Here is a 55,551-nt window from a genome sequence, read left to right as displayed (position 1 = left end):
GAGCTCGAAGGCGGACACACGGGCCTCATCGCCGAGCTCCACCGTGGCGAGGGGCCGACGATCGCGCTCCGCGTCGACATCGACGGCCTGCCCCGTGGAGAGTCCGAGGCAGCTGAGCACGTTCCCGCCGCCGAGGGGTTCCGCTCGGAGAACGACGGTGCGATGCACGCCTGCGGCCACGACGCCCACGCCGCGATCGGGATCGGCGTCCTCCGCGCGATCAGCGAGAGCGAGGCGTTCTCCGGGACGCTGAAGCTCATCTTCCAGCCCGCCGAGGAGCAGGTCGGCGGCGCAAAGGCGATCGCCGAGTCGGGGCACCTCGACGACGTCGATTCCCTGCTCGCGATCCACATCGGCCTGGACCACCCGACCGGCGAGATCGTCGCGGGCGTCGAGGGGTTCCTCGCGGTCGCGCAGTTCGAGGCCGAGTTCGAGGGCGCGCCAGCCCACGCCGGGGGTCAGCCAGAGCAGGGCCGGAACGCCAACCAGGCGCTGGCCGCCGCCGTCCAGAACTGCTACGCGATCCCCCGGCACAGCGACGGGCCGACGCGGATCAACGCCGGCGTGATCGAGGGCGGTACCGCCTCGAACATCGTTCCGGAGTACGCCCGGATGGTATTGGAGGTTCGCGGCGAGACCACGCCGCTGATGGAGTACATGGACGAGAACGCCCGCCGGGTCGTCGAGGGCGCCGCACTGATGCACGACTGCGACGTCACGCTCAGCGACGACGGCCGCGCGCCGTCCGCTGAAAGCGACGACGAGCTCCGGGACGTCGTCGGCGCGGTCGCGAAAGGCCATCCGGACGTCGAGCGCGTGCTCGATCGTGACGATCTCGGCGGCAGCGAGGACGCCACCTATCTGATGCGTGCGGTGCAGGACAATGGCGGCCTCGCGGCGTACGTCGGCGTCGGCACCGATCACCCCGGCGGCCACCACACCGCGACGTTCGACGTCGACGAGGACTCGATCGGGATCGGTGTCGACGTGCTCGCTGACTCGATCGAGCGGATCGCGGCGGAGAGTCCCTGAGACGGAGCCACAATTGATGTCCGAACGGCCCACCGACGAGGAGGAGGCGACGCCCCACATCACCGTCCCGATCGACGGCCGCGAGCAGGACGGTCCAATCGCCCGACTGTACGGCTGTCATCCCGAGCGCCCGATCGTCCGACAGATCGGCGACCGACCGCTGTTTCTCGGTAACAGGTTCGCCGCCGACCCCGACGGTTGCGATCGTCGCTTCGACGTCGTGTTGACCGTCGCCGAGGAGCGCGAGCCGGGCACCACGCACTTCCAGCCGCTGGTGGACGGCTACGAGGCCGAGTGGGACCGATTCCGGGACGCTGCTGACGCTGCCCGGCGGCTCTACAGGGAGTGCGACGCAGCCGATGCCGACTGCGACTCGCTCCTCGTCCACTGTAAAGCCGGTATCTCGCGATCGAACACCGTCATTGCGACGACGATAGCTTGCGAGGAGGATCGCTCGCTGCTCGACGCCTTCGACCTCGTGCGGGCGGCGAGGCCACACGCCGTGGCACATCCACGGCTGCACGAGCTGGCAGTGGTCTACGTTGCGGGCTGTGGCGACCGGCAAGAGCGGAGACCGTGATAACTATCGAGTGCTCCTCCGCCCGATTACTCCTCGATCCGGAACAGAGCTGCATGCCGCATCCAGTTTGCAGGCCCTGGATCGGCCACTCTGACGCCAGCGAGGTACGTGCCCGGTGGAAATTCGAATTGCCAGTCTGCGAAGTAGTCCGCAATCTCCATGGCGTCCCACTCGTGCGTCTCGCCAGGCGGGAGTTCGAGGGACCCGCTCGCAATGCCGCCGGTGTACTCGATCGCTCGCCAGCCGTCGGACCCCTGCGTTCGAAGCGCCCAGTCCCACGGATCGACGTGGAGAGTCCGGTCCGAGTCGTTCGTCAGCGTGAACGTGAGTTCTCCCGGATCATCGATTCGCTCAACGGACGGCTGGAGGAAAATCTCGGCAGCGGCAGTATCGACGGTGTGCGAGCAGACCGTCGGCTTCCAGTCCTCCCCGCCCTCGAAGGGCGGACAGTCGTACTCCGTGAGCGGCCTGTTACTGACCGAGGAGCCCCGAGTGCGGAGTTCGAGGGCGGCGGCTCCGGCGAACACCGAGCCACAGAGCGCAAGAAGGTACGTTCGCCGATGCACGTCGATATAATTCGGCCGCTACTGAGATAATAATTGTGGAGGCGACGAGGGCGATTTTCGTTTCCGAGTGGGCGGTTCCGACGCCGATCACCCGGGCAGTCGCTACTCGTAGTGTTTGAACAGCAGCGCGCGCACGTCGTCCTGCGTGGCGGCGGACTCCGAGGAGCCGTCGGGCAGTGCGACTTCGTAGCCGGTGTCGCCGGCTGCGTCCTCCCACTTGTCGTCGTGGGTGTCCATCAGCGCCATCATCGCGGAGAGCATGCCGTCGTCGCCGCCACCGCCGGCAGCGGCCATCGGGGGTGAGCTGGCGCCGCCGGTGTCGGACGCTTCGTCGTCTTCCTCCTCTGCAGCAGCGTCCTCTTCCTCGTCCGCTGCAGCGTCGTCCGACTCGACGTCCTCAGAGTCGGCGTCGTCGGCGTCTTCCACGTCAGCGTCGCTTTCGTCCTCGACGCTCTCCTCCTCGGCCGCATCCTCGCTCTCATCGGCGTCCTCAGCCGCATCCTCTCCCGCATCTTCCACCGGGTCGGCGACCGGTGTGTTCTCTGCGGATACCTCTGGCCCGGCGGAGGGCGCCGTGACGGTCGCGTTGATCTCGCCTTCGTGGTTGTCGATGAGGTACTGGACCGCGTCGACCATCCGGACGTGCGCGTACTTCCCGACGACGTCCTGTTGGATGTCGTCGCGGAGGGCATCGAGGTACTCGTGCTGGTCCTCGGTGATCTCGATCGTGGGCATGCCCGTGGCGACGGCCCGGGGGCTAATAAGCGTGCGTCTGACGCTGAGGAACTTCGTTTAGAGAACTGGGCTAACTACAAGCAGGGCGAACCGCTTGGAAGCCCCCTCCCGCTCGCCGGCGTACGCTCGTTGCGCGCTTCCCTCGCTCACTTCGTTCGCTCAGTCCAGTGCTTACTTCGCCTACACCGGCGAGCGGTCGGCCCCTTCCAGTCCCACCCGGTGACTGATTCTCTGAGCGCGAATTGCGTGGGGATTCCAGGCCACGTTTTGAACCGATCGTTCGCCGATCACAGCAGCCTCGACGATCCACCGTAGCGAAGCACTCGGCTGAAATCCACTGGGAGGGACTGGAAGGGCCCGACCGCTCGCGTTCGCTCGCGAAGTAAGCACGGCCGAGCGGTAGCGAGGCCGCGCACAGCGAGCGTGCGCGAGCGGGAGGGGGCTTCCTACTGCTTTGCTGTCGCGGTTCTGCCCGTACCACTTGCCAGAGCAGCAGCTACGGAATCGAAATAAAACGAGGAAATGTTCGAAACGGAGTTCAGCCGAAGAGGTCGCCGAGGCCCTCGCCGCTGGCCTCCTCGTCCTCGTCGTCGTCCGTCGTATCGGGGAGGTCCTCGTCGGCCTCCTCGACCTCGTCATCGTCGTCGCCATCGTCGGCCTCGTCCGCGGACTCGCCGCCCGCGGAGCCACCGGCGGCTGCGCCGCCAGCGGGGACTGCGGCCGCCTCTGCGACGGCGTCGTCGATGTCGACGTCCTCGAGGGCGGCCACGAGGGCCTTGACGCGGGACTCTTCGACGTCCACGCCCGCGGCCTCCAGCACGTCGGTCAGGTTACTCTCGTTGATCTCTTCGCCGGTCTCGTTGAGGATGAGTGCTGCGTATACGTACTCCATTGTGAATCACCCGAACATGTCGCCGAGGCCTTCTGCGCCGGCATTGTCGCCGTCGTCATCGTCGGCATCGGCGTCCGCTTGGTCGTCGGCCTGTTCGTCCTCGACATCGTCGGACTCGTCGTCGCCCTCGTCCTCAGCATCGGCGGCCTCGTCGGCTGCCGGCTGTGCGGGGGCCTCGACGTCCTGGAGGTCCTCCGGGAGCGCGTCCGGATCGTCGACCTGAGCGACGAGCGCGCGAACCTGCGCGTCCGCCTTGCTCACGAGGTCGTCTGCGAGATCCGGGCTCTCGATGGAGGCCTGCAGACCGAGGCTCTTGGCCTCGCCCTGCGCCTTCGCGATGAGCGTGCCCGCGGTCGTCGCCGTCGGGTAGTTGGCGTTGACCGAGAGATTGCGAGCGCGTGCGGCTGCGGTCGCCACGTCGTCGCGATACTCGTCGACGTCGATCTCCAGCTCCTCGGGCTCGAAGAGGACGCCGTCTGCGACGACGCCACGAAGGTCGAGGCCGACCTCCTTGGGTTCGAGTCCGAGCTCTGAGAGAACGTTTGCGAGGTCGTCGGAGACTTCCTCTCCCGCCTCACAGACGAGGCTGTCCTCCGTCACGTGGATGGAGCCCTCCTGGATCCGCGCGGCTGCGCCGACCGTCTGGAGCTCTCCGACGAACGGTCCCGGATCGATCCCGGTGTCCTGCTCCTCGATGACGATGTCGTTGGGAGCGACCTCGCCCGCACCGATGGGCGCGGGCGTCTTCGAGGCTTCCAGCTGCTGGTAGAGCCCGAAGGGGTTCTCGTTCGTCATGATGAGGCCGACCTGTCCGGTCACGTGACCAGTGAGCTGGTCGAGACCGCGATCGGACTCCTCGAGTGCACGGCGCAGGAGCGTGTTCCGGCTGACCCGGAGCTCTGCGGTGCCGTGGAGGCCACGACGCATGTCCTGGAGCTGCCGGCTCGGAATGCCAGCGATGTCCACGACGCCGACGCTCTCGAAGTTCTCGAGCAGGTCGGTGATGGCGTCGACCTCTTCGCGCTTCCACTGGGGAATCGTCTCGGTGCGATGTTCGGCGCTCATCTACACCACCTCCTCTGCGGGACCCATCGTCGTCTTCACGAAGACCGTGTCGACGTTCTGGGGACCCTTCTCCAGGTCCGCGTAGAGTCGCCGGAGGATCACGTCGATGTTGTCGGCGATCTCCTCGGCGGACATCTCTTCGGCGCCGACCAGCGCGTGGAACGTGCGCCGGTCGCCGCTGCGGAGCTGGACGGTGTTTTTCATCCGTTCGACGACTTCGACGACGTCGTCGTCCGGACCGAGCGGGGTCGGCATCTTGCCGCGTGGCCCCAGGATCGTCCCGAGGTAGCGCCCGACGTCCTGCATGAGCGCCTCCTCTGCGACGAAGAAGTCGGTGTTGCCAGCGAGGTCCTTCGCCGCGTCGTCGTCATCGCCGAGGTCAGCGAGGTCGTCGCCGGAGAGGACGTCGTCGGCGACGTCCTCGGCTCGGACTGCGGTCTCACCTTCTGCAATGACGGCGATGGTCGTCTCCTGGCCGGTACCGGCAGGAAGGACGATACTCTCGTCGACACGATTCGACGGGTCGTTCAAGTCGAGGTCGCGCAGATTGATCGCGAGGTCGACCGACTCGGTAAAGTTCCGGTCGGGCGACTCCTCGAGTGCGCGAGAAACTGCTAGTTCGATCTCCTGATCTGCCATTGTTCACCTCCGTAGTGCGCCTTAGGCTCCTACGGATCAGTGAAACAGGCCAAGCCTGTCTCGTCGGAAACGATGGTCATGGGCTATAAAAAGTCGTCGAAGCAGCCCACGAGGAGCCCGCTACCGCCCGTCGAATCGAGCGGCGTCGACCCCGAATCCGGTGCGCTGTGGTACCGGATACCGGTCGGATCGTCGGTGGTCAATTGCGGTTTCGAACGACCGCGACCGCGGGCGTCGTCGGTCGTGATCGGTTGCAGTGAACGACGTTCAGTGGTCGTGACCGGCCATCTCCTGGAACGTCTGCCCGAACCGCTCCTCGAAGGCCTCCTCGAGCAGCTCGTTGGCCTCCTTGACGGCCTCCTGGGGCGCCTCCTCGGCGTGGAAGACGCGGCTGTGCATCTGCTGGGCGAGGCCGAGCAGAACCAGGTCACCGGCCATCTCGGTCGGTGATTCGTCGTCGCCGAGCGCCTCGATGGCGGCGACTGGAACGTCGATCTCTTCGGATTCGTGCTCGGAGTCGGACTCGATGGTCAGCGTGTACGTGTCGGCCATGGACGATACTCCCCGCCGAGACCCTTGAAGCCTCTCTTTCACTGCCAGAGCGACGATCGATCCCTAACTGCTACCCACTGCCGATCCCTCGCTTCGCTGGCGTCCGTCAGTCGTCGCTCTCGATCGACCGGAAGGAGAGCGTCACCCGTGCGCCGTCTGCCGTCGGATCGAAGGACACCGTCCCGCCACTGGCTGCCGTCGCGTGCGTGACCAGCCAGAGGCCGAGCCCGCTGCCGTGCTGGAGCGGCGTGATTTCGCCGTCTTCCAACACGTTTCGCTCGGCTTCGGGAATGCCCGGACCGTCGTCGGCGACGGTGAGATCCGCCCCGTCGTCGGTGGCCCGAAGATCGACGGTGACCGTCGGGCTATCGCCCGCGTGCTGGAGCGCGTTGCCGACGAGCTCCTCGACTGCTCGCTCGATGGCACCGGACCCGAGGACGGGGCAGGACTCCGGCGCGTCGAGCTCGATCGTCGCGTCGGGATGGGTTTGGCGGACCCGCTCGACGACAGCCCGAACGATCGACGCCGCGTCGACGTTGCCGAGCTCCCGCTGCTCGGCGTCGATGACCCGGCTGATGCGCTTTGCCTTCTGACTCATCGAGAGCAGATCGCGCGCGGTCTCGTCGAGGGTCGCCAGAAGCTCGGCTTCCTGCACGTCGTCCTCGGCCCGCGCGTCCTCCAGCTGATCGATTCCGGCGAGCAACACGTTTACCTCGTTGCGAACGTTGTGCCGGAGAAGCCGCTGGAGCACCTCGAGATGGCGCTCGCGTTCCTTCTGCTCGGTGATGTCGGTGTAGATGCCGAAACCCCGCGTGACTCCGTCGGTCGCCTCGTAGGGGACTCCTCGGAAGAGGAACTCTCTGCGGCCGTACTGGGTATCTCGCTCGACCTCCGCGTGGTTCACTGTCCCGGTCGCGGTCTGTTGATCGAGTTCGCGAGCGCGCTCCATGTGGTCGTCGGGAACGATCACGTCGTTGAGTCGCTCACCGGCAATTTCCCATTCCTCGAACCCGAAGGTTTCCTCGAACGCGTCGTTGATCGATTCGACGACGGCTTCCTCCTCGAAATGTCCCTCAACGACCGGGTCGGGGATGTTCTCGAAGAGATACTCGAATCGGTCTTCCTGGGAGTCGAGCTGTTCGCGGACCGCGACGAGGTCGCTGATGTCGTTGACCGCGCCGACGACCCCTCGGAACTCCTCGCTTGGCAGCAGGCTGTAGGTAATCTCGACGGGGATTTCTTTGCCGTCCTCGCCTGCCAGGTCGATCTGCTGGGTCCGGGTCGCGTCGGGTGGTTCCTCCAGTAGTTCCCGTATGAGTTCGGCTCCCTCGGCTTCGGACTCGTCGTCGACGAGATCCCCGACGTTCATCCCGATGACTTCGTCGCGATCGTAGCCGAGCCGCTCGGCAAGCACCGGCGTACAGTGCAACATGTTCCCCGCCTCGTCGTGGACGTACACCATGTCGTCGACGGTCTCGAAGACGGTCTCGAGGCGTTCGAGTTCGTGGGTGCGCTCGACCCGGTCGAGCACCCGCGCGACGTTGGTCGCGAGCAGTCGCGCGAGCTGCACGTCGGACTCGTCGAACGCGCCGGGCCCCGGCGTCGCGATCATGAGCGTCCCGGCGTCCTCTATCGGGACGTGGAGTCTGCTCGTCGCCGGGAGTCCGCTGGCGGCCTCCGCCTCGGTACTGTCTCGGCGGACGACGGTGTCGGTCTCGAACGCTTCGAGCGAGCCGTCGCCAGCCGAGGGTGTCGGGAGCTCCCCACCGGTCAGCGTCGCCGCGGCGTCGGTCCAGGCGACCGGCTCCAGCCCCGATGGCGAATCGTCGCCCTCGAGGAAGCAGACGACGAACTGATGGCCGAGAATGTCCGCGGCGGCGTCCACGGCCTGCTGGGCGACTGCGGCGGGGCTCCGGGCGTCGAGCATCTCCCGCATCGTCCCGTGAATCGCCTCGATTCGCTCGACGCGATCGATGCGATCCAGCGCCGCACTTGCGTTCGCTGCCAGTAGCTCTCCGACGTTGCGATCGCCGCTGCCGAAGGCGTCCGGCTCCATCGCGCCGAAACTCACGACGCCGTGGTCGCCAAGCGGCAGGACGAGCGCCGACTGGACCGAGTCGATTCCCGCTTCCGATAACATCTCCTGATCGAGTTCGAGCGGACGATTCTCCTCGATCGCCGGGGTAACGACGCTGTCCTCCAGCGTCACCACCGGCAACAGCCCGAGGACCTCTTCGGCCCGGTCGGAGCTCGCGACCTGCCGGAGCGTCGTCCTGTCGTCGCCGAACAGCCGGACGCTCACGATATCGTAGCCGAGCGCCCGTTCCGCAGTCTCGATGGCGGTCGTGGCGACGGTCTGGACGTCGTCGGCGTCCATGAACGCCTGCGCACACTCGAGGAGGGCCTCGATCCGTTCGTCGCGGGTGTTCCCCTGCTGGTCCTGTCTGTCGGTGCCGCCTGCTCCCACGATCGAGCCGTTGGACTCGGCGCCGACGCCGTCGAGACCGTCGAGCCGATTCGCGATCCGCGGTCCGTCGCGCTCGCCGGTCGTCAGCACCCGATCGGTGGCACCTGCTTCGAGTGCAGCGCCGGCCCGACCGGCCGATTCCGCCGGAGCCGCGTACAGGATCGGTAGCTTCGGTGCAGCGGCGCCCATCGCCTCGATTGTCTCGACGTCGCCAACCCCTTCACAGACCAGCGAACAGTCGGCCGCGGTCGCCAGATCGACGGCGGACTGTTCCAGCGTCGTTCCGCCGTCGGGTTCGGGGGCCTGCTCGTATGCGCCGACCTCGATCGAAAAGCCACGGTCTTCGAGGGCCGCAATCGTCGTCCCCGAAACCGTTCCAACCAGCAGTAGCGTCGGCATTCAGTCTAACCGAAGGTGGGAGGGACCGGACAAGTGAGTTGTGGCCAGATGGAACGGCCGATGTCCCCGTTCCCCGGCTGCACGGCGGCCGTTCGGCACTCTCTTCTCACCGTTTCTCCCACTCACTCTCCTTTCTTCTCTTCTTCGTTCCTCCGCCCCTCCTCTCTTCTCATCTTCCTTCCTTCTCATCTTCCTCTCTCCACCCTCCTTTCTCCACCCTCCTTTCTCCACCCTCTCTCTTCCCGTCGTCTTCCCTCCACTCCTCCCCGGATCCGTATTCCTGCTCCCCGTTTCTGATTCTTCGACTCTCTGCCGGTCTCTGATTCTCGGACTCACCGAATCCTGTCTCTGTAGCTCTCTGCTAGAATAGGGGACCCAGGAATCGTCGACACCCGCTGGTCGTTGGGATCGGTCAGTTCGCGTTAGAAGGAGGGCATCACGTCGTCGGCGACGAACTCGGCGAAGCGCTCCTGATCGGGGCTGTGGCTCTGATAGACGATGTGCTCGAACCCGCAGTCGACGTACGTCTCCGTGACGTCGATGATGTCCTGGGGATCGTCGGTCACGATGTAGGCGTCGGTCAGCGCCTCCTCGCTGACCTCGTCTTCGCCGGCCTGCTGGATGACGCGCGGGTCGGCGACATCGTCGGTGTAGAACCGATCGACGAGAGTGCCTCGCCACGGGAGCGCGGGCTCGAGTGCGGCGTCGTACTCGTCGTCCAGCGAGACGTGGATGTGGATCGTCTTCTCGACGTCGTCGAAGGACTCGTTTCGCTCGGACTTCTGGACGCCGTTCTCGAGCTGGGCGAAGATGGTGTCGTGGATGAACTCCGGATCCTCGTAGACGGTGATGAGGCCGTCGCCGAGGTCCCCGGCCATCCGCGCCGCGGTCGGGCCGCTGGCGGCGATGTGGATCGGCGGCGCCTCGTCGGGACCGGTGTAGAGGTTGGCCTCGTCGGTCTGGTAGTAGGTGCCATCGAACGTGACGAACTCCTCTTCGAATAGCCGACGAATCAGCCGGATGGCCTCGGCGGTTCGCTTGGCTCGCTCGCCGTAGTCCGGCAGGGGGTTCCCCAGCGGCGACTCGTTGAGTGCCTCGCCGGTCCCGACGCCGAGGAACACGCGGTCGGGGTAGAGTTCCTCCAGCGTCGCGAGCCGGTGGGCGACGTTCGCCGGATGGTACCGCCGGAGCAGGGCGCTGACGCCCGTTCCGATCTCCATGTCCTCCGTCCGATCGAGCGCGATGGGCATCCACGACCAGCAGTTGCCGCAGTTTGCGGGCTCTCCACCCGCCTTCGTGTGGAACCAGGGGTGGAAGTGGTCGTTGACCGTGATCGAGTCGAACCCGTTCGCGTACGCGATATCCACCTGATCGAGGCACTCTTGCGGGGAGAACTCCTCGAGGGAGGCGAACCAGCCGAACTTCGTCATGCCGGAGAATTTCCGGTCGACGGGCATAACTCTTGAGTCACCGGTTCGACCGGCCGCCGTCCGTGACGGCGGAGTGTCGACCGGCCGTCGGCCGTCGCCAGCGCCCGATGGCCGGCCCAGTCCGGTTGCTGGCCGGGGGCTGACGCCCGTTCGTGATCGTCGGAAACGGTCTGGCCGTCACTGGCGCCGCCGTCTCTACTCCTCGGGTTTGACGATGTCGTCGAGGTTCTGGATCGTGATGTCGTACCCTGCGCTCTCGCCGGGCAGGATGTCACCGAGTGCGGCACCGAACGCCGCCGCGGTCCAGACCACCACGATCCGCGCGAGCACCTCGAAATCGGAGGGGTCCCCGACGCGGTGGCGGCCCCAGAGAAAGACGAGCCCGGTCGCGGTCAGGAACGAGGCGGTTAGCACGCCCACCAGCCGGCGGGGGACGATCCCGAAGATCGGATTCGAGATCTTGACCTCTCGGATGTCCGCCCAGTAGAGCAAGCCGATGCTCATTACGACGACGAAGACGACGTTGATCGCGAAGAAGATGGGGACGCCGAACATCCACCTGTCCGTGAGGTAGGCGGCCACGTCGAAGACGCCGTCCTCGACGAGCATCGGCATCGAGATGAGGATCGCGCCCACGACCGCTTCGGCGACGTCCCGGGTCGTGTACTTCTGGATGTGGCCGCTGAGGAAGCCGCTCCCAGGGATCCGTTCGGCGAGGCTGATCGTCGACTGAACCTGCTCGAGTTCCTGCTCGGAGTCGACGGTCTCTTCGAGCTCCTCAAGCTGTCCGAGGAGCGCCTCGACGTCGGGGTCACGGGCGGGGCCAGGCGGCGTTTCAGCACCGCTCGAATCACCCGCATTTGCCGATCCGCTCCCCTCGCTATCGCTCATTCGGCGGAAGATGCGGGGGCCGCGGCATAAACGCACCGCCCGGGCCCGCTCGCACGCCAGCGACGGGGACTCAGACGCCCCAGAACGCCCAGATTCCGACCGTCGTCACGACGGAGAGCAGGAGCTGCAACGGTGCGCCCACGCGAAGGAAGTCCGTGAATTTGTAGCCGCCGGGCCCGTAGACCATGAGATTCGTCTGGTAGCCGATCGGCGTCATGAACGCCGTCGCGCCGGCGAAGGTCACCGCGAGCAGGAAGGCGAAGGGGCTCGCACCGAGCTGGAGCGCCGTGTCGACCGCGACCGGGAGCATGAGGACCACTGTCGCGACCGGCGTGATGACGTTCGCGAGCGTGCTCGTCACGACGTAGAACAGGTAGAGGACGGCGAGGGCGGGGAGCACCTCACCGCTCGTCGCGAGTGCGTCCGCGATCGCAGTCGCCCCGCCGGTGCGCTCCATCGCGAGTCCGAGCGGGATGACGCCGGCTAGCAGGAAGATGACGTTCCAGGAGACCGCGTCGTAGGCGTCGGACGGTGAGAGACAGCCCGTCGCGAGCATCGCGAAGACGCCGCCGAGCGCCGTGATCACGACGGGCGCCGGCGTCGCCGCTGCAGCGAACACGACGACGAGCACGATCGAGAGCGCCAGCGGCGTTCGGGAGGTCAGCGGCGCCACGGAGTCGGGATCGGTGGCGTCCCGCGCTTCCAGCACGCGCTCGTCCACGAGCCAGAGCTCCGGACTGTCGGCGAAATACTCGATCGTCTCCGGCGTCGTTCGCAGGAGCAGGTGATCGCCGGGCTGGAGTTCTATCTCGGCGAGATCCGTACGATAGAGGACGCCCTCTCGGCGCACGGCCAGCACGCTCGTCCGGTGGAACCGTTCGAGCCCGGTATCGCCCCACGTCTCGCCGACGAACTCGGAGTTCTCTGGGACGATCGCGGTCGCCAGGGTGTACGCGGTCGGCGCCTCGTCGAACGTCGCCGCAGTCACGTCCTCGCGATGGAGGTGTCGGAGGTCGTTGGTCTCGCGGAAGCGATTGATCGCCTGGAGCGTACCGTGGACGATCAGCCGGTCGTCGGGTCGCACGGTCGCGTCGCCGTCCGGCAACGCGTACACCTCGCCGTCGCGGCGAAGCTGCAGGAGTGCGATCTCTGTGTCGACCGTCTCGGCAATGTCGTCGACGGACCGCCCCACGAGCGGTGACTCCGCACGGACGACGACCCGTCCGAGGTGGTCCTCCATGTCGAATCGCTCGAGCGGGTCGGCGTCGACGGGGACGCGAGCCGGCGTGAGCGCCCGGCCGATCGTCAGGAGGTAGGCGATCCCGACCACGAGCACGACGATCCCCAGCGGCGTGAACTCGAACATCCCGATCCCGTCGCGACCGGGGATCAACGCGCCGGCGACGTCGCTCGCGAGGATGTTCGTGGCGGTTCCGATCAGCGTCAACGTTCCGCCAAGAATCGCGGCGTAGGACAGCGGCAGCAGGAGCTTCGAGGGCGAGACGTCGGCGTCGCGCGCGAGGTCCTGCACAAGCGGGATGAACACCGCCACGACGGGCGTGTTGTTGACGACGCCCGCGATCGGGCCGGTCGTGCAGACCGTGGCGAGGAGCGCCCGGTCCGGATCGCCACGGGTGAACGACGCGAGCCTGACGCCAAGATGCTCGACGATCCCGGTCTGTTGCACGCCGGCACTGAGCATGTACATCGCGACGATGGTGATCGTCGCCGGGTTCGAGAAGCCGGAGATCGCCTCCGTCGGGGTCAGCCCCACCCACGGCTCGGCGAGTGCGATCGCGACGACGATCCCGATCGCGGTCACGTCGCTGGGGAACGTCTCGGAGACGAACAGCACGAGCGCGACCCCGATCAGTGCGAACACGAGGAGAGCACCGGTCGAGAGTCCCGCGACAGCCATGGAGTGGCCGATGGAGGGGTGCCGCTTGAGTGTTGGCCTCCGGAGTCCTTTTCGCTCCCCGGTCACTGGTGCGACCATGGACGAGCAGCCCGAGATCCTCCTCACGAACGACGACGGGATCGACGCTCCCGGGCTGGCGGCGCTCGACGCCGGCCTCTCGACGGTCGCCGACGTGACGGTGGTCGCGCCCGCGACCGACCAGAGCAAGGTCGGCAGGCAGACCTCTACCGACGTCGTCATAGAGAAACGAAATGGCGGTATCGCACTCACGGGTACCCCGGCTGACTGCGTGATCGCCGGCCTACAGGAGTTCTGTCCCGATCCCGACCTCGTCGTCGCTGGCTGCAACCGCGGCGCGAATCTCGGCGGCTACGTGCTCGGTCGCTCCGGCACCGTCAGCGCTGCCGTCGAGGCCGCCTTCCACGGCGTGCCGTCGATCGCCTCCTCGCTGTACGTCCCCGTCGACGACGTCGCCTTCGAGGACGCGGAGGTCGAGGAGCGGGACTTCCGCGAGGCCGTCCGTGCGACGTGCTTTCTGGTCGAACACGCGCTCGACGCCGGCGTCTTCGACCACGCCGACTATCTCAACGTCAACGCGCCCGTTCCCAACGGCCACCTCGCCGCGACCGAATCGGTCGACGTGCAACAGCCGGCTACAGCCCCGGCACCGATGCGGATCACCTCGCCTTCGCATCGCTACGAGATGGACGCGATCCGCGACGGCGACCAGCTCCGCCTCCACGATCGGATCTGGGAGCTGATGGCCGAGGGTGATCTCGAGGAGTCACCCGGAACCGATCGCCACGCCGTCCTCGACGGTGCGGTGAGCGTCTCGCCGCTGACGGCGCCCCACACCACGGAGCACCACGAGGCCCTAGACGGGCTCGCGGCGGCCTACCCGCCGGAGCAGTAGCTCGGCGTCCTGATCCTTCGAAAAACGTCGCCCCGTCAGTCCCGATTGTCGGCAACGCAGTCCCGGATCGGATCGAGCAGCTCGTCCGCGACCGCGTAGGGATTCGTCTCCCGGCGGTGAACGTCCGCAGCGAGCCCCTCGATGCCGCCGCGGTCCTCGATCTCCGCTTCGAGCAGCGTGCCGAGGTCCTCCCGGAGGAGCGTCCGTATCTCCTCGGCGTAACGCGATCGTGCGCGGTCTTCGAGTGCCCCGCTGTCGGCGAGATACGTGCGGTGGTCGTCGAACGCCTCGATCACGGCGTCGACGCCCTCGCCGTGGGTCGCGACGGTCTCGACGACGGGCGTGCGCCACTCCTCGGGATCGGCGTCCGCTGATTCGTCGTGGCTCTCCTCGGTGTCGGACTGCGAGTCTTCGACCTCATCGGCGCCGTGGTGACCCGTCCGGACGATCGGATCGACGTCCCGTTCGAGCTGGAGCATCTCGGTCAGCTCCTGGACGGTCCGGTTCGCGCCGTCGAGATCGGCCTTGTTGACGACGAAACAGTCCGCGATCTCGAGGATTCCGGCCTTGAGCATCTGCACGTCGTCGCCAGCGCCGGGCTGGACCAGCACCGCGACGGTGTCGGCGGTCCGCACCACGTCGATCTCGTTCTGGCCAGCACCAACGGTCTCGATGATGATCCGGTCCTTGCCGAAGGCGTCCAGTGCTCGAACGGCATCGGCGGTGGCGGCGGCCAACCCGCCGAGTGCGCCCCGTGCCGACATCGACCGTACGAACACGTCCATGTCGCCGACCGTCGAGCCCATTCGGATTCGGTCGCCGAGCACTGCGCCGCCAGTAAAGGGCGACGCCGGGTCGACGGCGATCACGCCGACGGTCTCGCCGCGATCGCGGTACTCGAGTGCGAGCTTGTCGACGAGGGTTGATTTCCCGGTGCCGGGGCTGCCGGTGATCCCGACGACGCTCGCGTCGCCGGTATGTTCGTGAAGCTCCCCGACGAGCTGGCGATAGCCCGGCGTGCGATCCTCGATGTAGGTGATCGCCCGCGCGAGCGCACGATGCTCGCCTGCGAGGAGATTCTCGACGAGCGCGTCCACGTCGAACTCCGGCTCCGCTGTGGCAACTGTGGACCCCGGCGGTTCGCGACCCGGCTCGACCTCACCAGCTGACTTCTCGGTCATCGTCCGTCCCCGGTCATCGTCGATCTCGGACGTTCTCGCGTACGAACTCGATCGTGGTCTCCAGCTCCGTCCCGGGGCCGAACACCTCGGCGACGCCGAGCTCCTCGAGCTCCGCCTTGTCGTCATCGGGAATCACGCCGCCGACGATGAGCAGCGTGTCGTCCATCGCGCCGTACTCCTCGAGCCCCTCGATGACCTTCGGAACGAGCGTGCCGTGCGCGCCCGAGAGAATCGAGATGCCGAGGACGTCGACGTCCTCCTGGACCGCCGCCTGAACGATCTCGTCCGGGGCGTTGTGCAGACCCGAGTAGATGACCTCGAAGCCGGCGTCGCGGAATGCTCGCGCGATGACGTGCGCGCCACGATCGTGGCCGTCGAGACCCACTTTCGCGACGAGACAGCGAATCGTCCGTTGCTCCCCCTCGACGCTCATACCCCGATTTCGTGGGGCTCGCGTTTCACTTTAACGGGGATTTCCATGATGGATCGTGGTCGGAGGGGTGCATCGGCGGCCAGCTTCGTCCATTCGATCGCGTGCGTCGCCGATTTGTCGCCCAACTGTCTCCGATCTCTCGCCGATCGTTCCCCGTGGCTGTGGGGGTCCCGTTTCCGCGAAGCGGAACGGCCAACTGTGCGGCACCCAATCTATCGCCAATGGCCGAATCGTCGACGCCGATGCTGGGCGACGGTCCGTCGTGGCTCAAGGACAACGTTGCGGCGGTGACTGCCGTGCTGACCGTCGTCGGGTACGTCGCAGTGATCGGGACCTTCGAGGGGCTGTTTCCGGTCTACCCGAACATCGGACGGAACGGCGTCGATCTGCTCGGGCACGCGATCGCCGTCGTCAATCTCGCGGCGACCGTCTGCCTGATCGCGGGCTGGCGCTACGTCAAGCAGGGCAAGATCGACGCCCACGCGAAATCGATGACCGCGGCGTTCGGGCTCATCCTCCTCTTCTTGCTGCTCTACCTCCCGAAAGTCGGGGGCGGTGGCGAGAAACGCCTCGTCGAGTCCGTCCCAGATCCGATCGCGCTGGGCTACTTCGTCATGCTTGCGATCCACATCATTCTCTCCGCAGTCGCGATGCCGGTCGTCGTGTACGCCTTTCTGTTGGGCATCTCTCATACGCCCGCGGAGCTTCGGGAGTCGCTGCACCCCCGGATCGGCCGGATCGCCGCGGCGTCGTGGATCCTCAGCCTCGTGCTGGGCGTGGTGACCTATCTCATCCTCAACCACGTCTACAGCTACGAGTTCACGCCGGTCTGAGGCGATTCCGTCGGGCATCCTCGTTTCTGCCCTTCTCGCCGTCGAATTCCTTCCGTTTCTTCTCCTGTCTCCTCTCCTGCTTCCTTTCCTGTTTCTTCTCCGTTCGCCCACTCAGACGCGGGCCTGATCTCACGGATAGTTTCGATAGCAACGGTGACCAGCTCGCCTGTCAGCAGTATCTGCTCTCGATCTGTTGCTGGCGGTAGAGGGCGCGTTTAATATCGTCTACCACTCTGTTGGCAGGGATTATTAATCTGGGTCTACAGAATAATAACTTTCTTGTGGGCCCGACACCGATCACCGTCTATGCAGCCCACGAGACGACAGCTCCTCGGTATCACCGGCACGATTGCGACGGGCGCCGTCGCTGGATGCGTCGACCTCGGTCTGGGTTCGTCCAGCAACGCAGGCACGCAAACGTCCTTCTACCTGCTGTACGACCTTGCTCGGCAGGTCGAGGGCGACAGTGCCGACGTCGACAGCGTGGTCCCATTCGGGCAGCACGGTCACGGCTGGGACGGTCCCACCGCTGGACAGCAGAGCGATATCTACGGTGCCGACCTGTTCGTTTACATGGCGGAGGGGTTCCAGCCCTGGGCCGACGACGTGGTCGACACGATCGAGTCCGACGGCGAGGACGTTCAGCCCGTCGCCGCCCGCGAGGGTATCGAACTGATTCCCTTCGGAGACCACGAGACTGCCCACGATCACGAAGAGAGTAGCGACCACGACGGACACAGCCACGGATCCGATGCGGGAGACGATCACGAGGGAGGAGAGGGCCACGACCAGGAGGGGGAGACGGACCACGACCACGGTGAGATGGACCCACACTTCTGGCTCGATCCGCGCAGGACGAAGCACGCTGTCGAGACCATCCGCGACGGGTACGTCGCAGTCGACCCCGACAACGAAGACGAGTATCACGACCGGACGGAGTCCTACCTCGCGGAGCTCGACGAGCTACACCACGAGTTCGAGAACGCCCTCGCGGACACGCAGCGCGAGGCCGTCCTCGTCGCCGGACACAACGCCTTCGGCTACCTCGGGTCGACCTACGGGTTCGACGTCCACGCAATGACTGGGATCTCGCCCGACGAGGGCGTTAGCGCCGCCGCACGCCGGGAGGCCGAGGATCTCATTCAGGAACACGACATCGAGCACGTCCTGCACCCGGTGCTGGAACCCCGCGAGCACGCGGAGCAGCTCGTTGCCGACACCTCGGCGGAAGCGGTGCTCGACGTCACGGCAATTTCCGGCGTCACCGACGAGTGGGCGACGGAGGAGGTTGGCTATCTCGAGCTCATGCGGGAGGTCAATCTTCCCACACTCAGAACTGCACTCGGTGGGCAATGACGGTACTCGACGTCGCGAACGTCACTTTCGGCTACACCGAGGTCGACGTCCTCGAAAACGTCTCCCTGACCCTCGACGACGGCGAGTTTCTCGGTCTCGTCGGCCCGAACGGCTCCGGCAAGAGCACCTTGCTCTCGATCGCGCTCGGGCTGCGTCGCCCCGACAGCGGCACGGCGACCTTGTTCGGCGAGCCCGCTCACGCGTTCGACGACGGCCACAGAATCGGGTTCGTTGGGCAGGGCGTTGCCAGCAACGACCGCTCGGTGCCGATCACCGTCGAGGAGATCGTTCGGCTCGGGCGCTTTCCCCACGCAGGCTTCGGGCGATTCGGTCCGGCGGACCACGAGGCCGTCGACCGTGCGATGGAGACCACGGGCGTGGCGGAGCTCGCGGACCGGCGGATTCAGTCGCTCTCCGGTGGGCAACGCCAGCGAGCGTTCATCGCCCGCGCCCTGGCGGGAGAGGCGGACCTCCTCGCACTCGACGAGCCGACGGTCGGCGTCGACGCCGAGTCGCGCGAGGAGTTCTACAGCCTGTTGAACGGCCTCTCCGCGGACGGCGTCGCGATCCTCCTCATCGAGCACGACATCGGGGTCGTCACCGAGCACGCCGACACCGTCGCGTGTGTGAACTGCACGATACACTACCACGGCGATCCCAGCGGCTTCGGCGCCGACGTCCTCGCTGACGCTTATGGCACCGCCCAGCAGGTCGTCCACCACGACCACTGCCCCGATCACGCATGACCGGACTGCTCCAGGCCGTAGTGGTCGACGCCGCGACGCCGGCAGTGCTCGGCGTCTATCGGGAGATGCTCGGCTTCGAGTTCATGCAGCGTGCGCTGCTCGCCGGTCTACTCGTTGGAATCCTCGCGCCGCTCGTTGGATCGTTCCTCGTCCACCGCCGGATGGCGTTCATCGGCGACACGCTCGCCCACGTCGCCTTCGCCGGCGTGGCTGCGGGGCTCTTCGCGCGGTCGGCGCTCGGATACTCCCAGGAGTTCCTCCCCTTCCTGACTGCGCTCGTCGTCGCAGCGCTTGCTGCGGTGCTCATTCAGGCGATGGCCGATTACGCTGACGTGTACAACGACGTCTCGATGGCGATCGTGCTCTCGGGCGGATTCGCGATCGGGACTGTGCTGGTGAGTCTCAGTGGCGGCATCGCAGTCAGCATCAACCAGTACCTGTTCGGCGGCGTGACTCGGTTAAGCTGGACCGACGTCTACGTCCTCGCCGGACTGACGGTGCTGGTCGTCGGTATCGTCGTGGCCTCCTACAAGCAGCTCCTCTACAGCACGATCGACGAACGGGCCGCTCGGGTCGCACGAATGGACGTGGACAGGACGAACTACCTGCTGGTCGTGCTCGCGGCACTCGTGATCGTCGGTGCGATGCAGGTTCTCGGCGTCATCCTCGTCGCCGCGATGCTCGTCGTCCCGGTCGCCGCTGCGGGGCAGATCGCACCCACGTTTCGATCGTCGATTCTGATCGCGATCGTGATCGCGCAGCTCTCGACCGTCTCCGGGATCACGTTCTCCTACACCAACGACCTGGCAGCCTCGGGGAGCATGGTGCTCGTCGCGATCGGGCTGTACGTGATCGCGGTCATATTTGGCCGGCGGTTTCGGATCGGCCAGTAGGAGTACGAGCACCCACCGATCGATGGCGTCGGCGGCTCGGATCCGTTCCCACGCGGTGGGGCTCCACCCTGCATTTAAGCACTCTCGCGACCGAGTTTCGATCACTGATGGGACGCCTATCGGAACTGTTCGCGCCGTCGGCGATCGCCATCGTCGGCGCGACGGACCGCGAGGGCTCCGTCGGCCGGGCGATCGTCGAGAACCTCCAGGCGGACTTCGGGGGAGAGATCGTCGCCGTGAATCCCTACAGGGGGACCGTGCTCGGTCTGGACTGCTACGACGACCTCGCGTCGGCGCCACGCGTCGACCTGGCCGTCGTCGTGGTTCCGCCCGACGCCGCGATCGACACCGTTCGATCCGCGGGGGAGGTCGGAATTCAGAACGTCGTGGTGATCACCGCTGGCTTCGGCGAGACGGGCAGCGAGGGTGCCACGCGCGAGCAGGAGCTCCAGGCCGTCGCCGACGAGTACGACCTCAACGTCGTCGGGCCGAACAGCCTCGGAATTATGAGTACCCCAGTCGGGATGAACGCCACCTTCGGCCCCGACAACGCGCTCTCGGGGTCGATCTCCTTTATGAGCCAGTCGGGCGCGTTCGTCACCGCCGTCCTCGACTGGGCCATCCAGCAGGAGATCGGATTCAAGGACGTCGTCTCGCTGGGGAACAAGGCAGTCCTCGACGAGACGGATTTCGTCCGGGCGTGGGGCGAGGACGACGACACCGACGTCATCGTCGGCTACCTCGAGGGCTTCGACCGCGGCCGGGAGTTCATCGAGGCAGCCAGAGCGGCGAGCGACGATACGCCGATCGTGCTCGTCAAGTCCGGCCGGACGGAGGCCGGGGCCCAGGCTGCCTCCTCCCACACCGGGACGATGGCTGGCAGTGAGGCGGCCTACGAGGCCGGACTCGACCAGGCCGGCGTGCTCCGGGTCGACACCGTCCAGGAACTGTTCGACGCCGCGCGAGCGCTCTCCGGGCTCCCGCCCCTGCCCGAGGACGACGTGGCGGTCGTCACGAACGCCGGCGGCCCCGGCGTGATGGCGACGGACGCCGTCGGCGACTCGTCGCTCACTCTGGCCTCCTTCACCGACCAGACGCTGGAGTCCTTCGCCGAACTCCTGCCGGAGGAGGCGACCGGCTACAATCCCGTCGACGTGATCGGCGACGCGGACGTCGATCGGTTCCGGGGCGCGCTGGATATCGCGCTGAACGATTCGGGCGTCGGGGCCGCGATCGTCCTCGCGGCGCCGACGGCCGTCCTCGATTACGAGGAGCTCGCCGACGCCGTCGGCGAACTGCAGGCCGAGTACGACAAACCCGTCGTCGGCGCGTTCATGGGTGGGGAGAGCGCTGATCGCGGCGCCGCGGCTCTGCGCGAGCACGGCATCCCGAACTACTTCGATCCCGCTCGCGCCGTCGACAGCCTCGAAGCGCTCTCGCGATACCGCGAGATCTCCGAGCGCACCTACCCCGACCCCGAGACGTTCGAGGACGTCGACCGCGAGCGTGCTCGCGAGATTCTCGGGCGCGTCGAGGGGCGGTCGGACAACCGTCTGGGCGTCGAGGCGATGGATCTGCTCGACGCGTACGGGATCCCGACGCCCGCTGGCGAGGTCGTCGATTCGCCGGCGGACGCCGAGCGGATCGCCGAGTCGATCGAGGGCGACGTCGTAATGAAGATCGTCAGCCCGGATATTCTTCACAAGTCCGACATCGGGGGCGTCCGGGTCGGCGTCGCCGACGAGGACGTGCGTGACGCCTACGGGGATCTCGTCGCGCGAGCGCACAACTACCAGCCCGACGCGGACGTCCTCGGCGTCCAGGTCCAGGCGATGGTCGACCTCGACGATGCGACGGAGACGATCATCGGCGCGAACCGGGATCCGCAGTTCGGGCCACTGCTGCTGTTCGGCCTCGGCGGCATCTTCGTCGAGGTGCTCGAGGACACCTCGCTGCGCGTCGGGCCGATTTCCGAACGCGAAGCCCGTGCGATGGTCGACGAGATCAAGGCCGCACCGCTGCTTCGGGGCGCCCGCGGCCGCGAGCCGGCCGACGTCGACGCCGTCGTCGAGGCGCTCCAGCGCCTCTCCCAGCTGGTCTGGGAGTTCCCGGCGATCCTCGAACTCGACGTGAATCCGCTCGTCGCCGGTCCCGACGGTGCGAGCGCGATCGACGTCCGACTCACCGTCGATCCGGACCGGCTCGATGAGACGCCCAGAGCCGGCACCCCTGGATCGACGGCGGACTCCAGTGCATCGCCAGACGACTCCACTGCGACCCCGGCGGCCCCGACGGACACCACCTCCCCTACAGACCAATGAGCGACGACACCCTACTCGTCACGGCGCTCGCGGACGGCACCGGCAAGACGGCGATCACGATCGCGCTCGGGCTCCACGCCCGCGACCGCGACGAGGCCGTCGGCTACATGAAACCCAAGGGCACCCGCCTGCGCAGCCGCGTGGGCAAGACCCTCGACGAGGATCCGATGCTGGCCCGCGAGCTGCTGGACTTCGAAGCCGAGATGCACGAGATGGAGCCCGTCGTCTACTCGCCGACGTTCGTCGAGCAGGCGGTGCGCGGGCAGGCCGATGCGGCGGATCTCCGCGCCCAGGTCGAGGAGCACTTTGGCAACCTCGCCGCCGATGCCGACCGGATGTTCCTCGAGGGCGGTGGCACCCTCACCACGGGTGGCATCGTCGATCTGACCGACGCCGACGTCGCGGAGTACGTCGACGCCGACGTGCTCGTCATCGCGGGCTACGACGACCCCGGCGATCTCGACGACGTGCTCGCTGCCGTGGACACCGTCGGCCAGGATCGCCTTCGCGGCGTCCTGTTCAACGCCGTCGACGACACTGCGTTCGACGGGCTCGAAGAGGACGCCGTGCCCTTCCTCGAGGAACGCGACGTCCCCGTACTGGGGGCGATCCCCCGCGTGCAGGAGCTCGCGGGCGTGACCGTCGGCGACCTCGCCGACGAACTCGGTGCGCGCGTGCTGACGAATGCCCCGACGGACGACTACGTCGAGCGGTTCTCCGTCGGTGCGATGGGCGCTGACTCCGCACTTCGGCACTTCCGGCGGACCCGCGACGCGGCGGTCATCACCGGCGGTGACCGCTCGGACGTCCAGACGGCCGCGCTCGAGGCACCGGGCGTCAACTGCCTGATCCTGACCGGCGGCCACCGCCCCTCCAGCGCGGTCGTCGGCGCGGCCGAGGAGAAGGGCGTCCCGATCGTGCTCGTACAGACGGATACGCTCACGACGATCGATCGAGCGGAGGAAGTCGTCAGTGGCGGCCGGACGCGCGATCCCGAGGCCGTCAAGCGGATGCAGGGGCTGCTCGGCGATCACGCCGACGTCGGTGCGATTCTCGGCGACGGCGCGTAGATCGCTACCTCGCCACCCGTCTTTATCGATCACTTCTCCACAGAGAAGCGGCCAGTACCAACGCAGCGGCCAGCGCGACGAGCAGCAGGGCGAAGGCCGCTCGGAAGCTCGCACTGTCGGCGACGATACCGACGACGGCCGGTGAGACTGCTGCGGCGCCCATCAGCGCTGTGCGGACTGCGCCGAGACCGCCGCCGGCCAGCGCTTCGGGCAGGATCGATTCGAGGTGAGCCGCTCTGACCGGCCGGAAGCCGTGACTCCCGATTCCGAACGCAGCGACCACGACGGCCGTACCCATCGGAACCCCAGCGATCTCCGGGCCGACGTCGGGGACCAGAACGAGTGCCACGAGCGCCACCGTCGCGAGTCCGATCGTCGCCAGGATCACCGAGAGCCGCCCGACCCGATCGCTGAGCTCGCCGGTTCCAAGCTGGACGACGCTGACGGCGAAGAGCAGTCCGTAGAGCAGGCTCGCGGTCGTCGTCGACGCGCCGGCCACGCGGGCCAGATAGAGGGGAAGGAAGGCGACGACGCCGCTGTAGGCGAAGGAAAAGCAGAGCGTCAGCGCGACGAAGCCGGCGACGCCGGGATCGCGGAACGGCGCGGCGTAGGCGGCGAGCCCAGGTCCATGAGCGGTTCCGTCGGCGGGTTCGGTGCTCGTCCCGTCGGAAGGATGGTCGTCCGAGGGATCGCCAGCCGCGCTGTCGGCTCCGTGGAGATGCCGTGGGACCCGGACCGCGGTGGCTCCCGCAAGCAGGACGGCGACGCCGCCCCCGACGAGAAAGAGCGCGCGCCAATCTCCGACGCTCGAGGCGAGCAGCATGGCGACGATCGCGGGCGCCAGAACGCCGCCGAACGTCCCGAAGGTGTCGTGAACGCCGAGCGCCCGCCCGCTCCGGGCGGGGTAGACTCTGGTGAGCAGCCCGATTGCGACGGTTTTGTGCGCGCCGGTGCCCAGCCCGAGGAAGATCATCGCGCCGACGAGTGCGAGAAACGGCCCCGAGACGACGACCGCGAACGCTCCGACCGCCGCAATGAGGGCGCCGGCAACGAGCACGCGGACGGGACCGATCCGATCCGCGAGCACGCCGGAGGGGAACTGCACCGCAGCGTAAACCAGCATGAACGCGGTGAACGCTGACCCGAGCGCTGCCGTCGAGACGTCGTACTCCGCTCCCAGCGTCTCGAGGAGCGGCGGGAAGGCGTAGCGCAACAGCTTCGCGAGAAACCAGAGCAGCGAGGCCAGTAGTAGGGCGTCGTACCGGCCGATGGTCCGGCGGGTCGTCGTGTTCATGGAACGTCGGTGTCGGCGGCGTGCGTCTGTTCGGCCCGAACCGTGGCCGCCGCTTGGGCGTTCCGCTTTCGGCGATCCGATCGACGCCACGGGTGGCGAGGCTGGTCGCGGTTCAGCAGTAGTCGTTGAACACGCCGTGATGTGAGCGAAGCGAGCCGTCCCGATCGACGAAGGACATGTTCCCGGCGTCGTAGATCGGCCCGTACCCTTCGCGGTGACCGTCGGCGACCAGCGTGTTGTGGAGCAGGTGGGCGGTGAAGCCGATATTTCGGTCGTCGAGTGCGGAGAGTTCGACGTCGAGGATCTTCGCGCGCTTCTCGTCGTCGAGTGCGCCCCATCCAGTCTCCGTAGCGAGCAGGGGCTTCTCGACGGCGTTCGCGAAGCCGACGATCTCGTCGAGCGTCTCCCCGAGGCCCTCCGGCGTGTCGCCCCGGTTCCAGGCGTAGTAGGGATGCGTCGAGAGCACCTCGGCGATCGGCTCGAACAGCTCGACGGCGACGGGGTTCCCCATCGTGCCGACGGTCGTCGGCGCGGTCGGGTCGTGTGAGAGCACCTGCTCGTAGACCTGCTCGAGGAACCGGTAGACGACGAGCGATCGGTCGACCTCGAGATCGGCCAGGCCGTCGCGATTCTGCACGGAGAGCAGTGGTTCGTTACAGAGGTCCCACAACAGGACGTGCTCGTGGTCTGCGTACTCGCCGAGGATCCTGTCGACGTAGGGCTCGAACGCCTCCCGGTACAGCGCCCCATCGGACCACTCCCGGAGCGACTGGGGATGGAGCCCGCCGAGTTGCGGATAGCTGCTCCAGCCGTTGAACAACGTGACGATGAACTCGACGTCGTAGTCGGCGCCCATGTCGAGCACCTCGCCGACGCGCTCGGGCATCCGGTCGGGGAAGCGGAGATAGGCGTCGTGTGAGAGCCAGAGACGAACCGTGTTCATGCCGGGGAAGTGCTGTGTGCCGATCCAGAGCTCCTTCCGCATGAGGCTCGGCTGGAAGTCGGTGCCCCAGATCTCGAGTCCGTGGCTCGCGTGGCTGGGCTGGTAGTTGAACCCACGAACGTGTGCGTAGTCGGTGTTCTTGAGCGTGGTGACCATCGGCGAATCAGTACGTGGTGATCGACGGGCTCTGGGATAACTCTCCGACCTGCGGCAACGTCTCAGTGAACCGGTCGGTCACGTGTGCCGTGACGCGCCGCCGTCCGGTCGAATACAAAGGATAAATGCCCCCGCCCCCGATCGAACCGACATGAACGGGAACTCGTTCGGTCGCCTGTTTCAGGTGACCACCTACGGCGAGAGCCACGGCGAGGCGATGGGCTGCACCGTCTCGGGCTGTCCCGCTGGCGTCGAGATCGACGAAGAGCGAATCCAGCGCGAACTCGACCGGCGCAAGCCTGGCCAGTCGATGATCACGACCAGCCGCGGCGAGCCCGACGAGGTCACGATCAACTCCGGGACGCTGGAGGGGTACACCACGGGGACGCCGATCGGGCTGGTTATCCAGAACAAGGACGCGCGCTCGGGCAAGTACGAGCCGTTCGTCACGGCGCCCCGGCCCTCCCACGGCGACTACACGTACTCGGCCAAGTTCGGTACGAGGAACTGGGGCGGTGGCGGGCGCTCCTCCGCCCGGGAGACCGTCAACTGGGTCGCCGCCGGCGCGATCGCGAAGGCGGTGCTCGACCAGTCCGACTACGACGTGACTGTGAAGGCCCACGTCAACCAGATCGATGGAATAGAGGCCCCGCCGGTCACCTGGGAGGAGATACTCGAACATACGGAGGAAAACGAAGTCCGCTGTGCGGATCCCGAGACCGCCGAGGAGATGCGCGACCACCTCGAGGAGGTCCAACAGCACGGCGACTCCGTCGGTGGCTCCGTCTACTTCGAGTGCCGCGGCGTCCCGCGCGGGCTCGGTTCCCCGCGCTTCGACAGCTTCGCTGCCCGACTCGGGCAGATGGTGTTCTCGATCCCCGCGACGACGTCCTTCGAGTACGGCCTCGGGAAGGCGGCCCGCTCGGTGAAGGGCCACGATCGCAACGAGGGCTGGGAGGCCTACGATCCGGACGGCGACGCATCGGGCGTCTCCGGCGACGGCGTGCGCGGCGACGAGGTCGTCGCCGGGGAGGGCGATCCGGTTCCCGTTGGCAACGATCACGGCGGGCTCCAGGGTGGCATCACCACCGGCGAGCCGATCTATGGCGAGATTTCCTGGCACGCGCCCGTCTCGATTCCCAAAGAGCAGACGACCGTCGACTGGGAGACTGGCGAGGAGAAGACGATCCAGGTCACCGGCCGGCACGACCCATCGCTGCCGCCCCGCGCCGTCCCCGTCGTCGAGGCACTGTTCTACTGCACGATCCTCGACTTCATGCTGCTTGGCGGTCGGATCAATCCGGACCGTCTCGACGGCGACGCGGGCGAGTACGATACGGAGTACCATCCGAGCAGCCCGCAGAACGAGGAGTGACGGTCCGATTCCGGGATCCCACTGATTCCCGGATCGGCGATCTGCTATCCGTCGCCGTTCTCGTCGACGATCACGACCTCGCCGTCGACGACGTCCACGTTCACGAGCGTCTTCACGTCCTGGTCGTCGTCCAGCTCTGTCACGCCGCCGACCTTCTTGATGACGGCGACGGTGTCGACGACCTCCGCGCCGATCTCCTCCAGCGCGCCGAGCACCGCCGAGAGCGTGCCACCCGTCGAGAGCACGTCGTCGATGACGACCACGCGCTCGTCGGCGTGGACGTCGTTGACGAACATCTGGCTCTCGCCGTACCCTGTCTCCTGGTGGAGCGGGGTCTCGCCCTCGAGCCCGTACTCTCGTTTGCGGATGACGACGAGCGGGACGTCGGTCGCCAGCGAGAGGGCCGTGGAGATGTGGATACCCATCGCCGCGGGCGTAACGATCTTGTCGACGTCCGCCAGCTCGGCCTTCCGGACGATCTTGACGGTGATCTCCCGGAGGAGCGCGGGATCGAGCGTGGGGACGCCGTCGCTCACCGGGTGGACGAAGTAGTGGTAGCCGTCCTTCTCGACGATCGGTGCGTCGCGCAACGACGCCTGCAGCCTGTCCATACGCTGCGTTCCCCGGGTGGGTGCAAAAGCGCCACGGCGTCGGACCGTACTCGGCGGCCGCGCTAGCCTGCTGGTGCGCCCTGCCCTCCCCAACGAGCCAGCTCCGAGTACCGAATGCCGCTCCACCAGACGACGCGGACGACGTCACCCCGGCTCACGTCCGCAATCGCGACCGAATCGCCGGAGGTGACGGTCTCGTAGGCGGAGAAGTTGGTTGCGGTTCGGTTGTCGACCACGACGTAGAGGAACTCGCCGTCGATCTCGTCACCAGCGCGGTGTTGTACGGTAAGCGTCTCCGTCCGGTCGTCGTAGTCGAATGCGAAGCTCGCCTGCGGCGTCGGGCTGCCGCGATACTGGTCGGCCAGCACGCCGGCGTACGTTGCGACCACGAGCGCTCCGGCGACCACGATACAGACGACGAGCACGACTCTCGCCACCGGAACGCCGCTGGGAAACCGTTCGGGATCGTCGAACACGAGGGCTCTCTGGTCCGTTGGGCGAGGCGCGGAAAAAGCGTTCGTGCCGAGCCCGGTGGTCGTGCCCCGCTCCGAAGCGATTCGCGGGCTGGCACCTATCCGAGCCGCTCGTCGGCGAGGATGCTCGAGGAGTCACCGTTACTCCAGTAGAGGCGGACCATCTTGCCGTCCATATCGTTCCCCTTGATGACGAGCCTATCGCTCGCCGTCACTGGGTCTCCCCAGTTGTCGTCATTGACCGAGTAGCCGTTCTTCTCATTGCCGTCGGCGTAGGCAGTCTTGCCACCAATCGTCACTTCGAGGGTCGATGCGTCGACCTTCTCCCCACTGGCGTGGAGGATGGTGACAGTGCTGTTCGACGCCGATGCGTTCACGTTCTCGCTGAACTCCCAGCTTGCCGATGGACTGGAGTCCGTGAGCTCGCTCCCGATGCCCAGCACGAACGTCCCGATGACCGCGGCGAGGATGATCGTTACCGCGACCATCAACACGACGCCAAGGACCGACGAGATGGCGTCGTCGTCGCGGGACAGGGCGCGTAGCTCCATCTCGGCCCGAGATAGCGGAGCCCCACATATATCTGTCGTGGCCGACCAGATGGTCAGCTCGTCTCGTAGCTGCCGAGGATCTCGGAGCCACCGCCACTCGAGGACTCCCAGATGACGCGAACTTCAGAGTCAGGGCTGACTGACGATCCGGCTGAGCAGCTGCCGATCGAACCACCGTGGACAGTGATCGAATCTGCGGGATCGAGCCCCCCGGACCAGGAGCCGCCGTTCTTGGTACAGGCCCTATTTCCATTGAGCTGAATTTTAATCTCATCCGCCGAAACGCCCGCCGGCTCCACCATCGTGATCGTGACGTTGCCGTCTTCCTGGTGGAACTGAATCTCGGTCTCGGGGGCTGGCTCACCGGGGCCGAATCCGAGCACGAACACGGCGATCGAGCCGGTGAGAAGAACCGCGATTCCGACGAGCAACACGACGCCGACGACTGGGGAAACGGCGTCGTCGCCAGGTCGGAACCGATTACGGCGCATCGTCGGTGACAATGAGACGGTGGTACTAATGTTTCGTGGTGCGAGCCACGGAAGCAGTGGGGTCGCGTTCACGTCTAGTGCGCAGGTACGGCGGGCACCCCGGTCACTCTCCGGTCCGAGCGCTGGATTCATCCCGCGTGACTGTGACGAACGGGTATGTTCGGGCCGGACGAACTCGCGGGGATGGTCGATACGTTCGGCGCGCTCGAGCGTGAGGAGCTGGAGCGCGCGTGCTCGGAGACGGCGTTCCGCCGGGGAGAGGAGCTCTCTGCTGGCGCCGTCGATTCAGCGATCGACGACGCGATCGACGCCTACGCCCTGATCGACCACGACGGGCGGCTCGTCCCCGGCCCGTCTGCCTTCCCGACGCTTCCAGACGGTGCCGAAGACCTCCCCCACATCCTCGACGTCGGCCGGCGCAACGTCGATCGCGACGCCGTCGCAGCGACCGTCGCCGAACGTTTCGAGGCGGAGGTCGACGCGGCGATCGAGGCCGGCGATCGGTCTGCCTGCGAGTCGCTCCTCGATCGCAGCTACGAGGTCGAGTCCTGGGGGCCAGTCGATCTCGCTGACGAGCGCGAGCGCCTCGACGACGAACTCGACACGTGATTCGTGTGGGCGCGGTGTGATCGGCACTCTTGTTCGATACCCTCCCTGGCTGTGACTCGCGGCCGGTGCCGAACGCCAAACGCTAAACCCTGGCTCGCATACGGCTCTCCATGCGGCTGGACCTGTCCGCGGTGATCGGACGCGACCCCCGCCTCGTGGGGGATCAGCCGCGGGACGCAGCCGTTCTCGCGCCGGTGATCGAGCGCGACGACGGCCACTTTTTGCTGTTCATCAAGCGATCAGAAGATCTCGGCGAGCATCCCGGGCAGATGAGCTTCCCGGGTGGCGGTGCAGAGCCAGCGGACGCGGATCTCCAGGCGACCGCGCTTCGGGAGGCCGACGAGGAGATCGGGCTGGAGGCCGAGGAAGCGCGCGTCATCGGTCGGCTCGACGACATTCGGACCGTCACCGAGTACGCCGTGACGCCCTTCGTCGGAACGATCGTGGATCGGGAGTACACGCCCGACGGCGTCGAGGCCTCCGAGATCGCCGTCCTTTCGGTCGCCGCGCTGACCGACCCCGAGAACTACGAGTACGAGCGACGCGATCACCCGACGTACGGCGAGGTCGTCGTCCACTACTTCCACGTCGACGGCTACACCGTGTGGGGTGCAACCGGTCGGATTCTCGTCGACCTGCTCGAACGGACCAGCGAGTGGCGAGCGCCGGTGCGGTCCGAGCGCGATATCGCGTAGGCTGATCGCGGTTTCAGTAGCGTCCGACCCGCAACCGGTTTGGGGCGGCTTCGCGTACACTCCTCCGATGAAGATCGCGCCTGGGGGACTCCGATACGGCGCCGTGCTCGTCGCCATGAGCGCACCGGCACTCCTGATCGGCCCCGTCCCGGCCGCCATCCTTCTGCTTCTCGGACTCGGTGCCCTCTGGTTTCACCGCGATCCCGAGCGAACGACGCCCGAATCCGGCGTGATCGCACCGGCCGACGGAACAGTATCGGTCATTCGCGAGGAGTCGGACGGACCACGTGGCGACGGTGATGTGAATGAGCCACGCCTGCTCGTTGGCACGTTCATGAACGTCCACGACGTGCACGTGAACCGGTCGCCACTTCCGGGTACCGTCACGGACGTCGACCACCAGCCGGGCGCGCACAAGCCCGCCTTCTCCAAGGAGTCCGACCGTAACGAGCGCGTGGTAGTCGATCTGAACACCGACGCTGGGCCTCTCACCGTGACGCTGATCGCCGGTGCATTCGCACGCCGGATCCACCCTTACGTGGAACCGGCGGACGATCTCGACCGAGGTGAGCGGATCGGACACATCTCTTTCGGCAGCCGCGTCGACGTCCTGTTTCCGCCAGGCGTGGAGCGTGCCGATCTCGCCGTCGAGAAGGGCGATAGCGTGACTGCTGGCGAGACGGTGCTCGTCAGGGACGATTCGCTGGAGTAGCAAGTTACGTTCCGGCGGTATTTTCGATGGCCGACTCGTCTGCCGGAGAGTTCGGCCGCCATGCTCGACCACCGCACTCACCTGGTGGCTGAACCGATCTGCCAGCCAGCCACAGCTTTACGTCGGAAACCGCGGCGACCTTCCCCATCGCGTAACACCGTTCCCGAATCGGTTGAGGCGGGTGCGCGGGCCGCCGTTCGGGATCGTCGCATGGTCCGCCTGCTAGCTCTCCGGAAAGGCGACCGATCCCGACTCGGGATCGAGCACCGCACGACCACCGATCGGTACGGGCACTTCCGGTGCCGTGTGGCCAACGTCGAGGTCGAAGACGATCGGAACGTCTGGGTTGTACTCCGTGACGACCGTTTCGATCGTTTCGCGCTGTCGCTCGCGGTAGGCACGTCGCTCCTCTCGCTCACGCGACACGCTGGGGGATCTCGCCTTCGCTCGTCCGACGATGACTCCGTCGACGGCATCGAGGATACCTCGCTCTCCCATCGCCAGGAGCGCCATTCGGACGTCCTCGGCCGCCGGCAGTTCCTCCGACGTCTCGAGCAGGAGGATGGATCCGTCGAGATCGACGAGATCCGGCACGAACCGATCAGCCCCAAGAAACGGTTCGAGCACCTCGAGGCAGCCGCCCCAGACCCGCCCCTCAGCGCGGGTGTCAGTCCCGGCCCACTGCCAGCCGAGGGCGTCTTCGAACGCTCGGCGCTGCGAGAGGGTGTCCGGATCGTTCCAGTCGAGATCCTCGTCGGTGAACGCATCTGCTGGCTGGATCTCACCGATGGCGTCGTCGAAAAACGCTCTCTCGAGGTGGGTGACGGTGTACTCACACATCGACCCCTGCATGGCGAGCGTCGTCATGACGGTCCCGCCGTAGAACGACACGATCCCCTGGTTCCAGAGATAGAGCGAGAGATTGGTGTTTTCGCTGATGCCAAAGAAGCGAGTCGGGTTCGATCTGAGCACTGTTGGATCGAGATGATCCAGAATGCGTAGCTGGTCGGAGCCTCCGATCGTCGTCACGACGCCGCGGATCTTCGGATCGCGAAATGCGTCCATGACGTCCGCCGCGCGCTCTTCGGGGTGTGACGCGAGATACTCGCTGTCCTTCGTCGCGGTCGGATACTCGACGGGTTCGAGGTCGAAGACTGTCCGCAGCCGTTCGAGTCCCAGCTCGTAGACGTGGGGGTACCGGGACGCGTGGCCTGCCGCAGGCGCGACGATCGCGACGCGGTCGCCCCGTTCAAGCGCAGGTGGTACCGTCCATTCGCGCATAGCGGCACTGCTCGGTCGCGACAGATAGTGATTCTGGGGCCGTGTCAACTGGTGGCACTGCCTGGTGATCTCACGGGTCGGGGAACCCGGATAGATCGAGCAGTTCGCGGCGACCGTCGAGAACGTCGAAGCGCTCTGAACGGCGTCGTTCGAGCCAGTGAAGCAGCCGAGCCGCCCACGCGAGCTTCCGGGCTTTCGGGCCGGAGGCCCTCCCGAAATCCCACCCCAGGAATGTGAGTCGCTCGGCCCCGATCGCGTCGGCGAGGAAGGCTGCGCGGTCGCCGTCCGTGAACCCGCCGTGGTTGTGGAGCGGGCCGACGGGTGCGGCCTGCGTGGTTCCGAGGAGCGTCGGTCGCGGGAACTGAGGAACGTACGCCTCCAGCAGCTCCCGATTGTCCCCGTGGGCGTGGACGGCGACGTGGACGCCCTGCTCTGCGAGGGCGAGGGTGCCCTCCGGGTCGCCGTCGAGGTCGGTGACGATCAGGTCTGGTACGATACCCTCGCTTGCGAGACGAACGCCAGCGTCGGACGCAGCGACGACCGCGTCGGCGTCGCTGGCGACCGGTCGGTCGGCGTCGAGCGACGGTGCTGCACCGGCGATCGCGACCGTGCTGTCTGGAGCGATCCCGATCGCCTCGAGTTCGACGGCGTCGACGTGGTCGGCGAGCCAGTCGCCAGCCCTCTCATCCGCAGTTCGATCGAAGCCAAAATCCGCGAGGATCGCCTTGTAGAATGGCTCCCACTCCTGGAACTCCATCGCTAGCTCACCACGGGTGCAGGCTCGGAAGGCTGTCGAGCGTCGCCACTCCGAGGTGTGGCTCTCGCAGGAAACCGCTGTCGCGGGCCGGAATGGCGATCGTGTACCCCTACCCGAGCGCCCTCCCGGCGTGCATCCGAGCGTTGCATGGCATCCATCATAAGTTTTCTCTTAGGGTAGGGAGGGACTGTATCGCCGATGAAAGACGTTCAAACTCGCCGCTTGCATCGAGTTCTCCCGATAAAGTAACCATTACTTGTCGTGTTCCGATGACGAGCGTCCGACGATCGCCGGTCACGACGGCACCTACCGCCTCCGCGTGCTCGCGGAGCCGTTCTCGGCTCGTGGGATCGAGCCCGTCGATCGCCAGCAGGTCCGAAACGGCGGCGCTAGCGAGGTCCGCGTCCCCGCCGGCCGCCTCGACGTGGCGAGTTGCTTCGCGGCGCGTCCGGACGTCGACGTACTCGACGGTGAGGTCGTCCTCGACGACTCGGCCAGCAGCCGGCTCGTCGAACTCGTCTGCGATCAGCGCAGCGTCGCGCGTCTCGGCGACGTCGTGGGTGCGGATCACGTCGGCTCCCCGCTCGATCGCCATCGCAGTCGCCGCGAGGCTCACTGGCAGCGCCTCCTCGGTCGAACGGCCGGCAATCGCCCGGAGGAAGTTCTTCCGGTTGATCGAGACGAGGATCGGCTGGCCCAGCGCTCGAAACTCTCGAAGGCGCCGGAACGTCTCCCGGTCGTGTCGCAGGGTTTTCCGCTCGCTCCAGCCGCCGAAGGCCGGATCCACGATCGTCTTGTCGGTGAGCCCGTTCTGTGTGAGCGCCTCGTAGACGCGGTCGACGTAGTCGGAGGACTCGAACCAGTCGGTGGATTTCCGCTCGGACCAGTCGGTGTCGTCGATCGCGCCGGGCCGTTCGATATCCGGCGGGCTCGCCATCTTCGCGACCGCGACGTCGTACTCCTCTGCGATCTCCGGCATCGCCGGATCGGCGAACCCGCAGATGTCGTTGATCACGTCGAAGCCACGCTCGATCGCCGCCTCGGCGACGTCGGCGTAGCGCGTCTCGATCGAGAAGATCGCGTCGCCGCTGGTCGAGTGCATCGCCTCGACGGCAGTGTCGAGCCGGTCGAGTTCCTCCTCGGCGGTGAGGACGTCGTACCGTTTGTTCGCGCTCTCGAGCCCGACGTCGACGACGTCGGCGCCCTCTCCGATTAGTTCCTCGTCGACGTACTGGGCTGCCTCGCCGGGATCGTCGAAGACGCTGGGGTCGTAGGGCGATTCCTCGCTGACGTTCAACACGCCCATGATTCGGGGCGGATAGTCCCCGCCGATTCCCAGCCCCGCGGCGTCGACGCTTCGCATACCCGAGCGTGGGCGGCCGGGCTTTAATGGAGCCCGATTCCGGCACCATCTCCAGTGGTACATCTCCAGATTGGCTACCACCGGTGGTGACGACGAAAGGCACCGACTTGCTGCCACTCGCCTTCGCAGACGCTATACGCCCGCGGCAGCTATCTGCAGCCATGGCAAAGGTGAGTGTGGGACTCCGGGGCTGGCGCTTCGACGAGGACGCCGTCTTCGACGAGGACGGCGAGTTTCTTTCACTCGATGAGATGGACGACGACGTGCGCGAGCGCGTCGTTCGCCTCGCCGAGCTGGTGGCGTCCCCCTGCGACGCCTGCTGGCTGGTCGAGGGTGACGACAACATCGCGGAGTGCAACGTCGCCGAGGCGGTCTACGGCGAACTTGCCGCGGAAGTCATCGTCTGTCCCGAGCACGAGCGCGACCTCGTGTACTGGTATCGCGAGGCCGGCGGCAAGGAGTACCGGGGCACCGAGGCGTTCCAGGACGAGTTCTACGAGTGGTTCGAGGACGGGAACCGTGCACCCGAGGCCTTCGACGGCATCGAGCACGTCGACACCGATCCCCTCGACGTGCCGAACCCCTCCGTCCCGAGTCCCGAAGAGCGCGCCGAGCAGTGGGAGGTCTCCGAACGCACCGACGTCCGCGACGTCGACCTCGGTCAGGACTACCCCACGAAGTAGTCATGGCCGAGGACGCGCCCAGCGAACCCTCCGACGGCGTCGCCAGGGACTCGCCCGCCGTCGCCGTCGTCGATCCGCAGACGCCGGGGAACGTCGGCACCATCGCGCGGGCGATGAAGAACTTCGGCTTCGAGGAGCTCCTCCTGATCGACGCACCGGAGCTCGATTCCGCCGGTGAGGCCTACGGCTTCGCCGGCCAGGCCCGAGACGACATCTTGCCCGACCACGAGCGCCCCAGTTTCGACGATCTCGTCGAGTCCTACTACACGGTCGGCTTCACCGCGACCACGAACGAGAACGCGACGAGCCACGTCCGCTACCCGTTCGCGACGCCCGTCGAGCTGTCCGACGAACTCGCCGACGTCGACGCTCCGGTCTGCTTCGTCTTCGGGCGGGAGGACAACGGGCTAACGAACGAGGAACTCGCCCGCATCGACCGGATCTGCTCGATCCCCGCCAGCGCGGAGTATCCCGTGCTCAATCTCGGGCAGGCCGCGACCATCTCGCTGTACGAGCTCCGGGAGCTGGCGATGGACGACACGCAGCTTCCCGATCCCGATCACGATCGCGCGCGCGAGCCCGAGATCGAACTCCTCTACGATCATTTCGAGGCCTTTCTGGAATCCAACGGCCATCCCGAGGAGAAGCGCCCGAAGGCTGCCCGGATGTTCCGGCGGCTGATCAGCCGTGCACATCCGACGAATCGGGAAGCCAGTACGCTGACCGGCATTTTCCGCCGCGGCGCGCAGTTCGCCGATCCGCCCGAGGAAGCGACGGAAGAATAGCGCCTGATCTCCGGCCGCCAATGCTCCCGGAGCCCCCGACTGAAGTCGCGCCCGTCCTTGCTCCGACAGTTCGCGTACCCTCGGTTGGGCCCTCCGGCGCGTGCGGTGCGATGGCCGCGAACCTCCTCGCGGGTGAGCGGCCACTCGCCGACTCCGCGCGAGGGCCGAGCACCGGAACGAGCGAAGCGACGTGAGGAGCGCAGAAGGCTGGGGAGGAGTGAGGCTGTTTGGGTGGTCATCGAAAGGGGCCGATGGCTCGACGGTGCGAGGCGACGTCAGCACTGGACTGAGTGAGTTCCACGAGCGAAGGAAGCGCGCAGCGAGCCGCAGCCCTCGAGCGATCGGGGGCTTTCGGAGGCAGTCTCAAAGCGGCTACATCGACCGCGAATAGATTTTTCTAGGCCCGTTTCTGGATCTCTTCGCGCAGCACCTCGCTCACGGTGTCGCCGTCTGCCTTCCCTCGAAGCGCGCCCATGCATTCGCCCATCAGACCGGAGAAGGCGCCCATCCCCTCCTCCGCGACCTGATCGCCGTTGCGTTCGACGACCTCGACGACGGCCTCGCGGACCTCCTCCTCGGCGACGCCGCCGAGGTCCTCCTGCTCGACTGCTTCCTCGGCCGACAGTGCGGGATTCTCAGCGAGCGCGGTCAGGAGATCCTCCAGTCCCTCGTTGGGCACCTCGCCGGAATCCACCAGCACGATCGAATCTCGGAGATGGTCCTCGGTCAGATTCGCGACGGGCACGTCGTCCCGTCGGAGCCCGGTCAGCTGGGATGCGAGCGTGTCCGCGGCGAGCGTCGGATCGACGCCGTCCTCGTCGACGAGCCGTTCGAACAGGGGCATGTGCTCGCCGTAGGCGACCTGCTCGGCGAGCCCGGCGCCGAGGCCGTAGGACTCGACGTAGCGGGCTTCCTTCTCGGTCAACAGCTCGGGGACCTCGACCTCACTGGGGTCGGGCTCGACCGGCGGCACGTCCGTCTCGGGGTACATCCGGGCGGCACCGGGGAGGGGCCGGAGGTACTGAGAGGTGCAGTCCTGCTGTGCGTCGCGGGTCTCCTCCGGAACCGCCTCGATCGCGACCGCTGCGCGATCGGCCGCGGCCTCGATGGACCGCTCGGCGACCTCCGGGTCGGCAGCGACGATGGCGACTGCGTCGCCAGCGTCCGCACCGACCGCATCGCGCAGCGCGTCGACCTCCTCGGCCGTGACGCCGTAGGCCGGCAGTTCGTCGGTGTGGAAGATGCCGCCGGCGCCGTGGCGCTTGGCGTGGTCGGAGAGCTCGGTTCCGAGGCGACGGTCGGGCTGGAGCTCCGCACCGACGAGGCCGTCGAATCCAGCGAGCCGGACGCCGTGTACTTCGCCGCCGTCGGAGAGAGCGCCTGCAATGACGCCGCTCTCCGTTCCCTCGAAGACCTCCGTCACGTTCTGGGGATCGCCGACGCTCGCGTTGCGGTCCTGAAGTTCCGCTTTGATCTCGACGAGGCGCTTCTGGCGGCGCACCTCGTTGCGCACGATGTCGTCGATGTCGTCGAGGCTCTGGACGCCTTTGAGTTCGACGCGCGCGCCATCGGCGATCGAGATGTTGACGTCCTGGCGAATGGTTCCCAGTCCGCGCTTGACCGCCCCGGTCGAGCGAAGCAGCATGCCGATGCGCTCGGCGGCGTCGCGGGCCTGCTCGGGCGAGCGGATGTCGGGCTGGGTGCCGATCTCGACGAGCGGGATGCCGAGCCGATCCAGTCCGAAGCGCACGCCGTCCTCGGTCTCCTCGATGCGCTGGGCACTCTCCTCTTCGAGCATGAGGTCCTCGATACCGACGGGGCCTTCGTCGGTCGAGATCTCTCCGCCGTCGGCGACCTTCGACGTCCGCTGGAACCCGGTCGTGTTCGAGCCGTCGACGACGATCTTCCGCATGACGTGGAGCTGGTCGACGACGGTCATGTCCAGCAGCGCGGCGATCTCCATCGTCACGTCGAGCGCTTCGGCGTCGAGCTCCTGGGGTGGCTCGTCGTCCTCCTCGACGAGACAGGTCGAGTCGAATGCGAGATACTCGAACTCGCGATCGACGACGCTCTCCTCGAGCGCGGCCTCGTCGATCTCGCCCAGTTCGCTCTTGGTGGGGTGGAGATACCGGGTGAAGCGCCGGCTCGATGTCTCTGGTTCGCGCAGTTCGGTCGGACACGAACAGAAGAGCTTCGTCGCGGTGTCGAGTTGCTGGTGGATCTCGAGCCCGGCGACGAGCCCCAGATCGTCGTAGTCCAGTGGGCCCGCGTCGGCCAGCGAGTCCTCGGGAGACGTCATTGCCAACACGTCCGCTCGGGAGGGGTAAAAAACCGTTCAGTTCGCCAGCCCGGTGAACGCATCGCGATCTGTCTCAACTGCGTTCTCCGCTCACCGAGCGTTCGCTATCGGGTCGCGCTCCGCTCGATCCGCGTCCGGTCGACGTCGACGATCGCCTCGCCACGCCCTTCGCCGTCGCAGTCGGCCTCGGGACACTCATAATGCCAGCCGTCCGTCGTGGCTTCGGCTTCCGCGAACCGTGCGCCACATGTTCGGCAGCGGAGATCGCCGTCTCGACAGACGTCGCGGTGAAGCTCGAGGGCGAGCTCCGTGGAGAACGTCTGATTGCAGTTCCGGCAGGTGTGCATGCGTAGTTCTCTCCGCCGGAACACCTTAAGATCGTACGATCGTTCGCGACGGGACGGGGCGCCGCCGGCATCGATTCCAGAAGCACAACGGATAGGGGCATTGGGCTCGCCTGACTCGGTAGGACTGCGTTTCCAGCGCCGAGCACTCGTCGATCCATCACGACCGAGGGTGCGCTGCTGGAATCAGTTGTCGAGCGGCACGCGCCCGTTCTCGCCGTGCTGAACACCGTGGGAACCTCTCACAGATTCGAATTTCGAAATTCACCTTCGTTTTTCGCACCGTATCGCCGGCCTTATTACGATGTGCGAACTCCGATCGGACAGCAATGAGCGACGCGCAGACAGGCGGTGACGCGGACGGGGAGGACCGCACGATCCTGCTGATCGGCTCGGGACCGATCCAGATCGGCCAGGCCGCGGAGTTCGACTACTCCGGCGCACAGGCCTGCCGGGCGCTCCAGGAAGAGGGCGCGGAGGTCGTGCTCGTCAACTCCAACCCGGCGACGATCATGACCGACCCGGAGATGGCCGACGAGGTGTACATCGAGCCGATCACGCCCGAGGCCATCGCGGAGATCATTCGGAAGGAAGAGCCCGACGGCGTCATCGCCGGCCTCGGCGGCCAGACCGGCCTGAACGTCACGGCGGAGCTCGCAGAGCTCGGCGTGCTCGAGGAGCACGACGTCGAGATCATGGGCACGCCGCTGGACACCATCTACGCGACGGAGGACCGCGACCTCTTCCGCCAGCGGATGCACGAGCTGAACGAGCCGGTTCCGCAGTCGACCTCCGTCTCGCTGCAGGACGGCGAGCAGACGGCCGCCGACGTCAGCGAGGAGGAGCTTCAGGCGCGCGTCGACGAGGCACTGGAAGAAGTCGACGGGCTGCCCGTCATCGCGCGGACGACCTACACGCTGGGTGGCTCCGGCTCCGGCGTCGTCGACGACATCGAAGAGCTCTATGAGCGCGTGCGCAAGGGCCTGCGCCTCTCCCGCGACGACACCGTTCTCATCACCGAGTCCATCGAGGGCTGGATCGAGCTGGAGTACGAGGTCATGCGCGACGCCGACGACTCCACGGTCATCATCTGCAACATGGAGAACCTCGACCCGATGGGGATCCACACGGGCGAATCCACGGTCGTCACCCCCAGCCAGGTCATCCCGGATCAGGGTCACCAGGAGATGCGCAACGTCGCGCTGAAAGTCATCCGCGACCTCGAGATCCACGGCGGCTGTAACATCCAGTTCGCGTGGCGCGACGACGGCACGCCCGGCGGCGAGTACCGCGTCGTCGAGGTCAATCCGCGCGTCTCTCGCTCCTCCGCACTCGCGTCGAAAGCGACGGGCTACCCGATCGCCCGCGTGACCGCCAAGGTCGCACTCGGCAAGCGCCTCCACGAGATCGAGAACGAGATCACCGGCGAGACCACGGCGGCCTTCGAGCCCGCGATCGACTACATCGTCACCAAGGTCCCGCGGTGGCCCAAGGACAAGTTCGAGGACGTCGAGTTCGAGCTGACCACGGCGATGAAATCGACCGGCGAGGCGATGGCGATCGGCCGAACCTTCGAGGAGAGTCTCCTGAAGGCGCTCCGCTCTTCGGAGTACGAGCCCGACGTCGTCTGGGACGCCGTCGACGACGAGGAGCTCGAGGCCGAGTATCTCATCAAACCCACGCCGGATCGCCCCTACGCGATCTTCGAGGCGTTCGACCGCGGCTACACCGTCGACGAGCTCCGCGAGCTCACCGACATCCGCGAGTGGTATCTCGAGCGCTTCGGCCGCATCGCCGAGGCTGCCCGCAACGCCCAGGACGGCGAGTTCGGCGAGGCCGCGGAGCTCGGGTTCACCGACGCTCAGATCGCCGCTGGCGTCGACGCCACGCAGGCCTCCGAGCTCGAACGCGCCGACGGCGGCACCGTCGCCGACGTCGAGACGCAGACCCCCGATCGCTCCTTCAAGCAGGTCGACACGTGCGCGGGCGAGTTCGCTGCTTCGACGCCGTACTACTACTCCGCGCGCGAGCCCGCCGCGGCCAACACCGCCACCGGGTTCGACGAGGTCCAGGTCGATCGCGATCTGGAGAGCGTCGTGGTCGTCGGCGGCGGTCCGATCCGCATCGGCCAGGGCGTCGAGTTCGACTACTGTTCGGTCCACGCCGTGCAGGCCCTGCGCGAGCAGGGTATCGACGCCCACGTCGTGAACAACAACCCCGAGACGGTCTCGACGGACTACGACACCTCCGACGGCCTGTTCTTCGAGCCGATCTCCGCGGAGGAGGTCGCCGACGTCGTCGAGGCGACCGGCGCCGACGGCGTGATGGTCCAGTTCGGTGGCCAGACCTCCGTCGCCGTCGGCGAGCCTCTCGAGGACGAGCTCGAACGCCGCGATCTCGACTGTGAGATCATGGGCACCACCGTCGAGGCGATGGACCTCGCGGAGGACCGCGATCGGTTCAACGCACTGATGGACGACCTCGGGATCGCACAGCCCGAGGGCGGCGCCGCCCACAGCAAGGAGGAGGCCCTCGAACTCGCACACGACATCGGCTACCCCGTCCTCGTGCGCCCGAGCTACGTGCTCGGCGGCCGCGCGATGGACGTGGTTTACGACGACGACTCTCTCGAGAAGTACATCGAGGAGGCCGCTCGCGTCAGCCCCGACCGCCCGATCCTCGTGGACGACTTCCTCGAGGGAGCAGTCGAGCTCGACGTCGACGCCGTGGCCGACGGCGACGACGTCCTCATCGGCGGCATCATGGAGCACGTCGAGTCCGCTGGGGTCCACTCCGGCGACTCCGCGTGTATGATCCCGCCGCGCTCGCTCGGTCGCGACGTCAACCGCCGCGTGCGCGAGGTCACCGAAGAGATCGCCCGCGAGCTCGACACCGTCGGGCTACTGAACGTCCAGCTTGCCGTCCGCGACGAGGAGGTTTACGTGCTGGAGGCGAACCCGCGCTCCTCGCGTACGGTGCCCTTCGTCTCGAAGGCGACGGGCGTCCCGATCGCGAAGCTCGCGGCGAAGGTCATGGCCGGCACGAGCCTCGCCGACCTCGACGTCGACGAGCAGGTCCCCGGCCAGACCTCGATCAAGGAGGTCGTCCTGCCGTTCGACCGCCTGCCGGGCTCGGACCCCCGCCTCGGCCCGGAGATGAAGTCCACCGGCGAGGTCATGGGCACCGCCGACACCTTCGGCAAGGCCTACCAGAAGGCCCAGATGGCGGTCGGCAAGCCGATCCCGATCGAGGGCACCGCCGTCGTCGACCTCTCCGAGAGCGAGTTCCCCGCTCCCGACTCCGCGGCCGGTGAGCAGCTCCGCGCCGGGTTCGAGGAACACTTCGACCTGCTCGAGTTCGAGGACGACGAGGCGTTCGTCGAGGCGATCCAGGCCGAGGAAGTCGATCTCGTCATCAGCCGTCGCCGCAAGCCCCTCGAGGCAGCTGTCGAGGAGGATATCACCTACTTCTCGACGCTCCCAAGCGCGAAGGCCGCGCTCGAAGCCATCGAGGCCAACGACGAGCCCCTCGACGTCATGTCCGTGCAGGACCGCCCGCGCATGCAGGAGTACTGGGGACAGCCGAAGGCAGAGTAGCTGCTAGGAATCGTTTTCTCGGCGAGTACCGGTTTTATTGCTTGCAGATATATTGAGAACATGACAGCTACGTCAAACCGCTTGGAAGCCCCCTCCCGCTCGCGGCCCCTGAGCTCGTTGCGCGCTTCCTTCGCTCACTCCGTTCGCTCAGTCCAGTGCTTACTTCGTCAGCGACCGCGAGCGGTTGGCCCCTTCCGATCCCACCCGCTGTGATTTGACGGGAGGTAGCGCGGTGGACTGTCGAAAGGGCTGCTTTCGTGGTCGATTCCCTGGAGCTACGCTTGGCGGATGGCAGCAGCGTCGCTACGCCGGTGGAGAAACGGCTCCTGCACTCAGGGTTCGCGGACGCCGCGCTCGGTGGCGAGCTGGTCGATCAGGTCGAGCGGCGTCGCGTCGTAAGCGGGGTTCTCGATTTCGAAGCCGTCCGCGGGCTCTCTGAGCACCTCGACGGGATTCCGGAAGTCGTTCTCGAAGACGAACCCGCCGTCGACGATCTTCGCGCTCGACCCGGTGACCGTGAACGGAACGTCAGATTGGGCGGCCGTCGCGGCCAGCGGATAGGTGCCGACGCGGTTGTAGAGCGTCTCGCCGACGACGCAGGTCATGCCGGTCAGCACGCGATCGACCGATTCGAGGACGTGCCCCGTGGCGGCGTCGACGACCATCGTCGGCTCGACGCCGTCGACCTCGGCCAGGTGCCGTGCCGTTCGGCGGCCGAGGAATCGCGGGCGCGCTTCGGTGACGTAGACGTCCAGCTGAGCACCGTCTGCGGCTGCGCGCTCGATCGCACCCAGTACCGTCGAGGAGTAGTCGTGGGTGAGGATCGCGTCGCCGTCGGTGAGCAGCCCGGCGGCGGCCGCCGCTGCTTCGTCTTTTGCATCCTCGATCACGGATACCGTCGCCTCGATGGCCTCGACGAGTCCGTCCTGAGCGGCGTCGACGTCGTCGAAGGCGCCCTCGACCACCGCGGACTCGATCTCGTCGAGCGCGGTCGCCAGCGACGCGTGGGAGGGGTTCGCCCGCCGGAGCGCGCCGGCGTTGCGTTCGACGTCGCGTTCGAACTCCTCGACCGTCGCGTACTCGCGCTCGCGGAGTTCCACGAGCGCCCGTGCGGCTTTGATGGCGACCTCCGAGGAGCTGTGAGTCCGCATCGCCTCGATCTCGGCGGCCGTCTCGTCGATCATGTCCGTGACTGCGCGGCAAACCGGCAAAGGCCTTGCGGGAATAGCGATCGACCGCGCCGACGCAGCCCGCTACAGTCGGCTCGCCGATCCGCTCACGGGTCGTCCGCGAGAAATGCCTGCAGTACGTCCAGGAACGCCTCCGGCCGCTCCCGTGGTGGCCAGTGGCCACAATCTTCGATCACGGCCAGCTCTCCCTCGGGCATCTCGGCGACGGCAGCCTCTGCCCACGAGTGCGGGATCAGCGGATCGCTCTCGCCGTTGATCACGAGCGTTGGCACTGCGAGCGCTCCCAGCTGGCCCTCGTAGTGCGTCTCGACGCCGTCCGGTCGGAACTCGGCACGCTGGAACTCGACGAAGGCCCGGCCGGCGTCGGGATCGTCGAGCCGATCGGAGACCGCCGAGAGGAAGGCTGGATCGAGCTCCTCTGGATTCTCGACGAAGGGCCCGATCGCCGCACGGGCGCCACCCGGCGTCGCGCCTGCGATCTGTTGCCCGATCGTGCGCGCGAACGGCGTGTTCGCGAGGACGTAGGAGGCGCTCCCACCGGGGACCGCGTCGCGAAGTCCGTAGCTGTCGACGAGCACGAGTTTCCGGACGCGCTCCGGCGATGCCATCGCGACGCCCAGCGCCGCACCACCGCCCATCGAGAGCCCGACGATCGTCGCCGGCGTCAGCTCGAGCGCGTCGAGAAAGGACTGGAGGACCTCGGTGTAGTACGCGCCGTCGGGCTCGGCCTCTGGCCGTGGGCTCTCGCCGTAGCCCGGCCAGTCCGGCGCGTAGACGCAGTAGTCCTCGGCGAGCGCGGGAATCACGTGGTGCCAGGAGAGCGCGGCGTCGTCGATGCCGCTGCCGTGAAGCAAAACGAGCGGAGGGTCCTCCCGATCGCCGGCCCGGAGGTAGTGGAGTCGCCGGTCGCCGGCGTCGACGAACAGCGAGTCCGCGCCTGGAACGGTGTCGTGTGCGATCATCTCTGAATCAGTTGCCGGAGACGCTGCTCGGAGCTCACGCGTCGAACTCCGCCTCCGATACGCGGACGACGACCGTCTCGTCGACGTCCCGGAGGTCGTACTCGGGCAGTCCGTCGTCGCTTCGCCGGGCGTAGAGCGGTTCGACGAGCGTTCCGGAATCCGAGGGGGCGTCCCGTTCGAGTCCGTAGATGGTGCAGTACTCGGCGGTTTCCTCGGGGGCGACGCCGTCGGACCGTACCGCCTCCGCGAGCGACCGGGAGAGCCACTCCGTCTCGCTGACGGACGGATCGAGGACGAACGCCTCCTCCGCGAAGCGCACCACGTACCAGTTGAGGTCGTTGAGCAGGGAGACCGCGGCGCCGAGACTCACGGTTTCGAGCCCGACGGCGTTGGTGAAGGGCTGGTCGAGATCGTAGGTCGCGAGCGCCTCCCTCGAGGTCTCTCTGGAGAGCAACTCGAAGCGGAGGTCGTGCTCTTCGGTCCCCAGGAGACAGACGCGTGTCACTACTTCGTCTGCGGGCGCTACCGCCTTGGCGATTTCGCCTCCGTGACTGCCGACGATTCTGCCGGCACCGAAGGTACCCGAAAGACACAGGACGGAACGCGCGATGACTCTCCCATGAGCGAGCACTCGACGGCCGAGCACTGGACGCTCCTCGACTCCGTCACCGAGTACGAGACCGGCTGGTACGACGGTGGCTACGATCGGTACGAACAGCCCGACGGCTCGACGAAACGCTACTACTGGGCGGCACTGGCTCCGGCCGTGGTCGTGGTTGGGATCACCGAGGACGACCGGGTCGTCTTCGTCGAACAGTTCCGGCCGACTGTCCGAGAATCCCAGTTCGAACTCGTCGCGGGCATCGTCGACGAGCACGACGGCGAGCCAGCCGATCCCGTCGACCCCGCGGCGTACGAGGCCGCCGCGAAGCGCGAGCTCGCCGAAGAGACCGGCTACGTCGCCGAGACGGCCGAACTCCTCCAGTCCTACGCGGTCGCGACTGGGGTCCTGAGACACCGCCGCGGCATCGTCGTCGCGACGGGCCTGACTGCTGGCGAGCCCGATCGCGACGACAACGAGTTCCTCTCCGTCGATCCCGTGCCAGCAGACGACGCACTCGCAGTTGCACGCGAGCCTCCGACCAACGACGCGACGATCGAGGGGCTCCTACTCGCCGCGGCTGATGGCTACCTGTAGCTAGGCGGAACGAATCGGGGTCGTTCGGCGGAACGGATCCCGTAGCTCGGCGGACTGATCCCCGCCGTTAGAGGAAGCGTCTACTCAGCAGGGAGCGACCGCACGGAGAGCAAATGAACGTTGAGTTTAGAACAGGACCAGCCACTCGCCATCTGCACGGCTCGACGTGGGTGCTTCGCTCGAACGGTCACCGAAGAATCAGGCGACGTTGAAGCCCTTGTCCCGGAGGAAGTCCTCGATTCGTCCGGTGTGGTTCCCCTGGAGCTCGATGTGGCCGTCCTCGACCGTGCCCCCACAGGCGAACTTGCTCTTGAGGTCCGAGGACAGACTGTCGAGGTCCACGTCGCTCGGGTCGAATCCGTCGATGATCGTTACCTCTTTCCCGTATCGGCGCTCGTCGATGCGGATCTGGATCTCCTGGGAGTCTTTGGCAACGTCCTCGCAGACGCAGAGCTCCTCGGGCAACCCGCACGTCGAGCAGACTTCCGACATTACGATTTCCAACTTGGGAAGCGTGGTATTAAACCCTGTCGCCGAGGCCCTCGCGTCTTCCTGTTACGGACGCTTCGTTGCCGAAACGAAGCCGGGCGGTCGGCAATCGGTCAGGTCAGTCGCCGGAGGACTGGCAGATCGTCCCGAACGACGTCGTCGACGATCTCGATCAGCTCGTCGACGCGCTGCCGATCGACCTCGCCGCCGTAACGGACGCGTTCGTGAAGCTCGAAGGCTCGCACGACCGCGGGATCGACCGATGCTGGCAGGCGATCGCGATACTCGCGGTGGGTTTCGCCGTGGCCCTTCGGATCGTACTGCCGGCCGAGGTGCGTCTCGAGCCGTTCGATGGCCCGTTCGGCGTCGGCTTCCGGTCCGGTTCGACGCTGCCAGAGCACGCTCCCCGCTCGCCACAGCCGTCGGCGGGCGCCGATCTGTCGCCCCCACGCGACGGTGCCGGTGACGACGAGCAGTCCGAGCACCGCGGCCTCGTAGCCGCCGAAGGAGCCGTCGGTGGGCCGCACGCCGATCGAGTTGTTCGATCCGGAGGCGTTGCCGTCGGACTCCTCCGACGTCGTTACGTTCCCGAGCTCTGGCTGGACGTAGGCGTCAGTCCCGTTGGCGGTGGTGCCGCTGTAGAATCGCGGCCGGCCACGCTGGAGGCCGTCGTCCTGGTTGGCGTTCGACTGGCCGGAGCCGTCCGGAGTCGTCGTATCGCCGCCGTTCGATGATCCGGAGCCGCCCGACGATCCGTCCGTGGGCGCCTGGAACTGGACGGGCTCGCTGGCGGACGCTTCCACGTCGACGTCGGTCGCGTTGTCGTCGCGGGCGGACTCGACGGCGCTACGCCGCGCCGAGTCGACGGCGCTCCCCGGCGTCGGATCGAACTCGATCCAGCCGACGTCGGGGACGTACACTTCGACCCACGCGTGGGCGTCAGAGCCCCGGACGACCCAGGTGTCGTTCCCGGCCCACTGACCGCTGCTGTAGCCGACTGCGACGCGCGTCGGGATTCCCTGTGTCCGGAGCATCGTCGCCATCGTGCCAGCGAAGTACGTGCAGTAGCCGGCCTCCATCTCGAAGAGGAACCCGTCGGCCATCGTCCCCGTTGGCGCCTGGACGTCCTGTGAGTACTGCTTCTCGCTCTCGAGGTAGGCCTCGATCGCGCGAGCCCTGTCGTACGGCGTCGACGCTTCGGACGTGATCTGCTCCGTGATCTCGTGGACGCGGTCGGGAACGGTGTCCTCGGGCAGGCTCGTGTATCGAGACTCGATGGCCTGCGGGTAGTCGGTGCCCGCTGCTCGGAGAGTCTCAACGTCCGGATTGGGGACCTCACTCTCTGCAGTGTAGGCCGTCCCGGCGTCGATCTGTCCGATCGCGGTGATGGTCTGCGTACTGGTCCGCTGGAGCCCGCCCGTCTCGAGGCCGTCGATGTCGACGGGGTAAGACGCAGCAGGGACTGCCGTGGCCGGGGCGTACAGATCGTAGCGCTGTTCGACGGTCCGCGCCTCGCCCGGTGGTCCCGACAGCGCGTTCATGTACGGCATAGAGGTCCCTGAGCGGTACCAGGAGTTGCCGTCGTAGGTGCCAAGCGACCCCGTTCGCCAGCGCAACTTCTCGGAGGATTCGACGACGAACCGTACGTCCGTCGAGAGGTTGATCGGACCGCCGGCCGTCACGCTGTCTCCACCGATTAGCTGCTGGTCGAGTGGCGTCGCCGGCGCATCGCCGCCCTCGCCCGAGCCGTCGGGGCCGATCCCCGAGGGCTCGAGCGCGCTGGCGGAGCCGGAGGGAACGAGCGGCACTGCGACGGCGAGGACAGCCATGACGGCGATCAACAGGACGAGCGCGTTCGCTCCATCGACGGACCCGTCGCGCCGATCCAGTTCGCCGAACCCGATCGTCGCGAACGCGCCAATCGTACCCAACAGCGTCTCGGGAACCGTCGCGTCACCGGTGACGGCGAGGAACAGTACCAGCCAGCCGCCGGCGATCGTCGCGACGACGTATCGCCCGCGCAGTCCGAAGTACGTCGAGAGGAAGATCGGAACCGGGACCAGCGCCGCGATCCAGACGTCGGCTGCGTTGAGTTCGAGGACGCTGATGCCGGTGAGCATCACCATCGCGTCGGCGACCGCCTGCAGCGCGGATGTGGCGCCGACGGAGGGCGCGGCCGTCCCGTAGTATAGTCCGATTGCGATCGCGGCACCGACGGTCGCGACACCGACCATCGTTCGCTCCCGGACGCCGGCGAGAAGCACGCCTGCACCCAGACCGATCGCGACCCCGCTCGCGAGCCACACGGCACCGCCGACCACCGTCGTCAGCCAGTACAGGGTTGCGAGGTAGCCAGCCGTCATCGTCCCGAGACCGACCAGTGCGAGCGACCGGGGCGTCGCGAGACGCTCGAGCAGCCTCCGGGTCTCCGAGCCCCTGGCCGTCTCCGTCGAGGCGTCCGCGCTCCGCGGTGGGGGTGTGGAACTCACGATGCCACCTCGGTTCGCTCGTCGGTCCTCGGTGCACTCTCGGCTCCGCCAGTGATCGAACTGGGCGCTCCGCCGCTCTCGAATCGGACGGAGTGCCCGCCGGCGTGGACGAGCGCCCCGTCGCCGTCGGTCGAAATCCGGATCGTCTCGTCGGTGCCGTCGGGGGTCCCGGTGCGAAGCCGGGCGAGCGTCGCGAGAATCGCCGTCCGCTGGTCAGATCCGACGTTCGCCGGCACGGACGCGTCGGGGGTCTCGAGCCCGACCTCGACGCCCTCGTCGAGCAGTGTGATCGCGACGCTTGCTGCAGCGCGGGCGGCTGCGTCCACGCTCGACCGCGGTCCGCTGGCGTCCACAGCGATACGTACCGAATCCGTCGGAGTCGTGCCGAGAAACTCCTTGACGACGAGCTCGTCGTCGGGCTGCTTGGCGCTCGATTTCCAGTGAACGTCCCGTGGGGAGTCGCCGCGAACGTACTCGCGGAGCGAGTCGAACTCGTCCCGGCCCGGCTGTCGTTCGAGGTCGACGACGGTCTCCAGCACAGATCGGACCGCCGTCGGCGGATCGACGAGCCGCGGGTAGACGAGCACCTCGTCGACGGAGTCGATCCTGATCGACTGCGACGCGAGGCCGAAGACGTCGGTGACCGTCCCGCGAACCGGACCGAACTCGTGAGTCCCTCGGTGGTCGTACTCGACGTCGTACCGGATCGTTCGGTCGGTCTCGGTGACGTGGTGGCTTCCCCCCGCAGCTCGGAAGCCCGAGCCGAGGATATCCCGGAGTTCGTAGTGTCCTGGGCCACAGTCCTCGACCGCGAGGGTGGCCTGGTGGGTCTCGTCGGGGTGACCATCCGGGGGGACTGTCCGCTTCACCGTCGGTGTGCCCGAGCGTCGAACGACGAGGACGCTCGCTGCGAGTGCGACCAGCCCCGGTGCGACCACGGCGTTGAGTGATCGGGCACCGAACACCGCGGCGAGGAGGACGCAGACGACGGTGAGGGCGGCGACTGCCTTGCCGCGGCGCGTGAGCTGTGTGTCCATCGTCGTTACTCCGGCGTCACGCTCTGTAGTGCCCGGTCGAGCAGGTCTTCCGGGGACTCACCCTCGACCCCAGTTCGGAGGCGGTGTGTCAGGACAGGCCTGGCCTCGGTCTTCACGTCGTCGGGCACGACGAACTCGCGACCGTCGAGGACGGCCCGGGCCTGTGCGGCCTGCAGGAGCGTCACCGTCCCGCGCGGGCTGACCCCAAGTTCGGCGTTCTCTCGGGTGAACCGGGCCAGCTCCGTCGCGTAGGACCGTACCGGTTCGCGGACGGTCGCTTCCGCGACGGTGCGGCTCAGTCGCTGGAGCGTCTCGACGTCGGTGACGGGCGAGAGGTCGTCGATCGGGTGCGTTCCCAGCACGCGATCGATCATCTCCGACTCCTGCTCGGCGTCCGGGTAGCCCACGGAGAGCTTCTTCATGAAGCGATCGAGCTCGGCCATCGGCAGCTCGTAGGTCCGGTTCGGCTCGACGGCGTTCTGGGTCGCGACCACGGTGAATGGGTTCGGCAGCGACCGGGTCTCGCCGTCGACGGTCACCTGCTCTTCTTCCATCGCTTCCAGCAGCGCCGACTGCGTCTTCGGCGGCGCTCGGTTGATCTCGTCGCCGAGCACGAGGTTCGCGAAGACGGGGCCGGGCTGGAACTCGAACTCGCTGGTCTGCTGATTGTAGACGCTCACGCCGGTGACGTCGGAAGGCAGGAGGTCGGGCGTGAACTGCACCCTGCCGAAGGAGCAGTCGACCGATCGCGAGAGCGACCGGACGAGCATCGTCTTGCCGACCCCTGGCACGTCCTCGAGGAGGACGTGGCCCCCGGCCAGCAGCGCCCCGAAGACGTGTTCGATCGTCGCCCGTTGCCCGACCATCACCCGTTCGACGTTCTCGACGACGTCGGCAGCGACGTCGCCGGCCGCGTCGATCGGCAGTGGTTCGACCGTCCCCTCCAGCGAAGCGTCCTCGACTCGTGATGTGTTCGTGTCCGTCATTGTGAGTGAGTACCGGCGTTCCGTCGTCCCGCGCAGGCGTGCGGAGGGGTCACAATACCTCTATCAAGGGATCCTGCCTTGTAACGTTGCTGTCCGCGGAATGTTAGCCATTCGCGAACGTGCATGACTAACGCACGATCGATATCGCCGAGTAGACCGCCGAGCGCATGCGAAAACGCCGCTTCGCCTCCCCAGTCCAAACGACTGGCTCCGCCACCCGACAACCGACCAACCCGCTACAGGACAACCGGCCGACCCGCTACAGGACAACCGGCCGACCCGCTACAGGACAACCGGCCGACCCGCTACAGGACAACCGGCCGACCCGCTACAGGACACACGACCGACCCGCTACCGAACAGGTGCGTCCACTGATTCGACGATCGTCTCGCCGTCGACGACGAGGTTGTAAGCGGCTTCGTCGTCGTTCCAGAGGACCAGCACGGACTCGAAGGTCAGCAAATCGCCGTACTCGGCCGCTGGAAGCGAGTCGTTGAGGGCCGTCTCCTTGGTCAGCACGGCGAAGTGATCGACGGTCTGGCTGCCGTCGCCGATGCGGAACAGCGGGTGGCCGCCCTCGGAGAGGTCGTCGGACAGTTTGATCGCCACGCAGTCGACGCGTTCGGAGACGTGATTTCCAGACTCCGCGAGTGGCGCCCAGTCGCCGCGGTCCGGCGTGAATTCGACGCGGCGCTCGCCGTCCCACCGGAGCGTCGCGTAGGCGTACTGGACGTCGACGTTGACGAACTCGCCCGAGGCGCCCGCTGGATCGTCGAGGTGTTGTTGGAACGCCGGCACATCGAGATCGGGCTGGACCGCAAAGGACCAGCCTTCGTCCGCCGGGACCTGGTTCGGCCAGAGTCTGACCGACGGCGAGAACACCGTCGCCAGCGAATCGTCCGCGGGATCGTCGGGATCGGGCAGGCCGGAGACGTCGCCGAGACCCTGTGGTTCGAGGCCCGCAGAGAGTGCGCGTTCGACGCCGCGGAGGACCCCGGAGGTGCGCCGATCGGCCGGCGAGAGCAACACCAACGCTCCGTCGTCTGCGAGGAACTCTGCGTAGCGCCGCGCAGTCGCGACGGGATCGTCGAGCTCGCTGAGGACGTTCGCGAACACCACGAGGTCGTAGGCTGTGGCGTCCTCTCCGTCCGTTCCGGGCGCGTCGGTCGCGTCAGCCTCGCCCGGCTCGAACGCTTCGGCCGTCGTGCGGTGGATCGTCGATTCGACGTGGGGCCCCGCGGCCTCGAGCATCTCTTCGAGGACGTCGGCGCTGGCACTGGGCTCGATCGCGTCGTAGCGCAGCAGTGCGTCCTCCGGTACTGCGTCGGCAATGCCCAGCGCTGGACCACCGGCGCCAGCACCGACCTCGAGCACTCGCAGTCTCCGATCGAGAAGCCCGACCTCGGCCAGCTCGCTCACGACGTACTGGATCGCGGCGTAGTAGTCCGGCAGGTGGTAGATTGCGTAGGCGAGTGCGGCGGTCTCGTCGTCGTAGGCAACCGACCAGCCCTGGTGGTAGGCCTCTTTCAGCTCCCGGATCGCCTCGCGCAGCGCGTCGCCGGAGCTGCCGCGGTGCCAGTCCGAGCCGTAGGCGTCGACGAGCTGGTTTTCGAGCGCGCGGGTGTACTCGTCCGGAAATGCGGCGATCGGCAGTCGCGGCGGTTCGATCGTGCCCGTCTCGATCGGAACGAACGTCCCGTCGTCGCGTTCGGTGAGGCCGAGATCGAACGCCTCCTCGCGGAGCACCTGCCGCACGACGGCGGGATGAGGACCGCCTTCGACGTACTCGCTGATCTCCTCGGGGTCGATCGGTCTGACCTGGCGAAGGTACTTTGCGTTCGACCGGATCGCTTCGCGGTCAGGCATCGTCCTCGCCGTCGGTGGGCTGGTCGTGTGTGGGGTGGTCGTCGGCGGAGCGGTTGTCGGCAGCATGTTCGTCTGAGGAGTGATCGTCCACAGCATCGTCGGGTCGCGCCGCCGCGAACAGCTCTCGAAGCTCCTCGAGGTCGGCGCCCTCGATCGTCGCGGCTGCGTCGGCGACGGCGTCTGCGCCGTCGAACCGATCCTGGATTTCGGCGTAGACGCCGGGATCCCCGTCAGTCACCTGTTCGAGCAGTTCGTCGAGCGCGATAGAGACCGGGGTCGCGAACCCCTCGGGAACCGACTCTCTCGCGAGTCCGTACGCGACGATCGCGGCGTGGGCCGACGCCTGGACGCTCTCCATCGCGCGATCGTGTTCCTCGGGGGTAGTGGCGACGAGTTCGTTTCCGGCAGCCTCGAGAGCCGCCAGCAGCGCGTCGACAGAGGGGCCCGCCGCGTCCACGACGACGGCGACCGTCCCCGGCGCGTTCTCGGGTGCGAAGAGGGGATGCAGGCTGGCCCGCTCGAGGTCGGCGCCGTGCTCGGTCATCGCGGCGATCGGGCGCTCCATCTCTCCGGCGACGTCGACGATCGCGTGCCGGGCTCGATCCGCCTGTTCGGCGATCGTCCCCTCGACTGCAGACATCGGAACGGCGAGACAGACGACCTCGAACGTCTCCGCGCCGTCGAGTGCGACGGTGCGTCCGCCCACGGCCTCCGCGGCGGCCTCGGCGGCCGCTGGATCGCGGTCCGCGAACGCAACGTCGGCATCGACGGTGCGGGCGATCCACCGACCCATGGTGCCCGCGCCCACGACGAGTAGCTCCATTGCTACCTCGTTTCGGCCGGGTGGGGAAAAATCCGCCCTCTCGGTCCGACGGCTCTTTGCGCCGTTGGAGTGCCCCTCAGCGACTGGTAACAACGCAACACGTTCCCCGAAACTACACTCTTGTACCGGTCCGGAGTAGGATCGGCGTACCGCCCACATCTCCATGTCACGCCTCGACTATCTGACGCAGGATCGCGATGCGCTGAATCAGCTCGCCGGCATTACTGGGCTCGGGTGGACGGCCTCGATCCTCGGCTACCTCGTCACGGTGATTGGCTACGGCTCTACGCTCGTCTCGCGAATCGTCGTCGACCCGCAGTCACTGTTGTATCTCGGCGGCGCGCTGTTCGTGGCGACGCTCGGACTGGATCGGCTGCGGAACGCCACGACCGACGACGAGGAGACCGAATCCGACGGCGCGTTCTCCGGCCTCGATCGCGCGGACTGACGCCTCGGGGTGGGTTTACTGCGCATGGAGCGATTGCAGCCCGCACTCGATGCCGTCGGAACGCTTTCTTTGACAGTGTCGAACCCGTCGGCGACGGAATCGTCGTTCGGCGACTGATCCAGGTGGCTACCCCGCGGCCTCCTCTGGATTTCGATAGTAATACAGCGTGAATCCTGCAAACACGATGAAGAAGCCGAGGAAAATATCCAGAAGCAGCGGGGTGCTAACACCGTACAAGCTGCTACCAAACAGAAGCAGGTACGTCGTGAGATAGATGAGGAAGGCAACGACGAGGGTACGACCGATTTTGTCGATAATATCGCGGTCCTGGGAGGGCATATTTCGGGCATTGAACGCACGTACTATGTATCCCTGGGTGTCACGTTCCGAACTCTCGGTAACGCTTTCGCGATAGTTCGGTCAGTTCGCTCGTCCACGGGCCGCTACTCCACCACGAGCTCCTTGGGATAGTCGACGTAGTTCTCGTAGCCGTCCTCGGTGACCACGACCACGTCTTCGATCCGCATGCCGCCGACGGCCGGATCGTAGACGCCCGGCTCGACGGTAACGACGTGGCCCGGTTCGAGCTCGGCGCCGTCGGGGGCGAGGCGGGGCAGCTCGTGGACTTCGAGTCCGAGTCCGTGCCCCGTTCCGTGGATGAACCCCGTTTCGGTGGTGTCGTCGCTGCGGAGCGTCTCGTACCCTTCGGCTTCGTAGACGTCACAGACGGCGTTGTGGACGTCCTCGCCGGTAGCGCCAGGCTCGATAGCGTCGAATGCCGCCTGCTGGGCGTCGAGAGTGACCTCGTGGCGACGGCGAACCTCTTCGCTTGGCTCGCCGCGGACGAAGGTTCGGGTCATGTCCGCGTGGAATTTCGTCTCCTTGTCTCGCGGGAAGATGTCCACGACGATCGGCTCGTGGGCGGGCAGCGGACCGCTCCCGCGGTCGTGGGGATCCGCGCCGTCGGCGCCACCTGCGACGATCGTCTCGTCGAGCGCACAGCCCTCCCGCAGCAGTGCGATCTCGATCTCGGTCGTGACGAACTCGCTGGTGAGTGGCTCTCCCTCGTGGTGCAGAACTGGCCCGCCGACCGCGTCCACGCCCGCGCCCTCCTCGACGATCTCTGCGCCGCCGATCAGATCCGCGGCGCGGTCCATCGCGACCTCGTTGGCGCGCTGTGCACTTTTCAGGTGCTCGACCTCCTCCTCGGTCTTGCGGGCGCGGATCGTCGTGACGGTCTCCTCGAGATCCGCGGTCACGTCGACTCCCTGCTCGCGGAGGCCGTCCGCTGTCGCGGTGGGGAATCGATCCGGAACGAGCGCGTGCTCGACGCCGTGGTCCTCCAGGAAGGCGGCGATCGTGCGAACGCGGCCTTCGAGCGCGCCGTACTCTGCGACGTTCGCGCGGAACTCGTAGTCGGCGTTGCGCGAGACGGTGTCGGCGGAACTCTCGGCGGTGGCCCGGCCGTACTCCAGCCCGGATACCAGGAGGTGGATGCCGTCGGGCGTGTAGCAGGTGACGAAGGGATCGGGTGCACCGAAACCAGCGAGATAGTACTGGTCGGCCTCGGTCGCGTCGGCGTCGATAACGTATCCGTCGGCGCCGTGCTCGGCGAGCGCGGCGTCCAGCGGCGAGGAGTCGTGCATGCTACTGGGTCCGTGCCCGTCCGTGAAAAACGCTGGCGCTCCGGCGATCGAAATCGGCGGCCCGGCGCGCGCCGCGGGTGATCGATCCGATCGTTACTCGAGGGGATCGCGGCGGTCGTCGCTGCCCATGCCGCTCAGCGCGCCGATCGGTGCGATACCGCCCGCGATGATCGCCGACCCTGCGAGGATCGCAGCCGACTGGACGACGTACGGATTGTTATCGTAGCCCGCCAGGCTCGCGCCTGCGTCGACCACGAACACCGTCACGAAGAAGCTCAACACGGCGAGGAAAATCATCAGTGCCGCTGCGATCAGATTGCCTGCGATATCACCGACGATCGAACCTTGTTCTGCCATGGATACGGCGTCAGCAACCGACGCCGGGACAATGAAGCTGGTGCATCGGGGTGGACTGGACTGCATCGATCGAGGGACTGCGGTCACTGGTAGCGTTACTCGATAGCCGCGACGGTATCTGGACTGTGCA

Annotated in this window: 55 protein-coding genes (2 of these 55 only partly in view); 18 read left to right on the top strand and 37 right to left on the bottom strand. The window is 66.9% G+C overall.

Translation table 11 applies throughout. The annotated features are described in order from the left end of the window. Together MXF70_RS15135 and MXF70_RS15130 are read left to right on the top strand one after the other, a co-directional pair. Positions 1-1,032, top strand: the 3' portion of a protein-coding gene (locus tag MXF70_RS15135; RefSeq protein WP_248516540.1) for an amidohydrolase. 255 nt of this gene lie to the left of the window's left edge; only the last 1,032 of its 1,287 coding nucleotides appear in the window; the start codon falls outside the window, past its left edge; it ends in the stop codon at positions 1,030-1,032. A 16-nt stretch (positions 1,033-1,048) separates the two neighbouring features. Continuing rightward, positions 1,049-1,612 carry a protein-tyrosine phosphatase family protein gene (locus tag MXF70_RS15130; RefSeq protein WP_248516539.1) on the top strand — a complete coding sequence of 188 codons (564 nt, stop codon included), beginning with the start codon at positions 1,049-1,051 and terminating at the stop codon, positions 1,610-1,612. 26 nt (positions 1,613-1,638) lie between these two features. On the opposite strand, the gene MXF70_RS15125 is transcribed toward MXF70_RS15130, so the two are convergent. The 11 genes from MXF70_RS15125 to MXF70_RS15075 form a co-directional block, all read right to left on the bottom strand. Continuing rightward, entirely contained in the window at positions 1,639-2,178 is a 540-nt protein-coding gene (locus MXF70_RS15125) for a COG1470 family protein (protein WP_248516538.1), read from the bottom strand. Between the two features lie 102 nt (positions 2,179-2,280). Next, a complete protein-coding gene (locus MXF70_RS15120) occupies positions 2,281-2,913 on the bottom strand; it encodes a hypothetical protein (protein WP_248516537.1) in 633 nt (210 codons plus the stop codon). Positions 2,914-3,451: 538 nt separating this feature from the next. Beyond that, positions 3,452-3,805, bottom strand: a complete 354-nt coding sequence (gene rpl12p, locus MXF70_RS15115; protein WP_248516536.1) for a 50S ribosomal protein P1 — start codon at positions 3,803-3,805, stop codon at positions 3,452-3,454. Between the two features lie 6 nt (positions 3,806-3,811). Beyond that, positions 3,812-4,870 (bottom strand): 50S ribosomal protein L10, encoded by a 1,059-nt coding sequence (locus MXF70_RS15110; RefSeq protein WP_248516535.1) that lies wholly within the window; start codon positions 4,868-4,870, stop codon positions 3,812-3,814. Beyond that, a complete protein-coding gene (locus tag MXF70_RS15105) occupies positions 4,871-5,509 on the bottom strand; it encodes a 50S ribosomal protein L1 (RefSeq protein ID WP_248516534.1) in 639 nt (212 codons plus the stop codon). A 267-nt stretch (positions 5,510-5,776) separates the two neighbouring features. Beyond that, on the bottom strand, positions 5,777-6,061 hold the full coding sequence (locus MXF70_RS15100) for a DUF7545 family protein (RefSeq protein WP_248516533.1): 285 nt from the start codon (positions 6,059-6,061) through the stop codon (positions 5,777-5,779). Between the two features lie 106 nt (positions 6,062-6,167). Beyond that, positions 6,168-8,927 (bottom strand): PAS domain S-box protein, encoded by a 2,760-nt coding sequence (locus tag MXF70_RS15095; protein WP_248516532.1) that lies wholly within the window; start codon positions 8,925-8,927, stop codon positions 6,168-6,170. Further along, positions 8,928-9,263: a hypothetical protein gene (locus MXF70_RS15090; RefSeq protein ID WP_248516531.1), complete on the bottom strand. Its 336-nt coding sequence runs from the start codon at positions 9,261-9,263 to the stop codon at positions 8,928-8,930. An 86-nt stretch (positions 9,264-9,349) separates the two neighbouring features. After that, the gene (locus tag MXF70_RS15085) at positions 9,350-10,357 is read right to left on the bottom strand and encodes an LLM class flavin-dependent oxidoreductase (protein ID WP_248516530.1); all 1,008 of its coding nucleotides are present in this window, start codon (positions 10,355-10,357) and stop codon (positions 9,350-9,352) included. Positions 10,358-10,552: 195 nt separating this feature from the next. After that, positions 10,553-11,248, bottom strand: coding sequence for a DUF2391 domain-containing protein (locus tag MXF70_RS15080; RefSeq protein WP_248516529.1), 696 nt, complete (start codon positions 11,246-11,248; stop codon positions 10,553-10,555). A 70-nt stretch (positions 11,249-11,318) separates the two neighbouring features. Next, positions 11,319-13,166 carry an SLC13 family permease gene (locus tag MXF70_RS15075; protein ID WP_248516528.1) on the bottom strand — a complete coding sequence of 616 codons (1,848 nt, stop codon included), beginning with the start codon at positions 13,164-13,166 and terminating at the stop codon, positions 11,319-11,321. Between the two features lie 76 nt (positions 13,167-13,242). Here MXF70_RS15075 and surE point away from each other — a divergent pair, with 76 nt between their 5' ends. Further along, a complete protein-coding gene (gene surE, locus MXF70_RS15070; protein ID WP_248516527.1) occupies positions 13,243-14,079 on the top strand; it encodes a 5'/3'-nucleotidase SurE in 837 nt (278 codons plus the stop codon). Between the two features lie 35 nt (positions 14,080-14,114). On the opposite strand, the gene meaB is transcribed toward surE, so the two are convergent. Both meaB and MXF70_RS15060 read right to left on the bottom strand, forming a co-directional pair. Then, positions 14,115-15,260, bottom strand: a complete 1,146-nt coding sequence (gene meaB, locus MXF70_RS15065; RefSeq protein ID WP_248516526.1) for a methylmalonyl Co-A mutase-associated GTPase MeaB — start codon at positions 15,258-15,260, stop codon at positions 14,115-14,117. A 13-nt stretch (positions 15,261-15,273) separates the two neighbouring features. After that, the gene (locus MXF70_RS15060; protein WP_248516525.1) at positions 15,274-15,693 is read right to left on the bottom strand and encodes a cobalamin B12-binding domain-containing protein; all 420 of its coding nucleotides are present in this window, start codon (positions 15,691-15,693) and stop codon (positions 15,274-15,276) included. A gap of 221 nt (positions 15,694-15,914) precedes the next feature. Here MXF70_RS15060 and MXF70_RS15055 point away from each other — a divergent pair, with 221 nt between their 5' ends. The 6 genes from MXF70_RS15055 to MXF70_RS15030 all read left to right on the top strand — a co-directional run bounded on the left by MXF70_RS15055 (position 15,915) and on the right by MXF70_RS15030 (position 22,912). After that, positions 15,915-16,526 (top strand): DUF420 domain-containing protein, encoded by a 612-nt coding sequence (locus MXF70_RS15055; protein WP_259370370.1) that lies wholly within the window; start codon positions 15,915-15,917, stop codon positions 16,524-16,526. A gap of 306 nt (positions 16,527-16,832) precedes the next feature. Beyond that, positions 16,833-17,882: a metal ABC transporter substrate-binding protein gene (locus MXF70_RS15050; RefSeq protein WP_248516524.1), complete on the top strand. Its 1,050-nt coding sequence runs from the start codon at positions 16,833-16,835 to the stop codon at positions 17,880-17,882. Further along, entirely contained in the window at positions 17,879-18,628 is a 750-nt protein-coding gene (locus MXF70_RS15045) for a metal ABC transporter ATP-binding protein (RefSeq protein ID WP_248516523.1), read from the top strand. The genes MXF70_RS15050 and MXF70_RS15045 overlap by 4 nt, the downstream gene beginning before the upstream one ends. Continuing rightward, positions 18,625-19,521 carry a metal ABC transporter permease gene (locus MXF70_RS15040; RefSeq protein WP_248516522.1) on the top strand — a complete coding sequence of 299 codons (897 nt, stop codon included), beginning with the start codon at positions 18,625-18,627 and terminating at the stop codon, positions 19,519-19,521. The genes MXF70_RS15045 and MXF70_RS15040 overlap by 4 nt, the downstream gene beginning before the upstream one ends. Before the next feature lie 107 nt (positions 19,522-19,628). Next, a complete protein-coding gene (locus MXF70_RS15035) occupies positions 19,629-21,842 on the top strand; it encodes an acetate--CoA ligase family protein (RefSeq protein ID WP_248516521.1) in 2,214 nt (737 codons plus the stop codon). Continuing rightward, a complete protein-coding gene (locus MXF70_RS15030; RefSeq protein WP_248516520.1) occupies positions 21,839-22,912 on the top strand; it encodes a phosphotransacetylase family protein in 1,074 nt (357 codons plus the stop codon). The genes MXF70_RS15035 and MXF70_RS15030 overlap by 4 nt, the downstream gene beginning before the upstream one ends. Before the next feature lie 22 nt (positions 22,913-22,934). Here MXF70_RS15030 and MXF70_RS15025 read toward each other — a convergent pair whose 3' ends face one another. After that, positions 22,935-24,206 (bottom strand): MFS transporter, encoded by a 1,272-nt coding sequence (locus MXF70_RS15025; RefSeq protein ID WP_248516519.1) that lies wholly within the window; start codon positions 24,204-24,206, stop codon positions 22,935-22,937. A gap of 112 nt (positions 24,207-24,318) precedes the next feature. Beyond that, positions 24,319-25,305, bottom strand: a complete 987-nt coding sequence (locus MXF70_RS15020) for a cellulase family glycosylhydrolase (RefSeq protein ID WP_248516518.1) — start codon at positions 25,303-25,305, stop codon at positions 24,319-24,321. Between the two features lie 151 nt (positions 25,306-25,456). On the opposite strand from MXF70_RS15020, the gene aroC reads away from it, so the two are divergent. Continuing rightward, positions 25,457-26,680 carry a chorismate synthase gene (gene aroC, locus MXF70_RS15015; RefSeq protein WP_248516517.1) on the top strand — a complete coding sequence of 408 codons (1,224 nt, stop codon included), beginning with the start codon at positions 25,457-25,459 and terminating at the stop codon, positions 26,678-26,680. A gap of 44 nt (positions 26,681-26,724) precedes the next feature. Here aroC and hpt read toward each other — a convergent pair whose 3' ends face one another. From hpt to MXF70_RS14995, 4 genes are all read right to left on the bottom strand, one after another. Beyond that, on the bottom strand, positions 26,725-27,291 hold the full coding sequence (gene hpt, locus MXF70_RS15010) for a hypoxanthine/guanine phosphoribosyltransferase (protein ID WP_248516516.1): 567 nt from the start codon (positions 27,289-27,291) through the stop codon (positions 26,725-26,727). A 62-nt stretch (positions 27,292-27,353) separates the two neighbouring features. Continuing rightward, the gene (locus MXF70_RS15005; protein ID WP_248516515.1) at positions 27,354-27,767 is read right to left on the bottom strand and encodes a type IV pilin domain-containing protein; all 414 of its coding nucleotides are present in this window, start codon (positions 27,765-27,767) and stop codon (positions 27,354-27,356) included. A gap of 95 nt (positions 27,768-27,862) precedes the next feature. Beyond that, positions 27,863-28,315, bottom strand: a complete 453-nt coding sequence (locus MXF70_RS15000; RefSeq protein ID WP_248516514.1) for a type IV pilin domain-containing protein — start codon at positions 28,313-28,315, stop codon at positions 27,863-27,865. A gap of 53 nt (positions 28,316-28,368) precedes the next feature. Beyond that, positions 28,369-28,806, bottom strand: coding sequence for a type IV pilin domain-containing protein (locus MXF70_RS14995; protein WP_248516513.1), 438 nt, complete (start codon positions 28,804-28,806; stop codon positions 28,369-28,371). Between the two features lie 156 nt (positions 28,807-28,962). Between MXF70_RS14995 and MXF70_RS14990 the strand changes: the two genes are divergently transcribed. From MXF70_RS14990 to MXF70_RS14980, 3 genes are all read left to right on the top strand, one after another. Next, a complete protein-coding gene (locus MXF70_RS14990; RefSeq protein ID WP_248516512.1) occupies positions 28,963-29,415 on the top strand; it encodes a DUF7109 family protein in 453 nt (150 codons plus the stop codon). Positions 29,416-29,525: 110 nt separating this feature from the next. Continuing rightward, the gene (locus MXF70_RS14985; protein WP_248516511.1) at positions 29,526-30,110 is read left to right on the top strand and encodes an NUDIX hydrolase; all 585 of its coding nucleotides are present in this window, start codon (positions 29,526-29,528) and stop codon (positions 30,108-30,110) included. Positions 30,111-30,177: 67 nt separating this feature from the next. After that, positions 30,178-30,822 carry a protein sorting system archaetidylserine decarboxylase gene (locus MXF70_RS14980; protein WP_248516510.1) on the top strand — a complete coding sequence of 215 codons (645 nt, stop codon included), beginning with the start codon at positions 30,178-30,180 and terminating at the stop codon, positions 30,820-30,822. Between the two features lie 222 nt (positions 30,823-31,044). On the opposite strand, the gene MXF70_RS14975 is transcribed toward MXF70_RS14980, so the two are convergent. From MXF70_RS14975 to folP, 3 genes are all read right to left on the bottom strand, one after another. After that, complete coding sequence (locus MXF70_RS14975; RefSeq protein WP_248516509.1) at positions 31,045-32,103, bottom strand: S66 family peptidase; 1,059 nt, start codon at positions 32,101-32,103, stop codon at positions 31,045-31,047. Between the two features lie 70 nt (positions 32,104-32,173). Then, positions 32,174-32,860 (bottom strand): 6-hydroxymethylpterin diphosphokinase MptE-like protein, encoded by a 687-nt coding sequence (locus tag MXF70_RS14970; RefSeq protein WP_248516508.1) that lies wholly within the window; start codon positions 32,858-32,860, stop codon positions 32,174-32,176. 157 nt (positions 32,861-33,017) lie between these two features. After that, positions 33,018-34,223 carry a dihydropteroate synthase gene (gene folP / locus MXF70_RS14965; protein WP_248516507.1) on the bottom strand — a complete coding sequence of 402 codons (1,206 nt, stop codon included), beginning with the start codon at positions 34,221-34,223 and terminating at the stop codon, positions 33,018-33,020. A 161-nt stretch (positions 34,224-34,384) separates the two neighbouring features. Between folP and MXF70_RS14960 the strand changes: the two genes are divergently transcribed. Both MXF70_RS14960 and MXF70_RS14955 read left to right on the top strand, forming a co-directional pair. Further along, positions 34,385-34,906 (top strand): DUF8114 family protein, encoded by a 522-nt coding sequence (locus MXF70_RS14960; protein WP_248516506.1) that lies wholly within the window; start codon positions 34,385-34,387, stop codon positions 34,904-34,906. 2 nt (positions 34,907-34,908) lie between these two features. After that, a complete protein-coding gene (locus tag MXF70_RS14955; protein ID WP_248516505.1) occupies positions 34,909-35,691 on the top strand; it encodes an RNA methyltransferase in 783 nt (260 codons plus the stop codon). A 397-nt stretch (positions 35,692-36,088) separates the two neighbouring features. Here MXF70_RS14955 and gatE read toward each other — a convergent pair whose 3' ends face one another. Together gatE and MXF70_RS14945 are read right to left on the bottom strand one after the other, a co-directional pair. Next, the gene (gene gatE, locus MXF70_RS14950; protein ID WP_248516504.1) at positions 36,089-37,990 is read right to left on the bottom strand and encodes a Glu-tRNA(Gln) amidotransferase subunit GatE; all 1,902 of its coding nucleotides are present in this window, start codon (positions 37,988-37,990) and stop codon (positions 36,089-36,091) included. A 104-nt stretch (positions 37,991-38,094) separates the two neighbouring features. Beyond that, on the bottom strand, positions 38,095-38,337 hold the full coding sequence (locus MXF70_RS14945; protein ID WP_248516503.1) for an HVO_2901 family zinc finger protein: 243 nt from the start codon (positions 38,335-38,337) through the stop codon (positions 38,095-38,097). Positions 38,338-38,663: 326 nt separating this feature from the next. On the opposite strand from MXF70_RS14945, the gene carB reads away from it, so the two are divergent. After that, complete coding sequence (carB, locus tag MXF70_RS14940) at positions 38,664-41,930, top strand: carbamoyl-phosphate synthase large subunit (RefSeq protein ID WP_248516502.1); 3,267 nt, start codon at positions 38,664-38,666, stop codon at positions 41,928-41,930. A 332-nt stretch (positions 41,931-42,262) separates the two neighbouring features. Here the strand turns inward: carB and MXF70_RS14935 are convergent, their stop codons facing one another. The 3 genes from MXF70_RS14935 to MXF70_RS14925 form a co-directional block, all read right to left on the bottom strand. Further along, on the bottom strand, positions 42,263-43,114 hold the full coding sequence (locus tag MXF70_RS14935) for an eIF2B alpha/beta/delta subunit family protein (RefSeq protein WP_248516501.1): 852 nt from the start codon (positions 43,112-43,114) through the stop codon (positions 42,263-42,265). Positions 43,115-43,206: 92 nt separating this feature from the next. Next, on the bottom strand, positions 43,207-44,082 hold the full coding sequence (locus MXF70_RS14930) for an alpha/beta fold hydrolase (protein ID WP_248516500.1): 876 nt from the start codon (positions 44,080-44,082) through the stop codon (positions 43,207-43,209). 34 nt (positions 44,083-44,116) lie between these two features. Next, positions 44,117-44,587 (bottom strand): DUF5804 family protein, encoded by a 471-nt coding sequence (locus tag MXF70_RS14925; RefSeq protein ID WP_248516499.1) that lies wholly within the window; start codon positions 44,585-44,587, stop codon positions 44,117-44,119. Positions 44,588-44,701: 114 nt separating this feature from the next. On the opposite strand from MXF70_RS14925, the gene MXF70_RS14920 reads away from it, so the two are divergent. Beyond that, positions 44,702-45,280 carry an NUDIX hydrolase gene (locus MXF70_RS14920; RefSeq protein WP_248516498.1) on the top strand — a complete coding sequence of 193 codons (579 nt, stop codon included), beginning with the start codon at positions 44,702-44,704 and terminating at the stop codon, positions 45,278-45,280. Between the two features lie 198 nt (positions 45,281-45,478). Here MXF70_RS14920 and yciH read toward each other — a convergent pair whose 3' ends face one another. The 6 genes from yciH to MXF70_RS14890 form a co-directional block, all read right to left on the bottom strand. Continuing rightward, on the bottom strand, positions 45,479-45,772 hold the full coding sequence (yciH, locus tag MXF70_RS14915; protein ID WP_248516497.1) for a stress response translation initiation inhibitor YciH: 294 nt from the start codon (positions 45,770-45,772) through the stop codon (positions 45,479-45,481). A gap of 110 nt (positions 45,773-45,882) precedes the next feature. Further along, complete coding sequence (locus tag MXF70_RS14910; RefSeq protein ID WP_248516496.1) at positions 45,883-48,258, bottom strand: transglutaminase TgpA family protein; 2,376 nt, start codon at positions 48,256-48,258, stop codon at positions 45,883-45,885. Continuing rightward, positions 48,255-49,295, bottom strand: a complete 1,041-nt coding sequence (locus MXF70_RS14905; RefSeq protein WP_248516495.1) for a DUF58 domain-containing protein — start codon at positions 49,293-49,295, stop codon at positions 48,255-48,257. Before MXF70_RS14905 ends, MXF70_RS14910 begins: the two co-directional genes overlap by 4 nt. Before the next feature lie 5 nt (positions 49,296-49,300). Further along, positions 49,301-50,281 carry an AAA family ATPase gene (locus MXF70_RS14900; protein WP_248516494.1) on the bottom strand — a complete coding sequence of 327 codons (981 nt, stop codon included), beginning with the start codon at positions 50,279-50,281 and terminating at the stop codon, positions 49,301-49,303. Between the two features lie 351 nt (positions 50,282-50,632). Next, positions 50,633-52,147 (bottom strand): small ribosomal subunit Rsm22 family protein, encoded by a 1,515-nt coding sequence (locus MXF70_RS14895; protein WP_248516493.1) that lies wholly within the window; start codon positions 52,145-52,147, stop codon positions 50,633-50,635. Next, positions 52,140-52,970 (bottom strand): prephenate dehydrogenase/arogenate dehydrogenase family protein, encoded by an 831-nt coding sequence (locus tag MXF70_RS14890; protein WP_248516492.1) that lies wholly within the window; start codon positions 52,968-52,970, stop codon positions 52,140-52,142. The genes MXF70_RS14895 and MXF70_RS14890 overlap by 8 nt, the downstream gene beginning before the upstream one ends. Before the next feature lie 163 nt (positions 52,971-53,133). Between MXF70_RS14890 and MXF70_RS14885 the strand changes: the two genes are divergently transcribed. Next, positions 53,134-53,418: a hypothetical protein gene (locus tag MXF70_RS14885; protein WP_248516491.1), complete on the top strand. Its 285-nt coding sequence runs from the start codon at positions 53,134-53,136 to the stop codon at positions 53,416-53,418. A gap of 126 nt (positions 53,419-53,544) precedes the next feature. Here the strand turns inward: MXF70_RS14885 and MXF70_RS14880 are convergent, their stop codons facing one another. From MXF70_RS14880 to MXF70_RS14865, 4 genes are all read right to left on the bottom strand, one after another. Further along, entirely contained in the window at positions 53,545-53,757 is a 213-nt protein-coding gene (locus MXF70_RS14880) for a hypothetical protein (RefSeq protein ID WP_248516490.1), read from the bottom strand. A gap of 104 nt (positions 53,758-53,861) precedes the next feature. Then, positions 53,862-55,064, bottom strand: a complete 1,203-nt coding sequence (locus MXF70_RS14875) for a M24 family metallopeptidase (RefSeq protein ID WP_248516489.1) — start codon at positions 55,062-55,064, stop codon at positions 53,862-53,864. Positions 55,065-55,157: 93 nt separating this feature from the next. After that, a complete protein-coding gene (locus MXF70_RS14870) occupies positions 55,158-55,421 on the bottom strand; it encodes a hypothetical protein (protein ID WP_248516488.1) in 264 nt (87 codons plus the stop codon). Positions 55,422-55,516: 95 nt separating this feature from the next. Beyond that, positions 55,517-55,551, bottom strand: the final stretch of a protein-coding gene (locus MXF70_RS14865) for an outer membrane protein assembly factor BamB family protein (protein WP_248516487.1). 1,525 nt of this gene lie beyond the right edge of the window; only the last 35 of its 1,560 coding nucleotides appear in the window; its start codon lies off the right edge, out of view; it ends in the stop codon at positions 55,517-55,519.

Source organism: Salinarchaeum laminariae, from assembly GCF_023204835.1.
Lineage (GTDB): Archaea > Halobacteriota > Halobacteria > Halobacteriales > Salinarchaeaceae > Salinarchaeum > Salinarchaeum laminariae.
Note: the sequence above shows the minus strand (reverse complement) of the source record. Positions and strands in the feature narration are given on the sequence as shown.

Excerpts from the sequence above, each read along its gene's own strand:
- MXF70_RS14880 (WP_248516490.1), bottom strand. The coding sequence starts at position 53,757 with ATGCCCTCCCAGGACCGCGATATTATCGACAAAATCGGTCGTACCCTC.
- MXF70_RS15060 (WP_248516525.1), bottom strand. The coding sequence starts at position 15,693 with ATGAGCGTCGAGGGGGAGCAACGGACGATTCGCTGTCTCGTCGCGAAA.
- meaB (WP_248516526.1), bottom strand. The coding sequence starts at position 15,260 with ATGACCGAGAAGTCAGCTGGTGAGGTCGAGCCGGGTCGCGAACCGCCG.
- gatE (WP_248516504.1), bottom strand. The coding sequence starts at position 37,990 with ATGACGTCTCCCGAGGACTCGCTGGCCGACGCGGGCCCACTGGACTAC.
- MXF70_RS14960 (WP_248516506.1), top strand. The coding sequence starts at position 34,385 with ATGGCAAAGGTGAGTGTGGGACTCCGGGGCTGGCGCTTCGACGAGGAC.
- rpl12p (WP_248516536.1), bottom strand. The coding sequence starts at position 3,805 with ATGGAGTACGTATACGCAGCACTCATCCTCAACGAGACCGGCGAAGAG.
- surE (WP_248516527.1), top strand. The coding sequence starts at position 13,243 with ATGGACGAGCAGCCCGAGATCCTCCTCACGAACGACGACGGGATCGAC.
- MXF70_RS14930 (WP_248516500.1), bottom strand. The coding sequence starts at position 44,082 with ATGATCGCACACGACACCGTTCCAGGCGCGGACTCGCTGTTCGTCGAC.
- MXF70_RS15095 (WP_248516532.1), bottom strand. The coding sequence starts at position 8,927 with ATGCCGACGCTACTGCTGGTTGGAACGGTTTCGGGGACGACGATTGCG.
- MXF70_RS15045 (WP_248516523.1), top strand. The coding sequence starts at position 17,879 with ATGACGGTACTCGACGTCGCGAACGTCACTTTCGGCTACACCGAGGTC.
- MXF70_RS15040 (WP_248516522.1), top strand. The coding sequence starts at position 18,625 with ATGACCGGACTGCTCCAGGCCGTAGTGGTCGACGCCGCGACGCCGGCA.
- MXF70_RS14935 (WP_248516501.1), bottom strand. The coding sequence starts at position 43,114 with ATGATCGACGAGACGGCCGCCGAGATCGAGGCGATGCGGACTCACAGC.
- MXF70_RS15080 (WP_248516529.1), bottom strand. The coding sequence starts at position 11,248 with ATGAGCGATAGCGAGGGGAGCGGATCGGCAAATGCGGGTGATTCGAGC.
- MXF70_RS14970 (WP_248516508.1), bottom strand. The coding sequence starts at position 32,860 with ATGGAGTTCCAGGAGTGGGAGCCATTCTACAAGGCGATCCTCGCGGAT.
- MXF70_RS14885 (WP_248516491.1), top strand. The coding sequence starts at position 53,134 with ATGTCACGCCTCGACTATCTGACGCAGGATCGCGATGCGCTGAATCAG.
- MXF70_RS15000 (WP_248516514.1), bottom strand. The coding sequence starts at position 28,315 with ATGGAGCTACGCGCCCTGTCCCGCGACGACGACGCCATCTCGTCGGTC.
- MXF70_RS14875 (WP_248516489.1), bottom strand. The coding sequence starts at position 55,064 with ATGCACGACTCCTCGCCGCTGGACGCCGCGCTCGCCGAGCACGGCGCC.
- MXF70_RS14895 (WP_248516493.1), bottom strand. The coding sequence starts at position 52,147 with ATGCCTGACCGCGAAGCGATCCGGTCGAACGCAAAGTACCTTCGCCAG.
- MXF70_RS14870 (WP_248516488.1), bottom strand. The coding sequence starts at position 55,421 with ATGGCAGAACAAGGTTCGATCGTCGGTGATATCGCAGGCAATCTGATC.
- MXF70_RS14955 (WP_248516505.1), top strand. The coding sequence starts at position 34,909 with ATGGCCGAGGACGCGCCCAGCGAACCCTCCGACGGCGTCGCCAGGGAC.
- MXF70_RS14905 (WP_248516495.1), bottom strand. The coding sequence starts at position 49,295 with ATGGACACACAGCTCACGCGCCGCGGCAAGGCAGTCGCCGCCCTCACC.
- MXF70_RS15030 (WP_248516520.1), top strand. The coding sequence starts at position 21,839 with ATGAGCGACGACACCCTACTCGTCACGGCGCTCGCGGACGGCACCGGC.
- MXF70_RS14900 (WP_248516494.1), bottom strand. The coding sequence starts at position 50,281 with ATGACGGACACGAACACATCACGAGTCGAGGACGCTTCGCTGGAGGGG.
- MXF70_RS15075 (WP_248516528.1), bottom strand. The coding sequence starts at position 13,166 with ATGGCTGTCGCGGGACTCTCGACCGGTGCTCTCCTCGTGTTCGCACTG.
- MXF70_RS15085 (WP_248516530.1), bottom strand. The coding sequence starts at position 10,357 with ATGACGAAGTTCGGCTGGTTCGCCTCCCTCGAGGAGTTCTCCCCGCAA.
- MXF70_RS15110 (WP_248516535.1), bottom strand. The coding sequence starts at position 4,870 with ATGAGCGCCGAACATCGCACCGAGACGATTCCCCAGTGGAAGCGCGAA.
- aroC (WP_248516517.1), top strand. The coding sequence starts at position 25,457 with ATGAACGGGAACTCGTTCGGTCGCCTGTTTCAGGTGACCACCTACGGC.
- MXF70_RS14985 (WP_248516511.1), top strand. The coding sequence starts at position 29,526 with ATGCGGCTGGACCTGTCCGCGGTGATCGGACGCGACCCCCGCCTCGTG.
- MXF70_RS15120 (WP_248516537.1), bottom strand. The coding sequence starts at position 2,913 with ATGCCCACGATCGAGATCACCGAGGACCAGCACGAGTACCTCGATGCC.
- carB (WP_248516502.1), top strand. The coding sequence starts at position 38,664 with ATGAGCGACGCGCAGACAGGCGGTGACGCGGACGGGGAGGACCGCACG.
- MXF70_RS15050 (WP_248516524.1), top strand. The coding sequence starts at position 16,833 with ATGCAGCCCACGAGACGACAGCTCCTCGGTATCACCGGCACGATTGCG.
- MXF70_RS15130 (WP_248516539.1), top strand. The coding sequence starts at position 1,049 with ATGTCCGAACGGCCCACCGACGAGGAGGAGGCGACGCCCCACATCACC.
- MXF70_RS14995 (WP_248516513.1), bottom strand. The coding sequence starts at position 28,806 with ATGCGCCGTAATCGGTTCCGACCTGGCGACGACGCCGTTTCCCCAGTC.
- MXF70_RS14890 (WP_248516492.1), bottom strand. The coding sequence starts at position 52,970 with ATGGAGCTACTCGTCGTGGGCGCGGGCACCATGGGTCGGTGGATCGCC.
- MXF70_RS15105 (WP_248516534.1), bottom strand. The coding sequence starts at position 5,509 with ATGGCAGATCAGGAGATCGAACTAGCAGTTTCTCGCGCACTCGAGGAG.
- MXF70_RS15055 (WP_259370370.1), top strand. The coding sequence starts at position 15,915 with ATGGCCGAATCGTCGACGCCGATGCTGGGCGACGGTCCGTCGTGGCTC.
- MXF70_RS14980 (WP_248516510.1), top strand. The coding sequence starts at position 30,178 with ATGAAGATCGCGCCTGGGGGACTCCGATACGGCGCCGTGCTCGTCGCC.
- hpt (WP_248516516.1), bottom strand. The coding sequence starts at position 27,291 with ATGGACAGGCTGCAGGCGTCGTTGCGCGACGCACCGATCGTCGAGAAG.
- yciH (WP_248516497.1), bottom strand. The coding sequence starts at position 45,772 with ATGTCGGAAGTCTGCTCGACGTGCGGGTTGCCCGAGGAGCTCTGCGTC.
- MXF70_RS14920 (WP_248516498.1), top strand. The coding sequence starts at position 44,702 with ATGAGCGAGCACTCGACGGCCGAGCACTGGACGCTCCTCGACTCCGTC.
- MXF70_RS15100 (WP_248516533.1), bottom strand. The coding sequence starts at position 6,061 with ATGGCCGACACGTACACGCTGACCATCGAGTCCGACTCCGAGCACGAA.
- folP (WP_248516507.1), bottom strand. The coding sequence starts at position 34,223 with ATGCGAAGCGTCGACGCCGCGGGGCTGGGAATCGGCGGGGACTATCCG.
- MXF70_RS15035 (WP_248516521.1), top strand. The coding sequence starts at position 19,629 with ATGGGACGCCTATCGGAACTGTTCGCGCCGTCGGCGATCGCCATCGTC.
- MXF70_RS15020 (WP_248516518.1), bottom strand. The coding sequence starts at position 25,305 with ATGGTCACCACGCTCAAGAACACCGACTACGCACACGTTCGTGGGTTC.
- MXF70_RS14975 (WP_248516509.1), bottom strand. The coding sequence starts at position 32,103 with ATGCGCGAATGGACGGTACCACCTGCGCTTGAACGGGGCGACCGCGTC.
- MXF70_RS14945 (WP_248516503.1), bottom strand. The coding sequence starts at position 38,337 with ATGCACACCTGCCGGAACTGCAATCAGACGTTCTCCACGGAGCTCGCC.
- MXF70_RS14990 (WP_248516512.1), top strand. The coding sequence starts at position 28,963 with ATGTTCGGGCCGGACGAACTCGCGGGGATGGTCGATACGTTCGGCGCG.
- MXF70_RS15025 (WP_248516519.1), bottom strand. The coding sequence starts at position 24,206 with ATGAACACGACGACCCGCCGGACCATCGGCCGGTACGACGCCCTACTA.